The organism is Microvirga alba (genome assembly GCF_015694465.1).
In the GTDB taxonomy this organism is placed as follows: Bacteria; Pseudomonadota; Alphaproteobacteria; order Rhizobiales; family Beijerinckiaceae; genus Microvirga; species Microvirga alba.
On record NZ_JADQDO010000008.1, the window covers coordinates 1 to 57,201 of the forward strand.

Consider the following 57,201-nt stretch of genomic DNA (forward strand, 5'->3'; position numbering starts at 1 on the left):
ACGCCTCCCCCACAACATCACCAGGACCCATCAAAAAATACAGACACGTGAAAAACGGATAAAATAGCGAACTCAGCGACGCCTCGTCCAGAAACCGGGACACGGCGAAGCCATCACGCTGAAGCTTCATCGCTGCCTTGCCCCGGCCATATCCTGGTCAACGGCTACCACGGCGAGCCGTGACGCCACGCCACGCCGTGATTGGTCATCTCGTCCAGGAACGCTTTGCCGCGCGTCGCCCGAGAAATGCCCTTTATGGCGAATTGCACCCTGGTCAAGCGCTTTTCCCCGAAAGCGCGTCCCGTCGATCCTTTGCCTCTTCAGTGCTCCTATCAGGCCAATGAATCTCGGCGCAATCTGGAGCGTTTTCCGATCCGCTCGAAATGGAAAGAGGCTCTGAACACTCTGGTCTTATTGCGTTTGTCTCGCGTACGAACGGGTCCAGAGGTCTGCGGATAATGCTCTCGCTGTCGTCCTTCAGAGGATGTCCATCACAATCCTCCTGAATCGAAAAGGAGAGGATGATGATGTCTCGCGGATGACGGGATCAAACTCCAATGGCGAAAGGCGCATTGCACGCGGCCCAAGGCAAGATCTCCAAAAGGATTTTACGGCAGATCGTGGACGATTATCCCATTTCCATTAGAGTGCTTGTGGAGACCGCCAAAGACGCGGCTCCTCTGTGCACTCGGGAGATGATGATGTCGATGATGATAACCCGCCGGAACCTAGCCAAACTCGGTTTTGGGATCGGCGCCGGGGCCCTGCTTGCCCGCAATGCGCTCGCGCAAACGCCTGCGTTCTTTCGGATCGGAACCGGCGGAACGGCCGGAACCTATTATCCTGTCGGCGGTCTTCTGGCGAATGCGATCTCCAATCCCCCGCAGCTCGTTCTGACTGCTCAGGCGTCCAATGGCTCCGTCGCCAACATCAACTCCATTGCCTCGGGCGCGCTCGAATCCGGCTTCAGCCAGGCTGACGTGGCTTATTGGGCCTATACCGGCACCGGCTTGTTCGACGGCAAGGGCAAGATGGAGGATCTGCGTCTCCTGGCGAACCTCTATCCGGAAAGCATCCATCTCGTGGCCGCCAAGTCCGCGAACATCAAGTCGGTCGCCGATCTGAAGGGCAAACGCGTTTCGCTTGACGAGCCCGGCTCAGGTACGCTGGTCGACGCGCGCATCATCCTGGAAGCGTGGGGCATCAAGGAAAGCGACGTCAAGGCGGACTTCCTGAAGCCCAACCAGGCGGCCGAGAAAATGCGCGACGGCGGCATGGATGCCTTCTTCTTCGTCGGTGGTTATCCAACCAGCGCCATCACCGAGCTTGCGGCGACGGGCGGTGGAATCGACATCATCCCGCTGGCGGGCCCGGAAGCGGAGGCGCTTCTCAAGAAGTACACGTTCTTCGCCGCCGACGAGATACCTGCGAATACCTACAAGAATGTCGGTGCCGTGAAGACGCTGGCCGTGGGTGCACAATGGGTCACCTCCGCCAAGGTGCCGGATGCTGTCGTGTATGAGATCGCGAAGGCGCTCTGTAGCGATAAGACGCGCGCCGCGCTGGATGCAGGCCATGCCAAGGGCAAGTTCATCCGCAAGGAAACGGTCCTCGCCGGCGCCGGCATCCCCGTTCATGCGGGTGCCGCCAAGTTCTACAAGGAAGCTGGGCTCCTGAAGGCCTGATCAAGCCTCGTCCCGCATTGCCCGCCTCTCGCGGCCGGAAACCGCGAGGGGCCATTTTCTATCGCCCTATGACGCGAGTCCATGACCATGTCTCACGCCGACGCATCCGTGCTCATCGAAGACCGTAGCCTCGAGGAAAAGTTCGATCCCGAAATGCGCTTCCGGCCTCTGCGCTTCGGCACGGCCTGGCTCGTGGCGGGACTGCTCTTCGCGCTGTCCATGTTTCACTACTATACTGCGGGCTTCGGCTTGCTGCGGGAGACGACCCATCGCGGCATCCACATGGCGTTCGTGCTCGGGCTGATCTTTCTCGTCTTCGCAGCGAGGAAATCGGACCAGGATAAAGTCGCGCCATCGCAATGGTGGCGGCCGGGCGGTATCTCACTCCTCGACTGGACGCTCGCTGCGGCTGCGGCGATGGCGAGTTTGTATGTTCCCTCGATTTTCCATGAGCTCGCCTTCCGGGTCGGCAACCCGACGACGACAGATGTGGTGATGGGCACGATCCTGATCGTCGTGTTGCTCGAAGCCGTTCGACGTTCGGTCGGCTGGCCGCTTCCGTTCATCGCGATCATGGTAATGCTCTATGCTTATTTCGGCCCGACCATGCCCGGAATTCTCAAGCATCCGGGCGCGTCCTGGTCCAACATCGTCAATCATCTCTATCTCACCAGTCAGGGAATTTACGGCATCGCGCTCGGCGTCGTGGCGACCTATGTCTTCCACTATGTGCTCTTCGGCGTGCTTGCGACGCGCGTCGGCCTCGGAAAGCTTTTCATCGATCTCGCGTCCTGCGTGGCCGGCCGCTATGCCGGTGGTCCCGCGAAAGTGTCGATCTTCGGTTCGGCCTTGTTCGGGATGATCTCCGGATCGTCGATCGCCAACACGGTCACGGTCGGCTCGCTCACGATTCCCGCCATGATCCGGATGGGTTATCCGCGCCATTTCGCGGCGGCGGTCGAGTCGACAGCGTCGACCGGTGGGCAGATCACGCCGCCGATCATGGGGGCCGCGGCCTTCCTGATGGTGGAGTTCTTGAACGTCTCCTACCAGACGGTCATTCTCGCGGCGATCGTGCCGGCGCTGATGCACTTCTTCGGCGTGTTCATGCAGGTTCACTTCGAGGCCAAGCGCTCCGGCATGCGCGGCATGAGCGCGGAGGAATTGCCGCATGCAATGACCGTGCTGCGCGAAGGCTGGCAGTCGGTCATGCCGCTGGCCGTGTTGCTGATCGTCCTCTTCTCCGGCTTCACGCCCTATCTGGCGGCGTTTTGGGGCATCACGGCCTGCGTGCTCATCGGCACCGTGCGGGTTCCGCTGGTAACGATGGGTTTCCTTGCGGCCATCGCAGGAGCCATCGCCGCGGGCCTTCTCACCAAACTTGTCTTCATCGTGCCTGTCTTCGCGATCGTCTGCGGGCTGATGATCTATACGTGGCTGCAGAGCGAGGCGGGCAAGGCCAAGATGATCGAACTTGCCGATGCTTTCGTGGTCGGCGCGAAATACGCCATTGGCGTTGGGGCGGCGGCGGCGACCGTCGGCATCATCGTCGGCATCGTGACGCTGACGGGCGTCGGGTTCAAGATTTCCTTCATCGTCACGTCCTTCGCAACGCAGATCGCGCAGACCTTGGGTGACTTCATGCCCGTGTGGCTGTTTGATTTGAAATCGATGACGTTGTTCTTCACGCTCGTGATGACCGCTGTCGTGTGCATCCTGCTCGGATGCGGCGTGCCGACGACGGCCAATTACATCATCATGGTGACGGTGGCGGCGCCTGCGCTCGGCCTTCTCGGAGTGGCGCCGATCGTGGCTCATTTCTTCGTGTTTTATTATGGCGTTCTTGCCGACATCACGCCTCCCGTGGCGTTGGCAGCCTATGCGGGCGCCAGCATGGCGGGGGCGGATCCGTTCAAGACGGGCAATACCGCGTTCCGTCTGGGGCTCGGCAAGGCGCTCGTGCCGTTCGTGTTCGTTTATGGACCAGCCATGCTGATTGTGACGCCGGAATTCACGTGGCCGAGTTTCCTCATGATCGTGAGCTCTTGCATGGTTGGGATCGTGCTGCTGTCCGCGGCTTTCACCGGATATGCGCTCGGGGCGTTGCGGACCTGGGAACGGTGGCTCGCTGGCTTGGCCGCGCTTCCGATCATTGCTCCCGATGGGACGATGACGGCGATCGGTCTTGCGCTTGCGAGTCCGGTGATTGTATCGCAGCTTCTCAAGGCGCGGGTGCGTCAGGCGGCCGTGGCGGCATAGCAACGGTCGGTCGCCATCATGGCGCGATGGGAGTGACTCATGAAGACCAAGACCGACACGTTACGGGCCTATGCGCGTCTCGCGCCGGTCATCCCCGTGGTCACGATCGACGACGCGCGAGCGAGCATCGATCTGGCTCATGCCCTTCTGGGAGCCGGCCTGTCCGTGATCGAGATCACGCTTCGGACACCGCAAGCGCTCGATGCGATCAGCGCGATCGCGAAGGCCGTGCCCGACGCCGTCATCGCCGCGGGAACGGTCCTGCATGAGAGCCAGATTCGTGAGGTGGTCGATGCGGGCGCGAAATTCATCGTCACGCCTGGGACGCCTGTCCGTCTCGCGGAGCATCTGCGAGAAGCCGCGATTCCCGTCATGCCGGGTTGCGCGACCGTGTCCGAGGCCATGACCCTCGCGAGCCTGGGCTTCGAGGTTCTAAAATTCTTTCCGGCCGCTGCCTCGGGGGGCGCTGCCTGGCTCAAATCCGTCCAGGGGCCATTGCCGAAACTTTCGTTCTGCCCGACCGGCGGGATCGATCTTGCGAGCGCTCCGTCTTACCTGTCGCTCGCCAACGTCCCCTGCGTCGGTGGAACGTGGATTGCGCCGCAGGAGGCCCTGAAGAACGGCGATTTCGCGAGGATCGGACGTCTTGCCGCCGAGGCTTCGGCCCTCCGCAAGGCCGCGTGAACCAAACGCCGAGGCCTCCGTTGTGTTCTTAGCTCGGCTTCGAACACGTTCGAGGAGGCCGCCGTGATCGGTTACAAAAAATTGCTCGACGCTGTCGTCGGGGTCAGTCGCCCCTCCGATCAGGACGCGGGCGATGAGGCGAGGAGACTTCAGGGCGATCAAGCGACGTCGAAAGAGGCCCCCAGTCGCCGTTACGCTTTGGCGGAGCGTGTTGCGAAAGTCGGCGGCCTCGCGGTGATCGTCGGTGTCGTCTATCAGGCTTTTCATCTCCGCCGCAGCGGCAAAGACCGGGCGAGTGAAGGCGAGGCCGGGTTGTCCGCCTCGACCGCCCCGGGCGTCGAGGCTCGCGAGCAAGGGCTCATCCCGCCAGAGACCTCCCGTTTTCATCCTGTCTCAGCGACGGAGGACGATGCGCTGCTTTTCTTGCGCGCCATGGTGGCGGCGGTGACCGCCGACGGCCGCGTCGACGAGAGGGAGCGCGCGTTGATGGTCAAAGGCCTCATCGAGGCCGGAATCGATCCGCAGGCGAGCCGCTGGCTTGAGGATGAGCTCGCCTCGCCGGCGGATGTGGAAGAGCTTGCCGACGCGGTGAACGATCCTGAAAAGGCGGCGCAAGTCTATGCCGCCGCGCGCATCGCCATCGAGCCTGATACGATTCAGGAGCGCGAATTCCTGCATCGGCTCGCTGAAGCCCTCGATCTTGATCCGATCATACGCTCGCAGATCGATGACATGATTGGGGCGCTTCAGTAGGAAGGCAGCCCAGCTTGCAAAGGGACAGGCTTGTGCAAAAGTGCCTATGGCACGGCCGGTTGATTTCGGACACGGCACCGGCTCAAATCGAGATCCGTTATTCGTTGAAACCAGAAAGGACCGCGGAATGGTTGAAAGGCCTCACCGTCGCACGCCCGATCAGCTTCGCTCTCGCCTGTGGTTCGACAATCCCGACAATCCGGGCATGACCGCTCTCTATCTGGAGCGCTATCTGAACTATGGCCTGACCAGAGAGGAACTGCAGGGCAAGAAGCCGATCATCGGCATCGCCCAGACAGGCTCGGACCTTTCACCCTGTAACCGGCACCATATCGAACTCGCCAAGCGCGTGCGTGACGGCATTACGGCAGCGGGCGGGATCGCGTTCGAGTTCCCGTGTCACCCCATCCAGGAAACGGGGAAGCGGCCCACGGCCTGCCTTGATCGCAATCTGTCCTATCTGTCGCTCGTCGAAGTCCTCTACGGCTATCCGCTCGATGGCGTCGTGCTGCTCACCGGTTGCGACAAGACCACGCCCGCCTGCCTCATGGCGGCGGCGACGGTGAACATTCCGGCGATTTCGCTCAATGTCGGTCCGATGCTCAACGGTTGGCACCACGGCGAGCGGACAGGATCGGGAACGGTCATCTGGAAAGCGCGCGAGCGTCACGCGGCGGGCGAAATCGACTACAAGCAGTTCATGGACATCGTTGCTTCGTCGGCGCCCTCGGATGGTCATTGCAACACCATGGGCACGGCCTCGACCATGAACGCGCTGGCCGAGGCTTTGGGCATGTCGCTGCCGGGTTCGGCCGCGATCCCCGCGCCCTATCGCGAGCGCGGGCAGATATCCTACGAGACCGGCCGGCGCATCGTCGAGATGGTATGGGAGGATCTGAAGCCGTCCGACATCATGACGCGGGAAGCCTTCGAGAACGTCATCGTCGCGAATGCCGCGATCGGCGGCTCCACCAACGCGCCGATTCATATCAATGCCATCGCCAAGCATATCGGCGTGCCGCTCACCTGCGATGACTGGGAGAAGGTCGGATTCGAGATTCCATTGCTCGTGAACATGCAGCCGGCGGGCGCGTATCTCGGCGAAGAATATTATCGCGCGGGTGGTCTGCCGGCGGTCATCGCCGAGTTGATCGCGGCGGGGAAGATCCATGAGAAGGCGCTGACATGCGCGGGTACCACCATCGGCGAGAATTGTCGCGGCAAGGACACCTGGGACCACGACGTGATCCGGCCCTATGACAAGCCGCTGAAGCAGAAGGCGGGCTTCCTCAACCTCAAGGGCACCCTGTTTGATTCCGCGATCATGAAGACCTCCGTGATCAGCCCGGAATTCCAGGATCGCTATCTCAACAATCCGAAGGACCCCAATGCGTTCGAGGGACCCGTCGTCGTATTCGACGGTCCGGAGGACTATCACCACCGCATCGACGATCCATCACTCCATATCGATGAGCACACAATCCTCATCATGCGTGGCGCGGGCCCGATCGGCTATCCCGGCGCGGCGGAAGTGGTGAACATGCAGCCGCCGGGAGCACTCATCAAACGCGGGGTGTTCTCCTTGCCCTGCATCGGCGATGGCCGTCAGTCGGGCACATCGGGCACGCCCTCGATCCTCAACGCGTCACCGGAAGCAGCGGCTGGCGGCGGATTGGCGTTGCTTCAGACAGGCGACCGCATCCGCATCGATCTCAACAAGCGCAGCGCCGATATTCTGATCTCGGACGAGGAGTTGCGCCGCAGGAGGGCGGATCTCGAGGCGAAGGGCGGATATGCGTACCCTGCGAGCCAGACGCCATGGCAGGAGATTCAACGCTCCATGGTCGATCAATTGTCCGAGGGCATGACCTTGAAACCCGCAGTGAAGTACCAGAGGGTCGCCCAGACCTTCGGTGTGCCGAGAGACAATCACTAGAGGTCTTCGGGTGGCTCATGGTTGATCGGCTGAAAGGCAAGACGGCGCTTGTCACCGCAGCGGGGCAGGGGATCGGGCGTGCGATCGCGCAGGCCTTCGTTCGCGAGGGCGCGCAAGTCTGGGCGACGGACCTCGATGCCGGTCGATTGACCGACCTTGAAGGCGCGCGGTGTCGCACGCTCGATGTGCGCTCGCCAGAGGCGATTGCCGCGTGCATCGCTGAGACGGGGCCCCTCGATGTTTTGGTGAACGCGGCGGGCTTCGTGCACCATGGCACGGTGCTTGAATGCTCCGACGACGATTGGGATGTCTCGTTCGATCTGAACGTCAAATCCATGCACCGCACCATCCGTGCGGTGTTGCCGGGCATGCTCGACAAGGGGGGCGGGTCGATTGTGAATATCGCGTCCGGGGCATCTTCGGTGCGCGGTATTCCGAATCGCTATGCCTACGGTGCGACGAAGGCTGCCGTGATCGGGCTAACCAAGGCCGTGGCGGCGGATTTCATCCGTCGGGGCATTCGCGTCAACGCCATCTGCCCCGGCACGGTGCAGTCCCCTTCGTTGAACGAGCGCATCGAAACCCAGGCCGCCGCCTCGGGCCAAAGCGCCGAGATCGTGCGGCAAGCCTTCATCGACCGTCAGCCGATGGGGCGGCTCGGAACGCCGGAGGAAGTGGCGTGGCTGGCCGTGTATCTCGCATCCGATGAGGCCGCGTTCACGACCGGACACATTCACCTCGTCGATGGCGGCTTCGCGCTCTGACAGCGAGCAAACCTTAAGTAGATCGAATCGGATAGGGCGTCTCCGCCACCGCGGTCAGCGGTCCGTTGCCGGAGAACCATGAGGTCAGGTTGTCGACGACGAGCTGCCCCATGGCCCTTCGCGTGTGCACCGAGCCGGAGGCGATGTGGGGCAGAAGCACGACATGCTCCATGTCGATCAGCTCCTGGGGAACGCGCGGCTCGTCGTCGAAGACGTCGAGGCCTGCCGAGAGGATAGTCCCCGCGCGCAGCGCTTCGATCAGGGCCTGCTGGTCGACGACGCTGCCGCGAGCGACGTTGATCAGAATGCCGCTCGGCCCAATCGCCTCCAACACCTCCGCATTGATGAGATGCCTTGTCGATGCGCCGCCGGGAGTGATGACAATGAGCACGTCCGACGCCTCGGCGAGGCCGACGAGGCTGGGATGGTAGGCGTAAGCCATATCCTCCTGCTGCGTCCGGCCATGATAGGCGATGGCGACGTCGAACCCTTCGAGCCGCTTCGCAATCGCCTTGCCGATACGGCCCAGTCCCACGATGCCGACCTTTCGCCCACGCAAGGTGGGCGAAAGGGGGAAGGATGCCTTCAGCCATCGTCCCGCGCGCAGGTAGCGATCGGCCTGTGGGATCTGGCGTAGGGTCGCGAGAAGGAGGCCGATGGTCAGGTCCGCCACTTCTTCGTTCAACACGTCCGGCGTGTTGGTGACGATGATGCTGCGTTTTGCTGCTTCAGCGACGTCCACATTGTCGTAGCCGACGCCGAAGCTCGAAATGATCTCCAGGTTTGGCAGGCGGTTGATGAGCGCGGCGTCCGCGCGCCCCGTCATCGTGCTCGTCGCGAGGCCGCGAATGCGTGGGCCGATCTCGGCGAGATAAGCCGCGCGGTCGGCCTGCTCCCACAGGCGATGCAGGACAAAGGCCTGGTCGAGGGATTCGATGACGCTCGGCAGCATCGGCCCGGTCATCAAGATGTCGGTCTTGGTCATGCGTATGATCCTGATCGCGAGAAGGGTGTGCTCTAGCCCAGGCTGCAGCGGGCCGCCGCGCCCTTGCGGAGAGCCTCGTCGATGGTTTTGCCTTGCCGCTGGAGAGCGCTTTTGACGTCGGCGGGCAAGTGCAGCCAGTGGCAGCCGCGCAGGGCCGCCTCCAGGCCGTAGAGCGCGTTGAGGCTGACGCGTCTGGGCAACATGAATTTCAGGCGCCGATAGGCTTCGACCGACCCCAGCGCCTGAAGGTCCCCGACTGTGTGGATGCCCACTTCATCGAGCCACGCCTGCGTAACGGGCCCCACCCCCGGCAGGGTGCTGATAGGCGCATCCTTCATGCTGATGTCTCCGGCTCGCGATGCCTTATCCGTTCACGATAGAGCAAGTAGAGCCCGGAAGCGATGACGATGCCTGCTCCGACGAGGGTCCAGGTGTCCGGCCAATCGCCAAACAGGATGTAGCCCAAGGCCAGCATCCAGATGATCTGCGTGTAGATGAAGGGGGAGAGGATAGCGGCCGGCGCGCGCGCATGGGCGAGCACCAGAAGCCAGTGCCCGAAGGCGCCGATTGCGCCTGTCATTAACATCAGAAGCCATGTCAGGGGCGAGGGCGTCGTCGTCCAGATCCACGGCAGGAGCGGCGTCATCAGAACGAGGCCGGCGAGACCGGAATAGAACGTGGTCGTGGAAGAGGAATCATGGGCCGCCAGCATCCGGGTCGTGATGCCGTAGAGCGCATAGGTGATAGCGCCCGCCAGCGAGAGCAGGGCAGCGGGTTGCATGGTCCCGAGGCCGGGCCGCATGACCACGAGCACGCCGACGAGACCGAAGCCGATGGCGATCAGGCGTTGCGAACCGACGCGCTCTCCCAACATCGGCCCGGCAAGCAGGGCGACGATCAGCGGCGTCGAAAACTGGATCGACGTGGTCTCGGTCAACTGAAGGTATTTCAGCGCGGTGAAGCTGCAGATCGTCGTGAGAAACATCAGCCCCGAGCGTATGAGCTGCAACGGAAGGCGTCGTGACTTCAAAAATCCGGGCTGTGTCCAAGGATTGATGAGGAAGGATGTCAGAACCACGCTCGACATGTAGCGGGCCCACACCGTGACGAGCGGATCGACCGAGCGGTTGACCCATTTCACCGTGGAATCGAGGCACGAAAAGCAGATCAGCGCCGCGCACATGAGCGCGATGCCCGTCAAGCGTTGCCGCTTCACCGAGGAAGGGGTGGAGGAGAGGACGGGAGTCGCGAGGTCAGCCATGACGCCATGCTAACGGCAGAGCTGCGTCTCGACGAGTGTTCGCCGCGCACAGCCCTCCTGCGCGCGGAACAATTCTGAAGCGAAGTGAAAGCGTGATCAGGCCGGAATGGCGGCGGGTTGATCGGACGAGCCGATTTCGTCGAGCTCGTCGTCACCCTCGAAACCCGTCTGGTCTGCGCCCGTTATGCCGGCGAGGTTTTTAGCGGCTTTACGCAGAAGTTTTCTAAGGCGCTTGCGGTCCTTGTTATCGAAACCGTCGAGAAGCTCGGCCTCGACTTCGTTCCAGAGCGCATCGATGGCAGCGGCCTTGCGCTTGCCTTCCTTGGTCAGCTTCACGCGAACCACGCGCGCGTCACCTGGTTCGGTGTGGCGCTCGATGAGCTTCAGGGTCGAGAGCCTCGATACGGTCTTGGAGGCTGTCGGAGGACGGACGCGCAGGATGCCGGCCAGTTCGCCCATGGTCATGGGTCCCGAATTGACCAGCGCCTGCAGAACCTGTTCCTGTCCCGCGAAGAGGCCGAGCTCGGAGAGCTTGTCGCCGGTACGGCTGCGGTGGAGCCGCGACGCCTGAACCAAAGCCCAGCCGACGGTTTTCACGCCCGGATGATTGTCGTCCTTGTCCATCCACGTCCCCGCTCTTCGGAGCAGCCTCGCGCTGACGGCGTCATCCGCGTCTACTCTCTTGTCTCATTGCGCATGGCGGTGTCGGAAAAGCGATTCGCGCTCTCCCGGATCAGCCCATCGCCCCGACGGTCGCACCATGGTCAATAGTCATGACGATTCGATGACAGTTCGTCACAACCTAACAAATAAGATGTGGCCCTTTGCCTAAGCCTCAAGGGTGAGGGCACTTTCATGCCAGCGCCGCAGCAGGGCATGGGTCAGGGCGGATAACAAGAGGAACAGGACGATCCCTGCCACCGCCAGGAGAACCAGCGCCGCGAAGAGGCGGGGGATATTGAGTCGGTACTGGCTCTCGAGGATGCGATAGGCGAGCCCTGCACCTGCCCCAGCGGAACCAGCCGCCATCTCGGCGACCACGGCCCCGATCAGGGAGAGGCCTCCGGCGATCCGCAGGCCCGCCAGAAAGGCGGGAAGCGCCGCAGGTGCGCGCAGAAGCCAGAGCGCTTTCAGTCTTGAGCCGAGGCGGGCGATGGGTGTTTGCGTCGGCGGAACGCCATAGAGCTGAAACAGTTCGAGCAGATTCCGATCGACCGATTGGAGGCCCAGCATCGTGTTGGACAGGACCGGGAAAAAGGCGACGAGCCAGGCGCAGGCCAGCACCGCGATATCCTGCGGCATATAGATCAAGAGCAGCGGCGCGATCGCGATGATCGGCGTCACCTGCAGCACGACCGCAAAGGGATAGAGTGAGTATTCGACCACCCGCGACAGGCTGAGCAGAACCGCGAGAGCGACACCACCGGCGACGGCAAGGCCAAGTCCCAGCAACGTGGTTTTGAGTGTCACGAAGAGCGAGGCCGACAGCAGCGGCCAATCGGCGACGAGGGTTTGTGCGACCAGGCTCGGCGCGGGCAGGATATAGGGCGGCACGGCGTGGCGGCGGACATACATTTCCCAAACCCCGATGGCGGCAATGAAAACCGCAAGCGGCAGGATCAGGCGGAGGAGGGTGCCCTGCCTTGCTGCGCTGATGGGTGAAAATGTCGTCATCGCTCACACCGGCCCGTCTGAGGTCAAACTGATCAGGAGGCGCGATACCTCCTGGCACAGGGCGGCATAGCGCGGGCTGGTGCGGAAATTCAGGCCGCGTTCGCCGGTCGCATCGGCTTTGATCTCGGCGGCGATGCAGCCGGGGCGCGGCGTCATGATCGCGATGCGGCTTGAGAGATACGCGCTCTCGAATACGGAATGGGTCACGAACACGATGGTGCAACCCAGTTCGCGCTGCAACCGCAACAGATCGTCATTGAGCCTGAAGCGCGTGATCTCATCGAGGGCGGCGAAGGGCTCGTCCATCAAGAGGAGTTTCGGCTTCACACTGAGCGCGCGCGCGATAGAGACGCGCATCTTCATGCCGCCGGACAGTTCTCGCGGATAGGCGTCGGCGAAGGCCTCGAGGCCGACGAGGGCAAGGCATTTTGCGATGCGTCCCTGTGCATCACGCTTCGACAGCCCGCGAAGGCGCAAAGGCAGCCACACATTGTCGGCGACATTCGCCCACGGCATCAGCGTCGGCTCCTGGAAGACGAAGCCGATATCGTCGCGATGGTCCAGGCTCGATGCGGTTGGCCAGGTCACTCTGCCTTGCGTCGGCTTCGCCAAGCCGGCGACGATCCGCAGCGCCGTTGATTTGCCGCAACCGGAGGGACCGAGAAGAGAGATGAACTCCCCCGCGCGGATATCGAGATCGAGCCCGGCAAGCGCCGTCACACCATTGGCGAAAACCTTGGTGACCCTTTGCAGGGAGACGAGGGGGGGAGCGGGCTCTGTCATGCGAGGCTGCAACGCGAAAGGCGTCGCCTCTCCTACTTTTTCAGATCGAGCCCGACGCCCTTGTTCACGAACTGGAGCGTATAGGCCTTTTTGTAGTCCAGATCGGCCTTGAACAATCCGGCCTTCACCATCTTGTCGAAGAAATCCTTCATGCGCGCATCGCTCATCGCGCCGATGCCGCGAGTGGACGTGTCGCCTGAATCGACGATGCCATATTCCTTCATCTTGGCGACCGAATAGGCGATGAGCTCATCCGTCATCTCGGCATTGTCGCGTTTGATGAGCGCGTTCGCCTTGGTGCTGTCGCCGTAGAGATAATTGTACCAGCCGATGGTCGAAGCGTCGATGAAGCGCTGCACGAGATCGGGGTTCTTCTCGATGAGCTCGCGACGGGTCTCGACCGTCGTGGAGTAGGTGCTGAAACCGTGATCCGCGAGCAGGAAGACGTTGGGCTTGAAGCCCGCCGCCTTCTCGATGGTCAGCGGCTCGGCCGTCACGTATCCCTGCTGAACCGCCTTCTTGTTGGCGATGAAGGGCGCGGGGTTGAAGCCGAAGGGCTTTACCTGCTCGTCCCTGAAGCCGAACTCCGCCTTCATCCACTGATAGAAGGTGGCGAAACCGTCCTTCGAGATCAGGATGTCGTTCGACTTCTTCAGTTCGGTGAAAGTGTCGAGGCCCTCGCCCGGATGGCTCAGGAGGATCTGAGGCTCCTTCTGAAAGTGCGCGGCGACGACGACGGTCGGGATGTCCTTCTCGACCGCCGAGAAGGCCTGGATCATGCTGCCGCCCATATAGAAGTCGAGCTTGCCGACGGTCATGAGCATTCGGTTATTGGCCCGCGGACCGCCCGGAACGATCGCGACCTTGAGGCCATATTTCTCGTAGGTGCCGTCCGCGACCGCCTGATAATAACCGCCGTGCTCGGCCTGGGCGATCCAGTTCGTCCCGAAAGTCACCTCGGTCAGCGGCTGCTGCGCCCGAGCGCCGCCTGCGCCCCATGTGAGAGCAATCGCCAGCGCTCCGGTCATGTAAGTCTTGAGCATCATCGCAGCCATCCTCCGCCGTTTGAGGCCAGCTTCTGCGTGGTTCGAACAGCCTTGGCAAGTTCCCTTTGCGGCAGCTTCCGGTCTTCAGGGCGCGATCATTCCACGGCCCAGGGATAAGTCCAGGTCTCCGTCAGCGTCCGATTTCCGGCGCGCAGGAAGGCGCGCATATCGGTGGACTGGCCCGGCTCGAGCTTCACGTCGATGGCGGCCCGGAAGCCCTTGGTGTGGTCGTTGGGCACGATGAAGGTGTGCGTGATCTGACCGGCCGAAATGGAGGGGATCAGCTGCACCAAACCGGGATCGCTCAGGTAATAGGGCAGGTTCCCGCCCGCGAAGTCGATGATGAAGCGGCGATGGGTGGGATCGCTCGGGGCATTCGAACCGCTGGCGCGAGCCGGAGCGTGGAATGTGTTCACCACCTTGCCGCCCGGATGCAGCCCTGCCGACGATACGGCGCGCAGTTTATAGGAGAGCGTGATCTCCTGCCCCGCTTCGTAGGGACGATTCGGCTTCCAATAGGCAACAATGTTGTCGTGGGTTTCGTCGGGGGTCGGGATCTCGACCAGTTCCACGCGGCCCTCGCCCCACTGGCCGACGGGCTCGACCCAGTAGCCGGGTCGCTTGTGATAGTAAGCCTCGAGATCCTGGTAGTTCTCGAACACGCGGTCGCGCTGCATCAGGCCGAATCCACGGGGGTTATTGTCGCTGAAGGACGAGACGCTCTTGCGGGTCGGGTTGCGCAAGGGACGCCAGATCCATTCGCCCGCGCCCGATTGCATGAGAAGCCCATCCGAATCGTGCAGCTCGGGACGGAAATCGTCCGTGCTGTGCCGATCGTTCTCGCCCTCGAAGAACATCGAGGTCAGCGGCGCGATGCCGACATTGGCGATGGCCTTGCGCGGGAACAGAGTCGCTGTGACATCGAGCGCGGTCTCCTTCGACGGATAGACGTCGAAGCGATAGGCTCCGGCCACAGAGGGGCTGTCGAGAAGCGCGTAGATCGTCGCCCGCTCGCTGTCGGGCTTGGGCGTCTCGATCCAGAATTCCCGGAAAAAGGGAAACTCCTCGGCGTCCCCACTCTCCACGTTGATCGCGAGGCCGCGAGCGGAGAGGCCGTATTTCTGATCGGCCCCAAGAAAGCGGAAATAGCTTGCGCCGAGGAAGGCGATCAACTCGTCGAAGATCCTCGGATCGTTGAGGGGATAATGCAGGCGGAAGCCCGCGAAGCCGAGATTGACCGGCAGCGGCTTCTCGATCTTGTTGCGGCCATAGTCGAACAACTCGCGCTGATAGGGTACCGGAGTCGGCACGCCGTCGCGCAGCACGTTCACGGTCACGGGGCGCTGGAAGAGAAAGCCTGGATGGAAGAGCTGCATCCGGAAAGGTCCGCCGCCGGTCGCCAGCAGCGCCCGGTCGGGACGGAAGCGGATATCCCGGTAATCGTCGAAGCTCAGACGGTTCAGCGGCTCGGGCAACTGCGCGGGAACCGGTTCGTAAGGCGCGCCCGCCAGCTCGCGCGCCTTGCGCACGACGTCCTCAAAACGGAAGGGCGTAGGCGCAGGCACTCCATTCTGCTGAGTCTGGGCCAAAGCCGATGTCGCTGCGGTGGCGAGGAGGCTCTGCAGAAGGGCGCGGCGAGACAGGGGAATCATGGATACTGAACTGTGCTTTTTTCTTCGGTTGAGAAGGTGCCGGATGCGGCGGCGCGAAAAGATTCCGGACCGCTTTTCGTGGACCTGCGCCACTTAATGGAGGCTGAACGGGTCCGGCGGGAGTGTTTGCGCCGGGAGAAGTGAAAAAATCCTGCGAAAGCCTCAAAAAACTCTTGTCGTCCGAGTCCATTGGACCTATTTGAACCCTTGCCCAATTTCGCACGTGCCTGTGGTCGCGTGCCGGTTGGTGGGCATCCGGACAAGAGGCCGGACAGCCGCCCGAGAACAACCTCGTTCTCGATACCCCTAACCGGCAGCCGGAGGCGAAACCGGCGTACTCCGCTCTCAACGGAGGACGTGGCTTAAAGCAACGACGAACGGGCTTTTTTGGTCTCGTTGGCCCTCCAAAGGTCAGCACCGAAGAGGCTTGTTTATCATTGCCAGGCGTGCGGTCAGGGAACTCCCCTTTCCAATCCAAGGCAGCATCGTCGGGTGAAGAGCCCATCGGCGCACCTCGTGTCTCCACAGCACGAGTGCTCGATGCAACTTCCCTCGCTGACGCCGGGTGCGTTGAATCCTTTGGTGGGTTTCGACGACATCTGAATTTCAATCCGGGGCCAGGAAGGTCCCATTGAACCTTTGGTGGGGAGAGCGCCATGACTCAGCGCATCCGTGAATTCCTGCGCAACCGACGTGAGGACGGACCTTGCGTCGTCGTCGACCTTGATGTCGTGCGCGACAACTATTCGAAATTTGCCCGTGCGCTCCCCGACACGCGCGTGTTCTACGCAGTGAAGGCGAATCCTGCGCCGGAAGTACTGAAAGTTCTCGCCGATCTCGGCTCGTGCTTCGACACGGCCTCCGTCGTCGAGATCGAGATGGCGCTGACCGCGGGCGCCACGCCCGAGCGCATCTCCTTCGGCAATACGATCAAGAAGGAGCGCGACATCGTGCGCGCGCTCGAACTCGGCGTGCGTCTCTACGCGGTCGATTGCGAGATCGAGGTCGAGAAGATCGTCCGCGCTGCGGAGCAGGTCGGCGTTCCGGCATCCGAGGTGAAGGTGTTCTGCCGCATCCTGTGCGATGGCGCGGGCGCGGAATGGCCGCTGTCGCGCAAGTTCGGCTGCGTTCCCGAGATGGCGGTGGACGTGCTGGAGCACGCCTGCCGTCACGGGCTTGAGGCCTACGGCGTGTCGTTCCATGTCGGCTCGCAGCAGCGCAACACGGAAGCATGGGATCAGGCGCTGAGTTCCGCTTCCACGATCTTCCGCGAATGCGCCGATCGCGGCATCCACCTGTCGATGGTCAATCTCGGCGGCGGTTTCCCGACGAAGTACCTGAAGTCGATCCCGCAGGTGGAAGCCTATGGCGAATCGATCTTCCGGGCGCTCTCGAAGCACTTCGGCAACCGCATCCCTGAGACGATCATCGAGCCAGGTCGCGGCATGGTCGGCAATGCGGGCATCATCGAGGCCGAGGTTGTTCTCGTCTCGGCGAAGAGCCGCGATGAGGGCGAGGTGCGCTGGGTCTATCTCGACATCGGCAAGTTCGGCGGTCTCGCCGAGACGATGGATGAATCGATCCGCTACCCGATCCGCACCGAGCACGATCACGACCCCAAGGTGCCGTGCGTGCTCGCCGGTCCGACCTGCGACTCAGCCGACGTTCTCTACGAGAAGGAGCCTTATCCGCTCCCGGTCTCGCTGGAGATCGGCGACAAGGTGCTGATTGAAGGCACAGGCGCCTACACGACCACCTATTCGGCGGTCGCTTTCAACGGCTTCCCGCCCTTGAAGTCCTACGTGATCTAAATCGCGTCCCGCCTGCCTCGTCCTTTCGAGGCAGGCACCAACCCGAAAAAGTTGTCCCGGACGGCCTGCTCGTCAAAGGAGCAGGTGCGAGGGCTGTCGCTTACCCCCAAACTTGGGAGGCTACGGCCATGATCACCATTCGCGCGGAAACAATCCGCGATATCGAGGCGCGCGAGGCGCTGCTTGATGCCTGCTTCGGACCGGCCCGGTTCCAGAAGACCTGTGAGCGCCTGCGCGAAGGTCGCACGGCGGCCGAGGGCTTGTCACTCGTCATCGAGCAGGACAGCGCCATCGTCGGTACCGTTCGCCTGTGGCGCATCAGTGCCGGCCCGAACCGACCGGCCCTGATGCTGGGCCCGATCGCCATCGATCCCGCCTGCCAGAGCCTCGGTTTGGGCGCCAGGCTGATGCGCGACGCGTTGGCTCGCGCCGCCGCGCAGGGGCACGAGGCGGTGCTGCTGGTGGGAGACGCGCCCTATTATGAGCGTTTTGGTTTCTCCACGAAGCACACGGGCTCCCTCTGGCTGCCCGGACCCTATGAGCGCAACCGCTTCCTCGCCTTGGAACTCAAGGCGGGAGCGCTCGATGGCGCGCGCGGGCTTGTGTCCGCGACCGGCGAGACCGCGCAGAAGCCCGATCTCGCGGCCCTTGTCGCAGCGGCGGCGCAGGGCGCTCTCGGAGGCTTGAACCGCGCCGCCTGAAATCCCCCGGCAATTGACGCGCGCTGCACCGGAGGAAATGGTGCGGCGCGCGTTCGTTTGTCACCGATCCACTCTAACCACCGATCCACACTAACCTTAAGTTGCCTGACGAAGGAGTTTCATCAATGACCAACTGGCCCGTCCATGGCCGGATCTCCGGCCCGATCGTGATGATCGGTTTCGGTTCGATCGGCAAAGGAATGCTGCCGCTGCTCGAGCGTCATTTCGAGTTCGACAAGAGCCGCCTGGTGGTTATCGATCCCAACGATGCGGACCGCCATATGCTCGACGAGCGTGGCATCCGCTTCATTCATCAGGGTCTGACACCGGACAACTACAAGCATCTCCTGCAGCCTCTTCTGACGGAAGGTGGCGGCCAGGGCTTCTGCGTGAACGTGTCGGTGGATACGTCTTCCCGTGACATCATGGAACTCTGCCGCGAGCTCGGCGCGCTCTACATCGACACGGTCGCCGAGCCGTGGCTGGGTTTCTATTTCGACAAGAACGCCGGTCCGGCGGCCCGCACCAACTATGCGCTGCGCGAGATCATTCTCGACGCGCGCCGCAGAAACCCCGGCGGCACGACCGCGGTATCCTGCTGCGGCGCGAATCCCGGCATGGTCTCCTGGCTCGTGAAGCAGGCTCTCCTCAACCTCGCGAATGATCTTGGCCTCAAGTATGAAGATCCGAAGACCCGCGAGGAGTGGGCGGCGCTGATGCAACGCACGGGCGTTAAGGGCATCCACATCGCCGAGCGGGATACCCAGCGCGCCACCTCCGAGAAGCCGATGGGCGTGTTCGTGAACACCTGGTCGGTCGAGGGCTTCGTGTCCGAGGGATTGCAGCCGGCCGAACTCGGCTGGGGCACGCATGAGAAATGGATGCCGAGCAATGCGGGCACGCATGAGAAGGGTAATAAGGCTGGGATCTATCTGTTGCAGCCCGGCGCAGATACCTACGTGCGCTCCTGGACGCCGACCGCCCAGGCACAGCGTGCGTTTCTTGTAACGCATAACGAGTCGATTTCGATCGCCGACTTCTTCACCGTGCGCGACGGCGACAACGTCACTTACCGCCCCACCTGCCACTACGCCTATCATCCCTGCAACGAGGCGGTGCTCTCGTTGCACGAGATGTTCGGCAATGCGGGCAAGGCGCAGGACGAGTTCCACATTCTCACCGAGGATGAGATCGTCGACGGCATCGATGAACTCGGCGTGCTGCTCTACGGCCATGCCAAAAATGCCTATTGGTACGGCTCGCAGCTCTCCATCGACGAGACGCGCATGCTCGCGCCCTATCAGAACGCGACCGGCCTTCAGGTCACGTCGGCGGTTCTGGCCGGCATGGTCTGGGCGTTGGAAAATCCGAATGCAGGCATCGTAGAAGCAGACGACATCGACTTCCGTCGTTGCCTTGAAGTGCAGATGCCCTATCTCGGCCCTGTTGTCGGCGTGTATACTGATTGGACGCCGCTTGAAGGCCGCCCCGGATTCTTCCCCGAGGATATCGACACCTCGGATCCCTGGCAGTTCCGGAACGTCCTCGTGCGGTGATCCGCTATTCCCATGGCCGGCCCCGCGCCGGCCATGGCCTCAAGAGAGACGCGCATGCCCCATTTCGAGGAATTTTACGCCAACAAGCTCCTCGGCTCCCTTGGAGTCGTCGATGCAGCGGCCGTGCTCGATCTGCGGAGCGCGTCCCGGGAGAAGGCGGCCGCCTCGATCCAGGACATGCTGGAGCGTAGCCGCTTCGCTCAGAGCAAGGCCGTCGCGATCCGTCTTGCGCCGCCGCCGGAGGGCGGAGGCGAAACCCTGTTCCAGCCCGTCGGCAAGGCGTTGTTGGAAGCGAAGAAACGCGGTTGGATCGAGCGGTTGCAGACTTTGCCCGCGCAGGACGGGCTTGGGTTTTACGTGGTCTTGTCGGGCAAGCCCGAGCGCGAGGACGGGCCGCCGGGCGCGGCCTGACGGCGTTACTGCGCAATCGCCACGCGGATGTCTTCTTCCGTCACATCGTCGAGCGCCTTCGCGACCTTGTAGGCGCGCGTTTTGACGCCGGGCTCCATCACCAGAATGATGGTCTCGATGCCTGGGCAGGACGGGTCGGTGCAGGCGATTTCGTTGACGGCGAAGGCGGTATCGGGCGCGGCCTGGAGCACCGCGCGGGTCCATTCCTTCACGCGCTGCACGGCTTCCCGATCCGGCTTGGGCCGACCGAATGCCCCTTTCAGGAAGGCCCCGAGCCGCGTCATGTGTCCGACCTCAGGTGGGGAGCGTCAGGATGCCCGCCTGGCCGTCCTCGCAGCCGAAGGCGAGGCGTTTGCCGCTCTTGTCCCAGGCGAGTGCAGTCACACCGCTGCCTTCGACGGCAGGGCGTACCAGAAGCTCGGAAGCGTCGGTGAGGCGGATGAGCAGGATGCAGCCGTCCTCATAGGCGACGCCGAGCACATAGGTGTTGGGGTGAAACGCCACCCGGCTGACCTTGGCATGGCGCACGCCGCATTCGCGCGGCTGCTTGCCCATGGGGCCTTCCTTCGATTCGAAGGGCCAGATGATGGCGGCCTCAGCGCCCGAGGTCGCAAGCCATTTGCCGTCTCCGGACCAGGAGAAGGAGCGCGTTTTCGACGGATAGCCGCTCATACGCATGTTGCCCTTGTCAGGCACCAACCGCCAACCGTGCAGGGCGTTTTCCTGCATCGAGGTCACGACGAAACGGGCATCCGGCGACCAGGTGACGTCGAGATGCGAGCCTTTCCATTCGAGCGTTTCCGGCTTGGCCTCCACATTGGGAAACCACAAAGTCGCGCCGTTGTAGTGGGAGATCGCAAGACGGTAGCCCTTGGGTGCGAAGGCGAGGCCGCGCGCGGTGCTGGGGACTTCGAGGACTTTCTCGCGCCCCTTGTCGTCGCGGGCGACGACGCGCTTGCCCGCGCCATAGGCGAAAGCGCCCCCGGCGCTGACGGCGAGAGAGTCGATCCACGCGCCCTTGGTCTCGGCGAGCGTTTTCGTCGAGCCGTCCGCGCCGGTGACAGCCACGCGCCCATCATCGCCGCCGGTCACGAATCGCTCGCCGTCGCTCATACCCACGAGGATGCCCGCATCGGGATGAGCCTCGACGCGATGCGTCTCACCGTCCTTCGTCAGCAGCACGCCGCCATCGCCGAGAGCGAAGGCGGTTGTGGCCTTCAGCCAGCCTATGGCGGTGACATGCGCGCCCGCATCGATGGGCGTGACGTTCTGGGTGAGAGACGGAGCGGTTTGAGCGGTCATTCAGGCGATCCCTTCAGGGGGCCAATAGCATAGGATAGCGGAAAAGGAGCAAACGTTTGCGTCATTCCGGGATCGCGAAGCGGAGCCCGGAACCCATAGCCGCGACATTGTGCGATAAGATGCCGAACATACGACATCTTGGGGAGCGCCTGTGTTTATGGGTTCCGGGCTCGTGCTTCGCACGCCCCGGAATGACGGACCACGCTCACGCGGCCGTCGCCAAAAAGCCTTCCTTGATCGCCTTCTCGTTCAAATCGCGGCCGATGAAGACAACCTTCGAATCGCGCTTCTGGCCGGGCTTCCAGTCGTCCTGCACGTCCCCGTCGAGGATCATGTGCACGCCCTGGAAGACGAAACGCTTCGGCTCATTCGGGAAGGCGACGATGCCCTTGCAGCGCAGGATGTTCGGACCCTCGACCTGGGTCAGGTTCGAGATCCACGGCATGAATTTTTCCGGATCGACCTCGCCGTCGAGCTTCAGGGAGATGGATTGCATCTCCTCGTCGTGATGGTGGTGATGGCCCTGCTCCAGAAAGTCCGGCTCGATTTCGATGATGCGGTCGAGATCGAAGGCCTTGCGGTCGAGCACCTCGCTGATCGGCAGGGAGCATTTCTGCGTCCGATGCAGCTTGGCGTAAGGGTTGATGGCGCGGATGCGCGCCTCGACCTCGGCGAGTTCATCCGCTGTCACGAGATCGGTTTTGTTGAGGATGATGACATCCGCGAAAGCGATCTGGTTCTTGGCCTCGGGCGCGTCCTTCAGCCGGTCGGAGAGCCACTTGGCGTCGGCGACGGTCACGACCGCGTCGAGCCGCGCGACGTCCGACACGTCCTGGTCCATGAAGAAGGTCTGGGCCACGGGGGCGGGATCGGCGAGGCCGGTGGTTTCGACGATGATGGCGTCGAACTTGCCTTTCCGCTTCATCAGCCCGTCGAGAATGCGGATCAGATCGCCGCGCACGGTGCAGCAGATGCAGCCGTTGTTCATCTCGAACACTTCCTCGTCCGCGCCGACGACGAGCTCGTTGTCGATGCCGATTTCGCCGAATTCGTTGACGATCACCGCATAGCGCTTGCCGTGCGGCTCGGTGAGGATGCGGTTGAGGAGGGTGGTCTTACCGGCGCCGAGATAGCCTGTGAGAACGGTGACGGGAATCTTGTCGGTCATCGGATGTTCCAGAGGGTTTACGGGTGTCATCCCCGGCGGCGGAAGGAGATCCAGGTCCGGCCGGGCCGTCTCTGGTTTCCCTTCCCTCGCTTCGCTCGCCGGGAATGACATCCAGGCGCGCTTGCCGCAAGGGGTTGCTCAGCTCGACAGAGCGCTGCTGAAGGCCCTTATATTGTGTCTCATCATGTCAATGTAAGTCCCGGCCGGACCGCTCGGGTCCGAAAGCGCATCCGAGAACACCCGCTCGCCGATCCGGGCTCCGGTTTCCTTCGCGATGCGCTCCATCAGGCGCGGATCGGAGACGTTTTCCACGAAGATCGCTGTGATCTTCTCGCGCTTGATCTGCCCGATGATCTTGGCGACGTCCTTGGCCGAGGCTTCCGAATCCGTCGAGACACCCTGCGGCGCGATGAATTCAATCTCATACGCATCCTCGAAATAGCGGAAAGCGTCGTGGGAGGTAATGATCCTGCGGCGCTCAGCGGGGATGCTCGCCACGAGGCGCTTCACGTCGGCCTCCAGGCTATCGAGCTTCTTGAGGTATTCGGCGGCATTCGCCTCATAAGCGGCCTTGCCGGCGGCATCGGCGGCCACCAGCGCATCGCGGATATTGGCCACATAGATCTTCGCGTTGGCGATGCTCTGCCAGGCATGGGGATCGAACTCGCCATGGTGGTCATGGCCGTGATCTTCGCTCTTCAAAGGCTTCACGCCCTTGGCGGCCTGGACCGTCGCCGCCTTGGTGCCGGAGGATTTGACCAGCCGGTCGATCCAGCCTTCGAACTTGAGCCCGTTGCTGAAGACGACCTTGGCTTCCGTCAGGCGGCGTCCGTCGGCCGGCGTCGGGGAATAGACATGCGCATCGCCATTGGGGCCGACAAGGGTCGTGACCTCGACGCGGTCGCCGCCTACGCTGCGGACAAGATCGCCCAGGATCGAGAAGGTCGCGATCACTTTCAGCTTGTCGGCGCTTTGCGCGATGGCGGTCAGCGGCGTTGTGGCCAGCGTCAGAGACCCCATCAGAAAGGATAGGGCCATTCTTCTCGTCGTCATAGGCTTGTCCCCTTTTGAGGATGTCAGGCTTCGAGGTGTTTGCCGGGCCATGCGAGCCACAACAGGCCGCCCTCACGGCCAAGAAGGAGCGAGGCGGCATAGATGCCCCCCGCAGCCAAAATGATCGCGGGGCCCGCAGGCAATTCCGCATGAAACGAAAGCAACAGACCGGCGAGTCCGGACACCATTCCGATCGCCACGGACACGACCATCATCAGGGTGATGTCGTTGGTCCAGAAGCGCGACGCGGCGGCGGGCAGCATCATCATGCCGACAGCCAGCAGCGTGCCGAGCGCATGGAAGCCGCCGACGAGGTTGAGCACCACGAGACCGAGGAAGATCAGGTGTGTCGGCGTTCCAGCTCGGCTCACCGAGCGCAAGAACGTGGGGTCCACGCATTCGAGCACGAGGGGCCGGTAGAGAACGGCGAGCGCTGACACGGTGATGGTCGAGATGGCGGCGAGCAGCAGAAGCGTATTGTCGTCGAGCGCCAGCACCGTGCCGAAGAGAACATGAAGCAGATCCACGTTCGAGCCGCGCAGCGACACGATGGTGACGCCGAGCGCGAGCGACAAGAGGTAGAATGCTGCGAGCGAGGCATCTTCCTTCAAGGTGGTGAAGCGCGAGACGAGACCCGCCGCGATGGCGACGACGACGCCTGCGACCAGGCCGCCGATGGTCATGGCGGGAAGCGACAATCCGGCGAAGAGATAGCCAACGGCGGCTCCCGGCAGGATGGCGTGCGCCATGGCATCGCCGGTCAGACTCATGCGGCGCAGCATCAGAAAGACACCGATCGGGCCGCCCCCCAGAGCAATGGCGATCACGCCCACAAGGGCGCGCCGCATGAACTCGAATTCGGCGAAGGGGCTGTAAACGAATTCAAGCATGGACGCGCCATTCTGCAATCTGATGGAACGCGCTCACGCAGCGTTCCGGTGGCACTCATGCGCATGAGGATCATGCGCCTCGACCATGCGGCGAGCTTTCAGGAGATTCTCGGCACTCAAGACCTCGTGGGTCACACCCCAGGCCACCGGCTCGCGGGCGATCAGCAGCGCCTGCGGGAAGACCCGCCTCACCATGTCGAGATCGTGCAGCACCGCAACGACGGTGCGGGATTCATCGTGCCAGCGGCGGACGAGATCGAGCAGATCGGCAGTGGTGCGGGCGTCGATGGCGGTGAAGGGCTCATCGAGCAGGATCACGGATGAATCCTGCAGGAGGAGCCGCGCGAAAAGGGCGCGCTGCATCTGGCCGCCGGAAAGGGTGGAGATGGGGCGGCGTTCGAAGCCGATCAGACCGACGGCGGCCAGCGCCTCTTCGATCTTCGTCCGGTCCTTGCGGCTGATGCCGCCGAGAAGGCCTGAGCGGGACCAGAGCCCCATGGCGACGAGATCATAGACCGAAAGCGGGAAGGAGCGGTCGATGTCGGCGGCTTGAGGCAAATAGGCGATGGGTGCGTTCGACGAGCCAATGAGGCGGATGCGGCCCTCAAGAGGGCGGAGCGTCCCGACGATCCCTTTCAGGAGCGTCGATTTTCCGGCACCGTTCGGGCCGACGACCGCCGTCAGGCTGCCCGCGGCGATCTCGCCGTCCAGGTGGTGAACGGCCGGGCGTCGGCCATAGCCGAGGGTCACCTCATCGAAACGGATCGCGGTCGCGGACATGGGTTCACGCCAGAACGAGAAGGACCAAAAACCAAAGCGCCGCGAGGACGATGCCGGCCCCGGCCAGACGCTGCCAGGCCGAGAGGCGCAGGAGCGAAAAGGTCGGAGCGGCGGCAATCGCGCGCGGCGCATGCTGATGATCGCTATGCAACATACAATCCAAATATAACGGGAGTTCCGCCATTTCTAGAGGGCGTATAGTATTTTATACGCATTTTTTGATTGTATATTTTTGCGATGCAACCTTAGGCGGTTGGATGGTATTGGTAGAGCCAGGTTTCGCTCAAAATCTCATCACCGTTACGAAGAAAGCAGCGCATCTCGACGGGTTCGTTTCCGGCGGCGGTGAGATCGAACTGGGTGCGCCAATGGCCCGGCACGTTGTCAGGAACGGCCTCGGTCAGGATGTTGGAGAACTCGCCGCGTGAGGCGGTCAGCACCGGCTTCGGATAAACGCCGCTCGCCAACCGGGTCAGGGGCTCGCCGAGGAACTCCACCATGAATTTGCGCACACCCTTCGGCCGCGCCGTGCCGGCTTGGCCGCCATTGCCGAAGCGGGTCGCGACGACGCGGGCGAGGTGGGTCGGATAGGGCTCTTCCGCCGACCAATGCATGCGGAAGCGGAATTCGAAAGCTTGCCCCGCCTTGGCCGGCTCGTCCGGCACCCACATGGCGACGATGTTATCGTGGATCTCGTCGTCGGTCGGGATTTCGACCAGCTGGATCGATCCCTTGCCCCAACTGCCTTCCGGCTGAATCCAAAGGGACGGACGGCGGTCGTAATAGACCCCGTCGAGGTAATGGTCGAAATTGCGGTCACGCTGGAGAAGGCCGAACCCTTTCGGGTTCTCGTCCGAGAAGGTCGATGTGATGATGCGCGGCGGGTTGTTGAGAGGCCGCCAGATGCGTTCGCCCGAGCCCGTCCACATGGCCAGACCGTCCGAGTCGTGGATCTCCGGCCGCCAGTCGATGGCGGTGGGCTTGGTGGTTTCGGAATACCAATACATGGAGGTCAGCGGTGCAAAGCCGAGGCGCGCCACGTCCTTGCGCAGGAAGACCGCGCTGTCGATGTCCATGATCACCGCGGCCGCCCGCTGCATCACGAAGCGGTAGGCACCCGCAACGCTCGGACCGTCGAGCAGGGCATAGACCGTCACCGTGTCCGAACCCGGCTGCGGGGTCTCGAAATAGACATGGGTGAAGTCCGGGAACTCCTCGTTCTTCCCGTGCACCGCCACATCCACAGCAAGGCCACGGGCGGAGAGGCCGTATTGATAGAGTTCGCCGATGGCGCGGAAATAGGACGCGCCGAGGAAAGCGACCCAGTCGTTCTTGCGCCAATCGAGCTTGCCGTTGCGCGCCTCCTGGAAGCGGAAGCCCGCGAAACCGGAATTCGCCGGAAGCTTGCGGGCCGGGGAATCGACCGGCATGTCGAAATAATCGCTGTCGTAGACGATCTCGCGGGCCTGGCCCTTATCGACCACGTGCATGCGCACCGGCTTCTGGAAGAAGCGCCCGAGATGGAAGAAGGTGACCGGGAACTCGCTCGGCCCGTTGGCCCAGAGCGCAAGGTCGGTCTTGAATTTGATTTTGCCGTGGGCGTCGTAGTCGATCTGATCGAGGATCTCGGGCGAGGGGCGCGGAGGCGCGACGTAGCGCGACCCGGCCATATCGCGGGCGCGCTTCTTCAGGGCGTCGAACGAGAAGGGAACCGGCGCGCCGGCTTTCAAGGCCTGCTGCGCCAGGGCCGGGCCGGAAAACCCGGCGGCGGCGAGGCCCGCGGTGGCGGTTGCGAACTGAAGAAACTGACGACGATCGAACATGAAGGAGCGCATTTTTTGAGTGGTGAAGCGGCAGACCCCTACCGACCAAGGTGGCAGGAGTAAGTCCCTCTTATCCTCTTGAGTATTCCGCGTCAGCCGCCAAACTGGCCTCACACACAGACGCCGCTGCGTTATGCGGTGAAAAAAAGGGAGCTACGCCATGTCTTTCTCGTTTCGGCGCCGTCTGATCGGAGCGGCTGCGGCTTTTGGTCTAGCCGCCTCCAGCCTCCCCGCTCAGGCGCAGGATTTCATCAATATCCTGACCGGCGGCACGTCGGGCGTCTATTATCCGCTCGGCGTCGCCCTCTCTAAAGTCTTCACGGAAAAAATGCCGGGGAGCCGCCCCTCGGTCCAGGCTACGAAGGCTTCGGTCGAGAACCTCACCCTGCTGCAGCAGGGCAAGGGCGAGATCGGCTTTACCTTGGGGGACAGCCTTGCGCTCGGCTGGGCGGGAGACGAGGAGGCGGGCTTCAAGTCGAAGCTCGACAAGCTGCGCGGCGTCACCGCGATCTATCCCAATTACATCCAGATCGTGGCCTCCAAGGAATCCGGCATCAAGACGCTGGCGGACCTGAAGGGCAAGCGCCTCTCGGTGGGCGCGCCGAAATCCGGCACGGAGCTCAACGCGCGGGCGATCCTGCAGGGGGCGGGCCTGAGCTATAAGGATCTCGGCAAGGTCGAGTATCTGCCCTTCGGCGAATCGGTCGAGTTGATGAAGAACCGCCAGCTCGACGCGACGCTGCAATCGGCGGGTCTCGGGGTGTCCTCGATCCGGGACCTGGCGACCTCGGTTCCGATCGTGGTCGTGGAGATTCCCACCGAGGTCGTGGACAAGGTCGGCTCGCCCTACGTAAAGGTGTCGATCCCGGCCAATACCTACGACGGCCAGACCGCCGCCGTGCCGACCGCCGCCGTGGTGAACTACCTCGTCACCCATTCGGGCATGAAGGACGACGCCGTCTATCAGATGACCAAGGCGATCTATGAGAGCCTGCCGGACCTGATCGCGGCCCATGCGGCGGCGAAGGACATCAAGCTCGAGAACGCGCTCTCCGGAATGCCGGTGCCGATGCATCCCGGCGCCCAGCGTTATTTCGATGAGAAGGGCGTGAAGAAACAAGGTTCCTAAACCTATCGGCCTATTTCACAATCGAGCCGGAGCAGGTGAACTGCTCCGGCTTTTTTGATGGCGAACCGACAATAAAAACAGGGAGGCAGCGCGCCATGAGCCAGGGTGTGAACGCATCAGAAGTCACGCAGATGGAAGCCCCGTCGGAAGCGGTGAATCCCGAGCATGGCTTGCCGGAGAATTTCGGTCACGGCCTCCTCGGCCGTCTGCTGTTCTGGATCGCCGTCAGCTTCTCGACCTTCCAGATCGTCACCGCCTTCGGCATCCCGCTCGACCGACCGATCCTTGCGGGCGTGACACTGCTTCATACCGTCGGCGCGGCCTTCGTCATGTGGGCTGCATGGCTCGCGGCTTTACGGATCAAGGGCGAAAGTGTCGCCAACGGTGCCTTGGCGCTTCTTTGCCTCGGCGTGACCTATGCCCTCATTCTCAAGTTTCCCGGCAGCCTTCCAAGTCAGGTCGTCCGAACACTTCATGTGGGCTTCCTGAGCCTCGTGGCCGGCGCCATGCTGGCCAACCACAAGGCGCGCACTCCCGCGGCGCGGGCCCTCGGCTGGCTCATCGGCCTGATCGGCTTCCTCATCGGGCTCTATCACTGGGGATTTTACAACGACCTCGTGAGCCGTGCCGGCGAAGTGACGCAGACAGATCTCGTCGTCGGCATCACCGCCATCGCTGTGCTGTTCTACCTTGTCTGGAGAGTCATGGGGCCTGCGCTGCCGATCGTCGCGGGGTTTTTCCTGGCTTACTGCCTGTTCGGGAACTATCTCCCCGCACCCTTCGACCACCGGGGCTATTCGCTGGAGCAGGTCATCGAGCACATGGCCTTCGGAACGGAAGGGCTCTACTCCACGCCCACCCTGGTTTCGGCGACCTATATCTTTCTCTTCATCCTGTTCGGCGCGTTCCTCGAGCGCGCGGGTATGATCCAGCTCTTCACCGATGTGGCCATGGGCCTGTTCGGCGGGGCCAAGGGCGGTCCGGCGAAGGTGGCGGTGTTCTCCTCCGCGTTGATGGGCACGATCTCCGGTTCCGGCGTCGCCAACGTCGTCTCCACGGGGCAGTTCACCATCCCACTGATGAAACGCTTCGGGTACAAGGCCGAGTTCGCGGGCGGCGTCGAGGCCACCGCTTCCATGGGCGGTCAGATCATGCCGCCGGTCATGGGCGCAGTCGCCTTCATCATGGCCGAGACCATCGACATGCCTTACGTCGAGATCGTCAAAGCCGCGATCATTCCCGCTCTTCTCTACTATGCCTCGGCCTTCCTGGCGGTGCATCTGGAGGCGGGCAAGGCCGGTCTCACCGGCTTGCGGAGGGCGGAATTGCCGAGCGCGGCGCGGGCGCTGAAGGAAAAATGGCACCTCATCCTCCCGCTTGCGGTCCTCGTCTATCTCCTGTTTGCCGGATACACGCCGCTCTTTGCGGGTTCCATCGGCCTCGCGCTGACGGTGGTTCTCATCCTGGCGGGGGCGCTCGCTCTCGGCCTCGTCAATGAAACCGTGCGTATTGTTTTCTGGGTCGGCCTGGGCCTCATCGCCGCCGCCTTCCTGTGGCTTGGCGTCGCGCTCGTTCTGGCGTTGGTCGCGGCTCTGGTCCTGCTCAGCCTCTTCGTGCGCGGCGGGCGCGAGACGCTTGACGCCTGCCGCGATGCGCTCGCCGACGGCGCGCGTCAGGCGCTTCCGGTCGGATTGGCCTGTGCGGTCGTCGGCATCGTCATCGGCACCATGACGCTGACTGGGATCGGCACGATCTTCGGCAATTGGGTCGTCTCCATCGGCAAGGATTCACTGATCCTGTCGCTGGTCCTGACCATGCTCGTCAGCCTCGTGCTCGGCATGGGTATTCCGACGATCCCGAATTACATCATCACCTCGTCGCTCGCCGCGCCCGCGCTGCTGTCGCTCAAGGTGCCACTCGTCATTTCGCACATGTTCGTCTTCTATTTCGGCATCATGGCGGACCTCACGCCGCCCGTGGCGCTCGCGGCCTTCGCTGCCGCGCCCATCGCCAAGGCGTCCGGTTTCAAGATCGGCTTCCAGGCCATGCGGATCGCCCTGCCGGGCTTCGTTATCCCCTATATGGCGGTCTACGATCCCGCGTTGATGCTCCAGCCGGTCGCGGGCCTCGCGGGGTGGGGGTATTGGGTCGCCGTCGCCTACATCGTGTTCAAGACGGTCCTCGCCATCGTGCTCTGGGGCGCGGCGTCGGTCGGCTACCTCAACGCGAAAATGCCCTGGTGGGAACGCATCGGGGCCGCCATCGCGGCGGCATTCCTGGTGCTGGCGGCCCCCGTCACCGACGAAGTAGGGTTCGTCCTCGCGGCGGCGCTCATCGGCTTCCACCTCTGGCGGACGCGCCGCGTCGCAGCCGTCGCTCTCGGGCGATGATCTGCCTCGTCGCAGGCTCCACGATCGCGCCCCTGCTCGCGGGTGCGATCACGTTGGCCTGGACACATTCGGTTGAAAAGATCGTCTGGGAAGAGGATTGGCGCTCGGGGCCGGCTGGGCTCGAACTCGTCGAGGCGCGGGTGCGTGGCTCAGGCGCTGGCATGGAGCCGCAGCCTGAGGCGCGGTTCGTGAATGGGATTTGGAAATGGCATCCGACGCTCGCGCCCCAGCGCGAGGTGATCCTGCGGCGATCGGGCGCGACGGCGGATTGGCGGATCTGCATCTCGGCCCAATGCCGCCCGATGGAGGCTTATGTGCCGGCCGCGGCCGACCCGGTCGTGATGAAGGTGTGTGACGGTTTTTAATCGCGCATGATCTGTTGGGAAAACCGGATTCCGCTTTTCCTGATCATGCTTTAGGCGATCGGCTCCACCATCGTGCAACGGCGCCACAGCGCGAGGAGCGCATAGGCGGCGAGCAGGCTGAAAAGCCCCATCAGGACATAGCCGACGACGTGGCCGAGTTCGAACAGGCCGGCAATGGCCCATCCTCCAGCGATCGCGACGCCGAACACTTCCGTGCCGATCAACACCATGATGCTCAGGATGGTGATCAGGTTGCGCCAGTTGGTGCGGTTTTGCTTGGCCACGGTCGCGTACTCCAGATTTTTGGGTGCATGATCTTTTCGAAAAAGCCGGACGCCGCTTTTTTCGGATCATGCTCTGAACGATGGGACTACCCTAAACGACCCCTCCGGTGCAAGGTTTGCGCACCTTCCCACTTTTGTCGCGTCATGTCCGAAACACCTGTCTTCGCCACCGCTGCCGTTGCGGCTCCCCATATTCTCGCTGCCAAGACCGGCCAGATGATTCTGGCGGCCGGGGGCAATGCGGTGGAGGCCATGGTTGCCATGGCGGCGACGATCGGCGTCGTCTATCCGCATATGAACGGGCTGGGGGGCGATGGGTTCTGGCTGGTGCGGGAGCCGAGAGGCCGCATCCACGCGCTCGATGCCTCGGGGCCGGCGGGGACGCTTGCGACCATCAAGCGCTACCGGGACAAGGGCTACGACGTCATTCCGCCGCGCGGGCCGGATGCGGCGCTCACCGTCGCCGGGGCGGTGGCAGGCTGGGCGTTGGCGCTCGAGCTCGCCAGGGCGCTCGGCGGGCAGATGCCCCTCGATCTCCTGCTTGGCGACGCCATCCGGTTCGCCCGCGAGGGCTATCCGGTCGCGATAACTGAGGGGCGAAACGCGCTGCTGGAGGCGCAAGATCTCTTTGCCGCGCCTGGCTTTGCGGCGGCCTTCTTGCAGGAGGGTAAGCTTCCATCCGCCGGTGCCGAGCGGCGCAGCCTCAAGCTTGCCGATGCCCTCGGACAATTGGCCCATGTGGGGCTCGCCGATTTCTACCGCGGCGATGTGGGGCGCGAGATCGCAGCCGATCTGGAGCGCATGGAGAGCCCGATCCTGCGGCGCGACCTGGAAACCTACCGCGCCCGTGTGGTCGAGCCTTTGAGCCTGCGGCTGAAGCACTCCACAATCCATCATCTTCCTCCGCCGAGCCAGGGACTCGCCTCGCTGCTGATCTCGGGGATGCTCGAGCGCCTCGGGTTCCGGCATGGGGAAACGCCAGAACATCACCATGGGCTGATCGAGGCCTCCAAGCGGGCTTTCGCCATCCGCGACAGCGTGGTGACAGACCCCCGCGAGATGAGCCAGGACCTCGCGGCCTTCCTCACCCGCGACGCTCTGGAGCGGGAGGCCGCGCATATCGATACGCGCCGCGCCGCCGTCTCATCGGCGTCCTCGGCGGAGGGCGGTTCGGTGTGGATGGGGTGCATCGACAAGGACGGTTTGGCGGTTTCCTACGCCCAATCCGCGTGCTGGGCCTTCGGCTCCGGCTGCGTGCTGCCATCGACCGGGATTCACTGGCACAATCGCGGAATGTCTTTCTCCCTCGATCCGGCGAGCCGAAATCCGCTGGAGCCGGGACGAAAGCCATTTCATACCCTCAATCCGGGGCTCGCCGTGTTCGACGATGGCCGTGTGCTGTCATACGGCACCATGGGCGGCGAGGGACAGCCGCAGATCCTCGCCCAGATCTTCACGCGTTACGCGGATTTCGGCATGAGCCTTGCCGACGCGGTCGATGCACCACGCTGGCTCTTCGGCAGGAACTGGGGCGCGTCCGCGCCAACTCTGAAGCTGGAAGACCGGTTCGACCCGAGCCTCGTTCGCGACCTGTCGCGTCTCGGCCATCCGGTCGAGGAGTTGGGCAGGCCCTATGCCGATGCCCTCGGGCATGCGGGCATGGTGGTGAAGCACCCCCGCAACAGGCGGGTCGAGGCGACCCACGATCCGCGCGCCGATGGCGGTGCGCTCGGGCTTTAGTCGGATTTAGCTGACCGTTCCTGCAACCCACAAACCGAAGAGCAGGCTGAGGCCCAGCACCAGCACGAAGGCCGCAGCCAGAAGCTCGATCCCCGCGATGGCGACCGCTCCCGACGCGCCGCGTCCTCCGGCGACCTTCAGCGCCAGCGCTTTGGCGAAGACGGCGAGCGATGCAATGGCGCCCGTGGTCAGGGCGGTGCCCAAAGCCATGGCGAAGGTTGCGGCGATTCCGGCAGCAAAGAGCCCCTGTGACAGGGCGAAGACCAGGACCACGAGTGCTCCGGCGCAAGGCCTGATTCCGGCGGCGAGCGCGACCCCTGCCATGTCGCGCCAACGGGTCAGGCGGCGCAGTTCCTCCGGCGGAGGCATATGCACATGGTCGCAATCGTCCACCTGCGCGGCCGCCAGCGGATTGCGGGCGAGTGTCAGGACGCCCAGCACCTTGCCCGCCTTGCGCCAGGTCATGACGACGCCCAGAAGCGCCACGACGGCGAAGCTCATCAGCTCCACTCCGGTCGTAACCCGGTTCATGGTGGCGGCGGTCGCCTTGAAGAGAAGTGCGACGAGGCCGACGATCAGGATCGCGACGAGCGCCTGAACGAAAGCTGCGGCCAAGCTGAGGGAGAATCCCTTCACGAGCGCCCGCTCGTCAGCCACGACATAGGCCGCGATCACGCCCTTGCCGTGGCCCGGGCCTGCTGCGTGAAAGATTCCATAGGCAAAGCCGATAGCAAGAAGCGGCCAGACCGCGCCGCCCTGATCCTTCAACGCGGTAACGGCCTGCTGCAGGCTTTTGTAGAATCCGCTCTGGACGGCAAGGATATACGCCCCGAGATCACCCGAGGGGGCAGCCTCCCGCAGGCCCATCCCGAAGGGGTTTCGCGACGGAGGCGTCTGCCCCGGGGCGAGCCACCAGACGAGGAGGCTGACCGCGCCTGCGACGAGCGCCACGGCCGTGAGCACGAGGACAAGCCGCTGCCAGATTGGAGCCTTTGTGGGAGTGTCCAAACCGATCGGTTGCGCACTCACGGACATGCGATGATGGCCTTGTTGGCAAATTGCATGCCGAAATTCGAGGCGGCGGTCAGGGTCTGGAAGAAGGCTTCCGACATGTTCTGTTGCGGGGTTGCCTCGGGATTTTTGGGCCGGGAGATATTGGTTGCGCAGCCCTGCGGGGCGTTGGCGAGCTTTACCGCGTCATTGCCATCGGCGAGGGTGAAGCCGACGAAGAAAGTCGGATCGTAGATTTCGAGCGACAGGGTCTTCGCCGACGCCATGGCCTTCAGGGGCAGGAAATAGGTCAGGGTGACCGCCTCGTCCGCATAGTTCATGCGGTAGTCGCGGGGCGCGTCGAAATCCTGCTTCTTTCCATTCGCCTTGAGCACGGTGAAATAGTCGAATTCAACGAGGGATTCCGTGTTTTCCTTGGCCAGATCCTGCAATTCCTCGGGCGTCAGCTTGCCGTCGCCGTTCTTGTCGAGGCCCTGAGTGACATAGGCGGAATAGGGTTTGTCGAAGGTCCAGGCATGGCGAATGCCGGTCACCTTGCCGTCCGGGCCGTAAACCACTTCGGCCTTCGCGATCACCCAAACGTGAGGATGCGCGATGGCCGGCTCGGCGAGTCCCGCCAGAACACCCGCGCCGAGCATGGCGGGCAGGATTTTGAGACCAAGGCGATGTATCATGCGTTTGTCTTGGCAATAGCGACGCTGTCGCGGACCGATGGGTCTTCCACTATGACGCATTATAGTTAAAGGAGGCGAAACGGTGGCGCTCTTGATTGACGTTCCAAAGTACATATGTCAGCATTGCTGACTTAATAGCAAAATGAAAAAGATCGGTTCACCGGCGAGAGCATGATCAGGACAAGTGGCATTCGGGTGCCCGTCTGGATCGTGCGGTATCAGGGAATCTGGAATTTGATCCTGTTTCATAGGCACAGGATCGAAATCTAGAGGGCGAGGGCTCCAGGGAGGACACGGGCAATGGCCGAAGGTCATGTAGCGCTCCGTAACGTACTGCTCGACGACAAATACGATCTCGCCAAGGACCGGATTTTCATCACCGGCACCCAGGCCGTCATCCGCATGCTGATGATGCAGCGCGAGCGCGACCGGCTGGCCGGATTGAACACGGCGGGCTTCGTGTCCGGCTATCGCGGCTCCCCCCTCGGCGGCCTGGATCAGAACCTCTGGCGGGCCAAGAAATGGCTCGAAAAATCGCAAGTAACCTTCCAGCCCGGACTGAATGAAGAGCTCGCCGCAACGGCGGTGTGGGGCTCGCAGCAGGCCGAGATTCGCGGCGACGGCAAATATGACGGCGTCTTCGGCATGTGGTACGGCAAGGGCCCGGGCGTTGACCGCTCCGGCGATGTCTTCCGCCATGCCAACATGGCCGGCTCCTCCCAATATGGCGGTGTGCTCGCCCTGATGGGCGATGACCACACGGCGGAATCTTCCACTGTCGCGCATCAATCCGAGTTTCATTTCGTCGACGTGATGATGCCGATCCTGAACCCGGCGGGCGTTCAGGAGATTCTCGATTACGGCCTCTACGGCTATGCCATGAGCCGGTTCTCCGGCACCTGGGTCGCCTTCAAATGCGTGAAGGAGAACATCGAGTCGACGGCTTCCGTCGACGGTTCGCTCGACCGCGTGAAGATCATCATGCCGGATGACTTCATCATGCCGCCCGGCGGCCTGAACATCCGCGCGCGCGATGGCGTGCTCGATCAGGAAGCCCGCCTCCAGGATTATAAGCGCGATGCGATGATCGCGTTCGTGCGCGCCAACAACCTCAACCGCATCGTCCTTTCCGGCGGCCGCAATCCGAAGATCGGCGTGATCACCGTTGGCAAGTCCTATCTCGACGTGCGCCAGGCATTGGACGAGCTCGGTCTCGATGAGGTCAAGGCGAACGACATGGGGCTTCGCCTCTACAAGGTCGCGTGCCCCTGGCCGCTCTCGCAGCGCGAGCTTCTCGCCTTCGCCGAAGGCCTCGACAAGATCATCGTCGTCGAGGAAAAGCGCTCGCTCATCGAAGTGCAGCTGCGTGAGGAACTGTACGGCACGGCGAACCAGCCGCTCTGCATCGGCAAGAAAGACGAGAGCGGCAATTGGCTCTTCCCGGTGAAGGGCGCGCTCGACCCGAACGACATCGCGATCGTCATCGGCGAACGCCTGCTCAACTATCACAACAACGAGGACCTGCGCGGCCGCGTCGGCCGCCTGCGCCATGCGCAGGAGGTTCTCGCCGCGACGAGTGATGTCGCCAACCGCGTGCCGCATTTCTGCTCCGGCTGCCCGCACAACACCTCGACGAAAGTGCCGGACGGCATGCGCGCCTATGCGGGCATCGGCTGTCACTACATGGTGCAGTGGATGGACCGTTCGACCGACGGCTTCACGCAGATGGGCGGGGAGGGTGCGAACTGGATCGGTGAAGCGCCATTCTCGACGCGCGGCCACGTGTTCCAGAACCTCGGCGACGGCACCTACAACCATTCCGGCGTGCTCGCCTTGCGCTGGGCGGTCGATACCAAGACCAACATCACCTACAAGATCCTCTTCAACGACGCGGTCGCCATGACCGGCGGCCAGCCGCATGAGGGTGGGCTGAAAGTCGATATGATTGCCCGTCAGGTGCGGGAAGAAGGCGTCGAGCGCATCGCGTTGGTTTCCGACGAGCCGGACAAATATCCGAAATCGACACGCTGGCCCTCCGGCATCACGTTCCATCACCGGGACGATCTCGAGGCCGTACAACGCGAGCTCGCCGCGATCCCCGGCGTGACGGTGATGATCTATGATCAAACCTGCGCCGCCGAGAAGCGCCGCCGCCGCAAGCGCGGCACGTTCCCCGAGCCGGACAAGCGCGTCATCATCAACGATCTCGTCTGTGAGGCCTGCGGCGATTGCTCCGTGCAGTCGAACTGCGTCGCGGTGCAGCCGCTCGAGACCGAATTCGGCCGCAAGCGCCAGATCGACCAGTCGAACTGCAACAAGGACTTTTCCTGTGTGAAGGGCTTCTGCCCGTCCTTCGTGTCGGTGCATGGGGCCAAGATCAAGAAGGCCGTCCCCGAGACGGCATCGACCGACGGAATGGTCTTCAAGCCGCTACCGGATCCCGTGATCCCGGCCATCGACCGCACGTTCAATGTCATCGTGACGGGCGTCGGCGGCACAGGCGTCGTGACCATCGGCGCGATCCTCGGCATGGCGGCGCATCTCGAAGGCAAGGGCCTCGGCATGATCGACATGGCCGGCCTCGCCCAGAAAGGCGGCGCGGTCTACAGCCACGTACGTCTCGCCAACACGCAGGACGACATCCACGCGATCCGTGTCACGGCGGGCGCGGCGCATCTCGTGCTGGGCTGCGATCTCGTGGTGACCGGCACCAAGAAGGTGCTGGCCTCGGTGAAGGAAGGACAGACCGCGCTTGTGGTGAACACCGCCGAGGTGATGCCCGGCGAATTCACCCGCAACGCGGATTTCTCGCTGCCGACGGAGCGCCTGAAACGCGCCATCAAGACGGCGGCGGGCGAGGACGGCGTCGCGTTCGTCGACGCGACGGCGATTGCGACCGCGCTTCTCGGCAATGCGATCGCCGCCAACATGTTCACGCTCGGCTACGCCTATCAGACCGGCCATGTGCCGCTGAGGGCGGCGGCCATCGAGAAGGCGATCGAACTCAACGGCGAAGCGGTGAAAATGAACCTCGCCGCCTTTACCTGGGGCCGCCGCGCGGCGGCGGAACCCGAAGTGATCGCGACCTTCATGCGCGACCTGAAATCCTCGACCGAGGAACTGAAGATCTCTGACAGCCTCGATGAAGTGATCGCGCGACGCGTCGGTTTCCTCGAAGGCTATCAGAACAAGGCCTACGGCAAGCGCTACCGCACTCTCGTCGAGCGCGTGCGTCAGGCTGAGACGAAGGTCGCGCCGTCCTCGACGGCGTTGACGGATGCGGTCGCGCGCTCGCTCTTCAAGCTCATGGCCTACAAGGACGAGTACGAGGTCGCCCGCCTCTACACGGACGGCCATTTCGAGCGCCAGGTCGCCGCGACTTTCGAAGGCGAAAACCTGCGCTACGAGTTCCACCTCGCGCCGCCGCTTCTTGCCCGCAAGGATCCGGTGACGGGCTTGCCCCGCAAGATGAGCTTCGGCCCCTGGATGATGAAGGCATTCAAGGTCCTGGCGGCCCTGAAGGGCTTGCGCGGCACGCCGCTCGATGCCTTCGGCTATACGCATGAACGCAAGACCGAGCGTCAGTTGATCCGCGATTACGTGGTCCTCATCGAGGAGATCGTGAACCACTTGACCCCGGCCAACCACGCAACGGCTGTGGGCCTTGCCAACGTCCCGCAAAAAATCCGCGGCTTCGGGCATATCAAGGAACGGAACCTCAAGACCGCGAAGGCGGAAGAGGCGCAATTGCTCACCCGCTTCCGCGCGCCGGAGCAACCGCTGCCGATCGCGGCGGAGTGAACATCCTTTGTCCCGGCCATTCGAGATCGCCGGGACGCTTCTCTCCACAGCCTCATCCTGAGGAGGCCGTCAGGCCGTCTCGAAGGACGAGGCGTCTCCAGTGATTTCGGGATCATCCTTCGAGACGGCGCTTTCGCGCCTCCTCAGGACGAGGTCGTGGTTCAAGCCAGCCGCCAATCCACCGGCATCAGGCCCCTGGCGGCGAGCCATTCATTGGCGCGGCTGAACGGCCGGGTTCCTCTGAAATCCCGCAGGCGATTGAGCGGCGAGGGGTGACCGGTTTCGATCACCAGATGTTTCGTCTGGTCGACCTGTGCGGCATGTTTCCGCGCTGAGCCACCCCATAGGAGGAATACGACGGCAGGCTGTCGCTCCGAGACGGCGGAAACCGCCTGATCGACGAGCGCCGACCAGCCGAGTTTCAGATGCGCCCCGGCTTTGCCGGCTTCGACGGTGAGCGCCGTGTTGAGCAGCAGCACGCCCTGCTTCGCCCACTTTGTGAGGTCACCGGATTTCGGCATCGGCTCGCCAAGATCCTCCGCCATCTCGGCGAGGATCGTGCGCAGCGAGGCAGGTAGGCGGCGCGAGCCGCGATAGGAAAACGCGAGACCATGGGCGTCGCCCGGCGTCGGATAAGGGTCCTGGCCGAGAATGACGACTTTGACCTTGTCGAGCGGCGTGAGAGCGAGGCTGTTGAACACCGCCTCGGGCGGCGGCAGTACATGGGCTCCCGTTGCGGTCACTGCATCGACACGCGCCGCAACGAGATCCGCGCTGCCATCGGTGAAGAAGGGCAGCGCGGTCCATGCATCTGGTCCCGTTTGGCGCGCGCGGAAATCCGCGAGCGCCTTAGCGAACGGGCCGCTCATCGAATGACGATGCGGCCTTCGACCTTCGCGTCCACCGTGCCGAGCTTGCGGACGTAAGACATCACCTCGTTCGCCATCAGCTTGCCGTCGGTGAGGCCGACCAGCACCTTGCCTTTGGTGAAGGAGACGTAGCCGTCGCCGCCCGTCAGCATGAAGTTGTTGGTGGCGACCTTGTAGCGCTTCGCGAGGTCGAGCGGCTGCCCGTTTGCCTGGATGTTGCTGACGCGCGATCCCACCGGGGCCTTTGAGTCGACCTCGAACTTCAGGCCCGAGACCTGGGGGAAGCGGCCGCCGCGGATATCGATTTGCGACACGCCGTTTTCCAACGCGGCCTTGACGTCGGCGCCGGTCACCTCGACGAGCGACGTGGTGTTGCCGAACGGCATTTCGGAAAGGATGTCGCGGCGGGTCAGTTTGACGCCTGCCGGATATTCCTTGTTGGCGCGGATGCCGCCGCCATTGGTGATGGCGATGTCGCCCGCCGTGGAATCCTTGATCGCATCGGCGACCAGATTGCCGAAGGCGGCTTCCTGGGAACGGACGGTGCTGGAGCGGGTGTCGAGCGCGTTCGTCGACGTGCCGATCTCGACGTCCAGTTCTTTCGACAGGGCGGCTTCATAACGTGAAACGACCGCGAGAACTTCCGGATCGGGATCGAAGGCGGAGGTATCGTTCACGCGGAAGCTCGGGCTCCAGGTGACCTTGCGGTTGCTGCCCTCGCCGGCGACCGTCGCGATGATATCGACCGCCGTGACATATTCAGCGTCCTCGCCGGACTCGACCATCACCGTCTTGCCGTCATAGGTGATGGCGAGATCGTGGTCGTGGCCGGTCAGCAGAACATCGGCAAGACGCGAGCGTACGATGGCGTTGTCCACGTCCCGGTCGGTATGGGCGACCGCCACGATCATGTCCGCGCCCTGCTTGCGCAGATCAGCCGCCTGGCTCTTCAGCACATCGAGCTCGGGCAGGAACTTGAGATCGCCCGGCGAAGAGATGCGCGCCGTTTCCGCCAGCGCCAGGCCGACGACGCCGACCTTGACCGGGCCAAGATCGAAGATCGCCGAATCCTTCATCTTCGGAACCGGCGAGCCGTCCGCCTGGCGGATGTTCGCGCCGAAGAAGGGGAAGTTCGCCTCGCCCATGCGCTTCAGATAGATGTCCTTGCCGAAGTCGAACTCGTGGTTGCCGGGCACGAAGACATCCGGCTTCACCATGTTGGTGAGCTCGATGATATGCGCGCCCTGGTCGAAGCCCGACATCAGAGACGGAGAGAAGGTGTCGCCCGCGTGGCAAAACAGCACTGGGACGCCACGCGCCCGCTCGGCCTTCACGATCGCGGCGAGCTTGGCGAATCCTCCACGACCTTTTGTGTCTGACATCTTGTAGATGTCATTGACCAGCAAGAGTGTGAACGTGACCTTGGGGGCGGCTGCCTGCGCCTCGTTACGGCCGCCCAGCATGGTGGCGGACAGACCCGCGCCAAGGCCAAGACCCAAGGATTGACGACGTGAAATTTGAACCATGATTGCTTCCCGCTGAAGGCTGAAGTTAGGATTCTTGTGCAGGCCCAGAATGATCAGTTCCTTCCGGCCGAGCAAGCCCCATCCCGCAACTTAGATGCAGGGGTTAATGACAGGCAGATGACGATAGGGCATCATTCCAACCGGATTGGATTTCGGGCGGTTGAACCCATTCCGGCCACGATTTCCAGGTCTGTTCCGGGTCGAGGGATTGCACGCCTTGAATGGAATGGGGCGCGTCGATTCAACCAGGGGGCGTCGTCCGGCGATTTTGCAAAGGCCACCTTACCTTGCGTTTCATTCCTCTATAGGCTCGGGCACCCGCGAACCGCACCGCCAACCAAGACCCGCCATTGATCGATTGAACCGAACTTGTCGAATTCCGAATTAAGAGGCTCCACATACGCGATGCAGAAGGTCTCGCGGAGGCGGCGAGACCGGTCGCGCGCGCGCGGGCGCATCGCCCTGCTCATGGGCCTGATCGGAATGGCGGTCATCTTCATCACGTTCGGCTATGTCGCTTGGGAGCAGCGCGACCGCCTGGTTCGGCAGATCCGGGCCGATACCAAGAGCAATGTCTTTTTCCTGTCCGACCATGCTGCAAGGCTTTTCGAGGTCACGGACCTGACATTGAAGCAGGCAGCCGCCCTCATCGCGGATGAAAGCTGGTACACGATCGAGCCCTCGCGGTCCCATTGGGAACAGCTTCGGGCGATCAAGGTGGCATTGCCCTATATCGAAGACATCTGGCTCAACGATGCGACCGGACGATTGCGGATGACGTCGGTGTCTTTTCCGGCGCCGAGTTCGAACGTGGCGAATCGGGATGCCTTCAAGGCTCAAGTCGAAGGCGACAGCGGTCTTTTCGTGGGCGAGCCGATCATCGGACGCGTGACGAACGAGCCGACATTCCTGGTCAGCCGGCGCCTTCAATATCCAGACGGCTCTTTTCGCGGCATCACCTCGGTGTCGGTGGCCTTGTCCTATTTCGATCTCTATTGGCAAAGGCTTCATTTGCCCAGAGGCAGCCGGGTCACTCTGCTCCGTGCCGATTCAAAGGTTGTGGCGCAATACCCGCCGCCCGCCGACGGGCTGTCATTCGTGCTGACCAACAAGGACGCTTTCGACCGGGCCCTGGTGGCGAACCCGCATCTGGGGACCTATTCGTATGTCACCCTGGGGGAAATGAGGATTGGTTCTTACCATCAGGTCGGAGAGCTTCCCCTCTACATTCTGGTCAGCATGCCGGCCGACGCCTACTGGAACCCCTGGATCGCTCAGGTGAGGCTTTACGGAACCTTCGCGCTGATCGCCCTTCTGTCGTTTTTGGCCCTCGCGATTCTGGCCTGGCAACATTTTCGTGAACAAGCGGCGAATGCCGCATTGCTGACGAAGCAGGTTGCCCGGCGTACGAGCGAGTTGCAGAAAGAGACGGCCGCGCTCGAGGTGTTGAACCGAACCGGCACCGCGCTGGCGGGCGAACTCGAGGTCGACCGTATCGTCCAGAGCGTCGTCGATGCGGGTGTGCATCTTGCGGGCGCGCAGGTCGGAGCTTTCTTCTACAGCGGCGACGCTGAGGAGGCTGACGGCTATCGTCTTTTCGCGTGGCCGGGTGCATCCCATGATGATTTCGCGGGGTTCCCGCCAGGGCGTAGCAGCAAGGCCTTTGTGCCGACCTTGGCGGATGGAGAAACCATCCGCTCGGATGATCTCACCCGCGATCCTCGTTACGATTATAATGCCCCCTATGGCCGCATGCCTCCGGGACCCGCGCCGGTGCGGAGCTATATGGCAGTGCCCGTCATCTCGCGAACCGGGGAGAGCCATGGCGCACTTCTGTTCGGCCACCGGCGGCGGGGCATCTTTACCGAACGCGCCGAGCGCCTCGTGAAAGGTCTCGCGGCGCAGGCGGCGATCGCCCTCGACAACGGCCATCTCTATCAGGCCGCGCAGCATGAGATCGCGGAGCGCGCGCAGGCCCAATCTCAGCAGACGCTCCTGATCCGCGAACTCCATCACCGGGTGAAGAACACCCTCGCGACGGTGCAGGCCGTGGTGGGCGCGACCGCCCGCACGGCCTCGAGTATCGACGAGTTTTACGAAGCGTTCGTCGGGCGCATCATCTCGCTCGCCAACACGCATTCTCTGTTGACGGAGGCGGTGTGGCAGACCGCACCACTCCGCGAGATCCTGGAGAAAGAACTCAGCCCCTACAATGATGGCACCGGCGAGCGAATCGTTCTGGAAGGCCCTGCTGTCGAACTGCCGTCCGAGGCGGCCGTACCCATCGGCATGTCCATTCACGAACTGACAACGAACGCCGCCAAATACGGCGCCCTGTCCGTGAGCGGGGGGCGCGTCTTCGTCAAATGGACCACCGAGCCGAACGCTGACGGAATTCATTTGAAGCTGACATGGCTGGAGCGTGGCGGGCCGACTGTCGAACTTCCGAAAAAACAGGGCTTCGGCTCGCGTCTGCTGCACCGGGTGCTTGCCACCCAATTGAGTGCGAAGGTGGAGATGAGCTTCGAGAGCGAGGGATTGCACGCCTCGATCGAAGCCGTGCTCAAGGAGGCCGCGTTCATCCGGCCCTCCGCCTGAGGTGGGATTTTCCGTCGCGAAAGGCGGAATGGCGGAAACTTATCCTTTGACGTGACACGCGATCACGTTGGCTCCGACGCTTGAAACCCCTATTTAGAACCGCATCAAACAGCGCGGCCAAAACCCAGGCTCGCCAAGGGGCTATTCGATGGACGACACAGTCAAGCTCGCCAGTCTTCGCCAGGGCGCCTGTCCGGTGGATCATCCGCCGGCGAGGACCGGCCGGGTCGGCGTGCTGCTTCTCAATCTCGGCACGCCGGAAGGCACCGACTACTGGTCCATGCGCCGCTATCTGAAGGAGTTTCTCTCCGACCGGCGGGTCATCGAAACCCCGCGCCTGCTGTGGTGGCCGATTCTCAATCTCATCATCCTGACGACGCGCCCCGGCCGCAAAGGGCGCGATTACGCGACCATCTGGAACAAGGAGCGTGATGAGGGGCCGCTGAAGACCATCACCCGCGCCCAGGCCGAGGATCTGGCGATCCACCTGAAGGGTGTCGCGGGCGACAAGATCACGGTCGATTGGGCCATGCGCTACGGCAAGCCGGAAATCCGCCAGCGGATCCAGGCGTTGCTCGATCAGGGCTGCGACCGCATTCTCATGGTACCGCTCTATCCGCAATATTCGGCGGCGACCTCGGCTACCGTTTGCGACCATGCTTTCCGGGCGCTCATGGACATGCGCTGGCAGCCGACACTGCGCGTCGCGCCGCCCTATCACGACGATCCGGTCTATATCGACGCGGTGGTCTCTTCCATGAAACGGGACCTGGCGAAGCTGCCCTTCGAACCGGAGGTCATCCTCGTCTCGTTTCACGGCGTGCCGAAGGAATACCTGCTGAAGGGCGATCCCTATCACTGCCATTGCCTGAAGACCTGGCGCCTGATGCGCGAGGCCTTTGGTTGGCCGGCCGACAAGTTCCGCCTGAGTTTCCAATCGCGCTTCGGGCCCGACGAATGGCTCCAACCCTATACGGACAAAACCGTGCAGGCGCTTGCGGAAAGCGGCGTCAAGCGCATGGCCATCGTCGCTCCCGGTTTCTCCGCCGATTGCCTCGAGACGCTGGAGGAGCTCGACGTCGAGAACCGCGAGATCTTCATGCATCACGGTGGCGAGCAATTCGCCTATCTGCCCTGCCTTAACGACAGCGAGGATGGCATGCGGGTGATCCGCCACATCGCAGAGCGAGAGCTTCAGGGCTGGCTGTAAGAGGTCGGACCTAGGCGACAGGAAAGCTTTCGGATAAAGCTTGAGGCTCGCGCAACGATCGGTTGTCGGGAGGTCCCATGCCGATTCCGTTTGGCTTCAATGTTTTCGTGATCGCCTTTGTCGTGGTCGTCGTCGTAACGATTGCCATGGGCGTGAGAACCGTGCCGCAGGGCTATGCCTATACGGTCGAGCGGTTCGGGCGCTATGCGCGCACGCTCGGCCCCGGCCTCGGCCTGATCCTTCCCTATGTCGAGCAGGTCGGGAAGAAAGTGAACGTCATGGAGCAGGTGCTCGAGGTTCCAAGCCAGGAGGCGTTCACCCGCGACAATGCGGCCGTCACCATCGATGCGGTCGCCTTCTTCCAGGTGCTCGACGCCGCCCGGGCTTCTTATGAGGTCTCGAACCTGCATCAGGCCCTTCTGGTCCTGACCATGACCAATATCCGCACCGTCGTCGGATCCATGGACCTCGACCAGTTGCTGTCGCACCGCGACGAGATCAACGAACGTCTGCTGCGGGTGCTTGATGCAGCGGCCTCGCCGTGGGGCGCGAAGGTGACCCGGGTCGAGATCAAGGACATTCTCCCGCCTGTCGATCTTGCCGGTGCGATGGCACGCCAGATGAAGGCCGAGCGCGAAAAGCGCGCCACGGTGCTCGAAGCCGAAGGCCAGCGCCAATCCGAAATCCTCAAGGCCGAGGGCCAGAAGCAGGCCCAGATCCTCGCGGCCGAGGGCCGGAAGGAAGCGGCCTTCCGCGATGCGGAGGCGCGCGAGCGTCAGGCGGAGGCCGAGGCCAGGGCGACCTCCATGGTCAGCGACGCGATTACGGGCGGCAACCTGGCGGCGGCGAACTTCCTCGTTGCCGAGAAATACGTCGATGCGCTCCGTTCCATCGCCACCGCGCCGAACCAGAAGCTCGTCATCGTCCCCATCGAGGCCGCAGGGCTCGCCGGGACCTTGGGCGGCATCGCCGAATTGACCCGCTCGGTGTTCGGCGACGGCGGTACAAAGGGGACGCGCAGCGTGCCGAGCGTCACCGGCGGATCGGATCGTTCATGATCGGCACGATCATCAGCCTCGGGCCCTGGGCCTGGATCATTCTGGGCCTCGCGCTGGCCGGCTTGGAGCTGCTCGCGCCGGGCGTCTTCTTCATCTGGCTCGGGCTGGCGGCGATAGCGACCGGCTTGCTGGATGCTGGCCTGAACCTCTCCTGGCAGGCGTCGGCAATCGTCTTCGCGGTGCTTTCCATTGCGGCCGTCATTCTCGGGCGCACGGCCACGCGCGCGAAGGCGCAGCCGGATACGCAGTCCAATTTCCTCAACCGGCGCGGAGAAACCCTTATCGGGCGCGTCTTCACCCTGGAAACGGCGATCCAGGATGGGGAAGGGCGGGTCAGGGTCGATGACAGCTCATGGCGCGTGACCGGGCCGGATCGCATGGCGGGGACGAAAGTCCGCGTCGTGCGTGTCGAAGGCGCGACCCTCGTGGTGGAAGAGGCTTAGAGCTTGATCATGTCTCTTTGAAACCTGATCACGCTCTCGATGCCTCATTGCCGCATGATCCTGGCGAACAACCGGCTTCAACGTGATCTGATCATGCTCTAGGCCGCGCCCGCGCGCAAAAGATCGAGATAATGCACCAGGCCGACAGGGCGCTGGTTCTCGACCACGATCAACGCCGTAATCTTCGAGGTCTCCTGAATCTCCAGCGCTGTCGCCAAAAGATCGTCGGGCGCGATGGTGCGCGGCGTGCGGGTCATGATGGCCGAGACGGGCAGGGTGCCGAGATCGGGCTTGAGGTTACGCCGAAGATCGCCGTCCGTGACGATCCCCGCAAGCGTCCCATCTTCCTTCACGACGATGACCGAGCCGAAGCCCTTCTTGCCGATTTCCTCGATGGCCTCGTTCATCTGCGCGTTGATGCCGATGATCGGCAGGCGCTCGTTCTTGTGCATCACGTCGCGCACGAGCTTCAGCCGCGCCCCGAGTTTGCCGCCCGGGTGGAAGACGCGGAAATGTTCGGCCGTGAAGCCACGCTTTTCCAGCAGCGCGATGGCGAGGGCGTCGCCGAGCGCCAATTGCATGGTGGTGGAGGTTGTCGGCGCGAGCCCGTTCGGGCAAGCCTCCTGCGCCTTCGGCAGGGTGAGGCAAAAATCGGCCGCGTGGCCGAGGGTCGAGGCTGCGTTCGAGGTCAGAGCGATCAGCGGCACCCGAAAGCGGCGGGCATAGCCGACGATGTCGGCAAGCTCCGCGGTCTCGCCCGACCAGGACAGGGCGATGATGACATCATCGGGCTGCACCATGCCGAGGTCGCCATGGCTCGCTTCGGCCGGGTGGACATAATGCGCGGGCGTGCCCGTCGAGGCGAAGGTCGCGACCATCTTACGGGCGACATGGCCGGACTTGCCCATGCCGGTGATGATGACCCGGCCGGGGGCCGAGGCGATCTTTTCCACCGCTGCGGTGAAAACGGAGCCGAGGCCATTGCCGATGGCGTCCATCAGAATGGTCAGCCCATCTCGCTCGGTGGAGAGCGTCCGCAGTGCCGAGGCGACGGCTTGGTCGAGCAACTGATCTTTCGGTTGTACGCGTGTCATAGCCGCCCCCTGGAGTATTCGGTCCGCCGCAAAACGATGCGAGCCCCGGTTCATTGAAACCGGGATCTCGTCTAACATGGCGCAGCAACGGTGCGGAACCCTTCCGCCCCTGGCTATTTTTGGCGCAGCAGCGCTTCCAGTTCCTGCCGGAAAGCGGCGCTCAGGTCCTCGCGCTCCAGGGCATAGGCCACATTGGCCATGAGGAAGCCGATCTTCGAGCCGGTATCGTAGGTTTTGCCTTCGTACTTCATGCCGAAGAACTTCTGGTCCTTCATCAGCCGGATCAGGGAATCGGTGAGCTGGATCTCATTGCCCGCGCCACGCTCCTGGTTGGAGAGCAGGTCGAAAACCTCCGGTTGAAGGATGTAGCGGCCGGAAATGATGTAATTCGACGGGGCGGTGCCCTTCGGCGGCTTCTCCACCATGCCGGTGATCTCGAAGGTCTTGCCGAATTCCTGGCCGACCGAGACGATGCCGTATTGGTGCGTCTGATCCTCTGGCACTTCCTCGACGGCGATGATATTCCCACCGTGCTGGTCGTAGGCCGAGATCATCTGCTCCATGGAGCCACGGCTCAGCATGTCGGGAAGGATCACGGCGAACGGCTCGTCGCCCACCAGTTCCCGGGCGCACCACACCGCGTGGCCGAGGCCGAGGGGCTCCTGCTGGCGGGTGAAGCTGGTCTGGCCCGGCTGCGGCTGGTCCTGCGCCAGGGCTTCGAGCTCCTTCACCTTGTTGCGGCTCTCGAGCGTACGGTTCAGCTCGTAGGAAATGTCGAAATGATCCTCGATCACGGCCTTGTTGCGGCCGGTGACGAAGATGAAATGCTCGATTCCGGCGGCGCGCGCCTCGTCCACCACGTGTTGCACCACCGGACGGTCGACCACGCACAGCATTTCCTTGGGAACGGCCTTGGTGGCCGGCAGGAATCGGGTTCCGAGACCGGCGACAGGGAGGACTGCTTTGCGGATACGCTTCATTGAAGGGGCCATGATGAGCAAAGAAGAAGAAGGGGAGGGGAAAAGGGAGAGAGAATAACGAAACTGTCAAGGCTCGATCTGTCATCGGACGATGAGGAATCCGCCTTGTCGCGTCGCATGAGGGCCAAGCTTAGGCGTTGGACCTGAATTGAAGCTGAAGCGTTTTGGTTAAGATGTTACATAAGCTGTTACAGAGGGCTGGTTTTTGGAGGACGGATATGACGGTTCTGGTCACAGGCGGCGCAGGCTATATCGGCAGCCACATGGTGCTTGAGCTGATCGATGCCGGTGAGCAGGTGATCGTTCTGGACGACCTCTCCACCGGGTTTCGCTGGTCGGTTCCCCCGGCGGCTACTCTGGTGATCGGCGATGCGGGCGATCAGGCCCTCGTTTCCCGCCTCATCGATGAACACGGAATCGACAGCATCCTGCATTTCGCCGCCAAGATCGTCGTGCCGGAATCGGTCGCGGATCCGTTGGCCTATTACCTCAACAACGTCGTCAAATCCCGCGCGCTCATCGAAACCGCCGTTGCGAAGGGGATCAAGAGTTTCATCTTTTCCTCCACGGCGACGGTTTACGGCAATGCCGGGGCGAGCCTGCTGAGCGAAGACCTCCCGGTTGCTCCGATCAATCCTTATGGCCGCACCAAGGTGATGACCGAATGGATGCTGGAGGACACCTGCAAGGCGCACGGACTGCGCTATGCGGTCCTGCGCTATTTCAACGTGGCCGGTGCGGATCCGAAAGGGCGCTCGGGCCAATCGACCCCACGGGCGACCCATCTGATCAAGGTGGCTGCTCAGGTCGCTTTGGGGCGGCAACTTTATTTCGAAGTCCTGGGCACGGATTACGACACGCCGGACGGCACTTGCGTGCGCGATTACGTGCAGGTCAACGACCTTGCCCACGCCCATCTCGTGGCGTTGCGGCATCTGCGCGAGGGTGGAGAGAGCATCGTCCTGAATTGCGGCTATGGCCACGGCGCCTCGGTGCTTGACGTCATCAAGGTCGTGAAGGAGGTCTCGGGAGTCGATTTCGAGGTTCGCATCAGCCCGCGCCGAGGTGGCGACCCGGCGCGCCTCGTCGCCAAGGTGGACCGCATTCGTGGGCTCGGCTGGCAGCCGAAATACGACAATCTGGCGGACATCGTCGCTCAGGCCCTGCGCTGGGAACGGTTCCTGGCGGATCGGAAAGCCGCATAGGTCCCCATCTATCAACCGCCCGTTAACCTCCTTAATGTCGTGATTGCAGGACCGAAACACTGTCCTGTCCGAGAGCGACCCTTATGCATCAGCCGCTTCGATCGGCGCGCCGTTCCGTCGGCGGAGCCCTCATTCTTGGTCTGTGCTTTTCGCTGAGCCTCGCCGAGGCCGCTTTCGCGCCCGCGCGTGCGCAGGAGGCATCGCAGGCCGGGTTTCAACGCTTCGTGCAGGGCCTGTGGCCGGCGGCCAAGGCGCGGGGCGTCTCGCGGGCGACCTTCGACGAGGCGTTTCGCGGGGTCGAGCCTGACCCCAAGATCATCGCTCTCACCAACAAACAATCGGAATTCGTTCGGCCGATCTGGGAGTACATCAACGGCTCCGTCTCGGCTCAGCGCCTGGAACGCGGCCGCGACATGGCCGCCCAATGGTCGAAGACGCTCGACGCAATCGAGCGGACCTATGGCGTTCCCCGCTCCATCGTGCTCGGCGTCTGGGGCATGGAGACCAATTTCGGCAGCTTCACCGGCTCCATCTATGTGGTCCGGGCGCTGGCGACCCTGGCCTATACCCGCTACCGGGGCGATTTCTTCAAAGAGGAGCTTTTGATCGCGCTCCAGATCCTGGAGGACGACCATATCGACCGGGCCAAGATGCTCGGATCCTGGGCCGGCGCCATGGGCCAGACCCAGTTCATGCCCTCGAGTTTCATGAAATACGCCGTCGATGGTAACCGGGACGGGGTGCGCGACATCTGGGGTTCGGTGCCTGACGCGCTCGCCTCAACTGCCAATTACCTGCGCGAGCAGGGCTGGGAATCGGGATTGCCCTGGGGTTTCGAGGTGCAGCTGCCGAAAGGCTTCGATTTCCGCAATCTGCGGCAGGGCTTCGCAAGCTGGTCCGCGCTCGGCCTGCGCCGCGTGGACGGCAAGGCGATACCGCGCTCAGGGGAGGCGACCCTCTTCCTGCCCGGCGGCGCGAAAGGGCCGGCCTTCCTGGTCACCGAGAATTACAACGTCATCAAGACCTACAATTCCTCTGACGCCTACGCGATGGGCGTTGCGTATCTCGGCGACCGGGTGATGGGCGGATCGCCGATCCAGGGCGCATGGCCGAAAGACGAGCCGTTGCTCGACAAGGATCAGCGGCAGGAAGTGCAGAAGCGGCTGGCGGGATTAGGACTCTATGAGGGCGACGCCGATGGCAAGCTTGGCTCGAAGACGCGCGAGGCGGTGCGGAACTTCCAGCTCAAGCGCGGATTGATCCCGGACGGCTACGCTGATCTCGCGACCTTGCGTGAATTGCGCGCGGCCCGCTGACGGAGCTCCGGTCTAGCGCTATAAAAAGGCGGGTCCGGAAGAACTGGAACCGCCCATGGGTTTGACGCCATTCCTTCGGCTGGTTGCGATGACCCTTCTGCTTGTGGTGGGAGGCAGCGCCTCGACGCATGCTCAGTTTGACTATCCCTCCTCGCCATATGGCTATCCGGCGCCCGCTTATCCGCCGGCTCCCGGGTATCGTGATCAGCGAGCCTACCCGCCCGGCTATTATCCCGGAAAGCTGGTGCAACCAGCGCAACCGCAACAGGGCTTCAGCCTGCGACGTCTTTTCGGCATTCCAGATGATTTGCCGCCCGTGCAGCAGCCCATGGCACGGCCACGAAGAGTCGTTCCTCCGCCTGTCGCCACAGCTCGGCAGGAGCGACCCAAGATCAATGCGACGACGCATGTGGTGGTGTTTGGCGATGTGCTCGCCGACTTTGCGAGCCAGGGCCTGGACGATCTGTTCGCCGACGCCATCGACGTCGCCGTGGTCCGCAAGACGCGGGGCGACAGCGGCCTGGTTAGACACGATGCAGCCGACTGGTCGAAGTTCATCAAGGACGCGCTCGACGCGGACCGGAAAACCACCGTCGCCGTCGTCATGCTGGGCGCGACGGATCGGCAGGCCCTGAAGGACGGCGAGAACAGCGTGGAGCCGTTCACCGAGCGCTGGAAGGAGCTTTACCGCGACCGCGTCGATGCGCTTTTGCGGACCTTCCAGGACCGCAAGATCCCGGTGGTCTGGATCGGCTTGCCGCCCATGAAGAACAACAAGCTGACGGATGATATTCTCGCGATGAACGAGATCTATCGCGAGAGCGTTCAGCGGCTCGGCGGAACTTACGTCGATATCTGGCCCGGCTTCGTCGACGAGGACAACCGGTATGTAATGACAGGACCCGACGTCGACGGCGAGCTCGCCAAGCTTCGGGCGAACGACGGTGTGCAGTTCACCAACGCCGGCGCGCGCAAGATCGCTCATTTCGCCAACGCCGACATCAAGCGCATCCTCGAGACGGCGCAGCCCGGCTCAGCGGACTCCATCGATGCGGCGCTGCCCGCTCCACCCGACACCGCCATGCCTCCGTCGCTTCCCGTAAAACCGGCGATTGGTCCTGTTCTTCCCCTGACCCGCCCCGATCCGGCCTCGGGCGGGAAGCTGATATCCGAGACTCCGAAGTTGAACGGCGATCAGGCCTATTCGGTGAGACGCGCTCTGAGGAACGGTGTCGCGCCTGTCTCGCGACCGGGGCGGGCGGACGATTTCCGGTGGCCGCCCTCCTAGGATGTGGCGCTCCTTGTGCCGAGGCGCACTTCGCATCCAATGGGTTGCATTATATCAACGAGCCCAGCTGTTTTTTCGGTTGGTGACGATCATGCCACTCTCAAAGTGCGTCGCGGGCTTGGGCCTCGTTCTAGGATTACTGCCGACGAGCGCATTCGCAGATTTCTGGACGGACAATGAATGCACTCTGGCCGAGCCTCAGCCGGTGTTCAAAAACGGCAAGTTCAGGCTCGATCGGGAAAAAGGCATCGCCTACGAATCCATCGCTCTCAACAAAAGCATCATGCTCCAGTTGGAGCAAACGGCGTGCGCGTCCGTGAGCCACACCTATACTTTCATGCTGAAAGAGCGGCCGACGAATACAAACATTGTCGGGTGGGAGTATGGAAAGGCTTTGGAGTTGCTCTCGTTACTCGAAGCGCGTTCGGATCCGAGACTCCGTTTCACTGCCGAGAAAAAGGCGCTGAGCAGCTACGCACAGTTGGTGCTTGAACCCAAGCAAGACGTGGACATCAACATTCGCAAGCCGCACGATCAGTTCTACGAACTCATCTCGATCGCCAGCCAGATTCATCAGGACACCACGAAAATCATCGTGAAAGTGTCGAGCGGGCCTTACTGAAGCATTCAAGATTGCCCGCCTCGGGTCGCATCCGAAGCGGGCGGCGCGTCTCTTGTTTGATAACGGACGGTCCGATCAACGCGGAAGGTCGCTTGCGCCCGTCAGATAGGTGTCGATGGCGTGCGCGGCTTGGCGACCCTCGCGGATCGCCCATACGACGAGGGACTGGCCGCGGCGCATGTCGCCTGCCACGAACACCTTGTCGCTTGACGCCCGATAATCCCGGTCATTGGCGATCACGTTGCCGCGCCGGTCGAGCTCGACGCCGGACTGCGCCAACAGGCCTTCCTTCACCGATCCGGCAAAGCCGATGGCGAGGAATACGAGATCGGCCTTGAGCATGAATTCGCTGCCGGCGATGGGCTGGCGCTTTTCATCGACGCGGGCGCATTGCACGCCGATCACGCGACCCTTCTTGCCTTCGATGCCGAGCGTTGCCGCCTGGAACTCGCGTTCCGCGCCTTCCGCCTGACTGGAAGAGGTGCGCATTTTGGTGGGCCAGTAGGGCCACACGGTCAGCTTGTCTTCCCGCTCGGGCGGCTTCGGGCGAATGTCGAGTTGCGTCACCGAGAGCGCGCCTTGACGAAACGCGGTGCCGACGCAGTCGGACGCCGTGTCGCCGCCGCCGATGACGATGACATGCTTGCCCGCGGCAAGGATCGGCTCGTCGGCGACGGCCTCGCTGCCGACGCGCTTGTTCGACTGGGTCAGGTACGGCATCGCGTAATGAACGCCCACGAGGTCCTGCCCCGGCAGGTTCGGGTTGCGCGGATCCTCCGCGCCGGCCGCGAACAGCACCGCGTCGTACTCGTTGTGCAGCGACGCGAAGGTCTTGGTCACGCCGACATTGACGCCGCAATGGAAGGTGACGCCTTCGGCCTCCATCTGCTTTACGCGCCTGTCGATGTGGTACTTCTCCATCTTGAAGTCCGGAATGCCATAGCGCAGCAAGCCGCCGGGCTTCGCCTCGCGCTCGAACACATGCACCTCGTGGCCGGCGCGGGCGAGCTGCTGCGCGGCAGCGAGGCCAGCCGGGCCCGAGCCGATGATGGCAACGCGCTTGCCGGTGGTGGTGCTTGCCGGTTCCGGCTTGATCCAACCCATCTCCCACGCCTTGTCGGCGATGGCCTGCTCGATGGTCTTGATCGCGACCGGCTGATTTTCAAGATTGAGCGTGCATGCTTCCTCGCACGGGGCGGGGCAGATGCGACCGGTGAATTCCGGGAAGTTGTTGGTGGAGTGCAGGTTGCGCGCGGCTTCTTCCCAATCGTTCTGGAACACCAGGTCGTTCCAGTCCGGAATCTGGTTGTGCACCGGGCAGCCCGTCGGCCCGTGGCAGAACGGAATGCCGCAATCCATGCAGCGCGCCGCCTGTTTTTTCAGGTCGCTGTCGTCCAGCGGCAGCGTGAATTCGCGGAAGTGGCGGATGCGCTCACCGGCGAGCTGATATTTCTGCTCCTGCCGGTCGTATTCGAGAAAGCCTGTGACCTTGCCCATGGATCTGCCCCTTTATCCTTATTCCGCCGCCTGCAACGTGCGCAGCCGATCCATCTCTTGAAGCGCGCGGCGATATTCGACCGGCATGACCTTCACGAACTTGGTGCGATAAGTCGCCCAATTGTCGAGGATCTCCTTCGCGCGGCCCGAGCCGGTATAGGTCGCGTGGTTGGAGATGAGCTGCATCAGTCGCTCCTCGTCGGAGCCTGTCATGTTCGCGAGGATGTCGATGCGGCCCTTGGTTTCCAGATCACCACCGTGGTGGAGGATGCGCTGCATCAGCTCCTCTTCCTCCTCGACGGGTTCGAGATCGACCATCGAGAGGTTGCAGCGCTTGGCGAAGCTGCCATCCTCATCGAGTACATAAGCGATGCCGCCGGACATGCCTGCCGCGAAGTTGCGGCCGGTCTGGCCGAGCACGACGACGAGGCCGCCGGTCATGTATTCGCAGCCGTGATCGCCGGTGCCTTCGACGACCGCGATGGCGCCCGAATTACGGACCGCGAAGCGCTCGCCCGCGACGCCGCGAAAGTAAGCTTCACCGGCAATCGCGCCATACATCACCGTGTTGCCGACAATGATGGAGCGCTCCGGCACGGCCTTCGTCTTCGCGGACGGCCTGATGATGAGCTTGCCGCCCGAAAGGCCCTTGCCGACATAGTCATTGGCTTCGCCTTCGAGCGACACGGTCACGCCGGCCGCCAACCATGCGCCGAAGCTCTGGCCTGCGGTGCCCGTCAGCTTCACGGTGATCGTGTCGTCGGGCAGACCCTCATGGCCATAGCGCTTGGCGACCTCGCCCGACAGCATCGCGCCTACCGAGCGGTCGGCGCTGCGCACTTTCGCTTCGATCGTCACCGCCTCGCCGTGTTCGAGCGCTGGTGCAGCCTGTGCGATGAACTGATGATCGAGCACATTCGCGATCGGATGAACCTGCCGTTCGCTGTGGCGGGTCGCGATCTCCGGCCCGACCTCCGGTTTGTGGAACAGCTTCGTGAAATCGAGGCCCTTCGCCTTCCAGTGGTCGATGGCGACATTCTTGTCGAGCAGCTCGGATTGGCCGATCAGTTCGTCGATGGTCTTGAAGCCCATCTCGGCCATCAGCTCGCGCACTTCTTGCGCCACGAAGAAGAAGTAGTTGATGACGTGCTCGGGCAATCCCTTGAAACGCTTGCGCAACACCGGGTCCTGCGTCGCGACCCCGACGGGGCAGGTGTTGAGGTGGCACTTGCGCATCATGATGCAGCCCGCAGCGATCAGCGGCGCGGTCGAGAAGCCGTATTCGTCGGCACCCAGAAGCGCCGCGATGATGACGTCGCGTCCGGTGCGCAAGCCGCCATCGGCCTGGATCGCAACGCGGCCGCGCAGGCGGTTGAGCACCAGGGTCTGCTGCGTTTCCGCCAAACCGATTTCCCACGGCGAACCCGCATGCTTGAGCGAGGTCAGCGGGGACGCACCGGTGCCGCCTTCAAAGCCCGAGATCGTGATGTGATCGGCCCGCGCCTTCGCGACGCCCGCAGCGACCGTGCCGACGCCGACTTCCGAGACGAGCTTCACGGAGACATCTGCTGCCGGGTTCACGTTCTTCAGGTCGAAGATCAGCTGCGCCAGATCCTCAATCGAATAGATGTCGTGATGCGGCGGGGGCGAGATCAGGCCGACGCCCGGTGTCGAGTGGCGCACGCGGGCGATCTTCGCATCGACCTTGTGGCCGGGAAGCTGGCCGCCTTCGCCGGGCTTCGCGCCTTGGGCCACCTTGATCTGCATCATGTCCGCATTGACGAGATATTCCGTCGTCACGCCGAAGCGACCGGACGCCACCTGCTTGATGGCGGAGCGCTTGGACCGGCCATCGGGAAGGGGCTTGAAACGATCCGGCTCCTCGCCGCCCTCGCCGGTGTTCGACTTGCCGCCGATGGCGTTCATGGCGAGCGCCAGGGTCTCGTGCGCCTCGCGCGAGATCGAGCCGAAGGACATGGCTCCCGTGGAGAAGCGCTTCACGATTTCGGCTGCCGGTTCCACATCGTCCAATGCAACCGGCGCGCGCCCGCTCTCTTGCGCGAGCTTGATGCGGAACAGACCGCGGATGGTCTTGAGGTGATTGTCCTGCTCGTTCACGAGGCGCGCGAATTCGCGGTAGCGATCCTGCGCGTTGAGGCGCACCGCGTGTTGCAGTGTCGCGACCGTGTCGGGGTTCCAGGCATGGGCTTCGCCGCGCAGGCGATAGGCATATTCACCGCCCACATCGAGCGCGGTGCGATAGATCGGCGCGTCGCCGAACGCGTCGCGATGGCGGTGCACGTTTTCTTCCGCGACCTCGTCCATGCCGATGCCTTCGATCATCGTCGCGGTGCCGAAAAAGTCCCGGTTCACGAACTCGGATTTCAGGCCGACAGCGTCGAAAATCTGCGCGCCGCAATAGGATTGATAGGTCGAGATGCCCATCTTCGACATGACCTTGAGCAGGCCTTTGTCGATGGACTTGATGTAGCGATAGACGATCTCCTGTTCGTCAACCTCCGGCGGCATCTCGTCCTTCATGGCGAGAAGCGTCTCGAAGGCGAGATAGGGGTTGATCGCTTCCGCGCCGTAGCCTGCGAGGCATGCGAAGTGATGGATCTCGCGCGGCTCGCCGGATTCGACCACGAGGCCGACCGAGGTCCGCAGTCCCTTGCGGATCAGGTAGTTGTGTACGGCAGCGGTTGCGAGCAGCGCCGGGATCGGAATGCGATCCGGCCCCACCATGCGGTCGGTGAGAATGATGATGTTGTAGCCGCCATGCACGGCTGCTTCGGCGCGGTCGCAGAGTCGGTCGAGCGCGCCGTCGAGCGCAGCGGCACCCAGCTCGGCGGGATAGGTGATGTCGAGGGTCTTGGTGTCGAAGCGGTCCTCGAAATGACCGATGCAGCGGATCTTCTCCAGATCCTCGTTGGTGAGGATCGGCTGGCGCACTTCCAGGCGTTTGCGGCGCGAGGTGCCTTCGAGATCGAGGATGTTCGGACGCGGCCCGATGAAGGACACGAGGCTCATGACGAGCTCTTCGCGGATCGGGTCGATCGGGGGGTTCGTCACCTGCGCGAAGTTCTGCTTGAAATAGGTGTAGAGCAGTTTCGGCTTGTCGGAG

Annotated in this window: 48 protein-coding genes (1 of these 48 only partly in view); 23 read left to right on the forward strand and 25 right to left on the reverse strand. The window is 63.0% G+C overall.

All coding sequences use genetic code 11. The features are described from left to right. Positions 1-710: 710 nt before the first annotated feature. From I2H38_RS15140 to I2H38_RS15165, 6 genes are all read left to right on the forward strand, one after another. The gene (locus I2H38_RS15140; protein ID WP_407664095.1) at positions 711-1,685 is read left to right on the forward strand and encodes a TAXI family TRAP transporter solute-binding subunit; all 975 of its coding nucleotides are present in this window, start codon (positions 711-713) and stop codon (positions 1,683-1,685) included. 81 nt (positions 1,686-1,766) lie between these two features. Continuing rightward, complete coding sequence (locus I2H38_RS15145) at positions 1,767-3,944, forward strand: TRAP transporter permease (protein ID WP_407664083.1); 2,178 nt, start codon at positions 1,767-1,769, stop codon at positions 3,942-3,944. Between the two features lie 39 nt (positions 3,945-3,983). Beyond that, a complete protein-coding gene (eda, locus tag I2H38_RS15150) occupies positions 3,984-4,628 on the forward strand; it encodes a bifunctional 4-hydroxy-2-oxoglutarate aldolase/2-dehydro-3-deoxy-phosphogluconate aldolase (protein ID WP_196272708.1) in 645 nt (214 codons plus the stop codon). A 63-nt stretch (positions 4,629-4,691) separates the two neighbouring features. Then, complete coding sequence (locus I2H38_RS15155) at positions 4,692-5,381, forward strand: tellurite resistance TerB family protein (RefSeq protein WP_324617411.1); 690 nt, start codon at positions 4,692-4,694, stop codon at positions 5,379-5,381. 127 nt (positions 5,382-5,508) lie between these two features. Further along, the gene (locus I2H38_RS15160; RefSeq protein WP_196272709.1) at positions 5,509-7,317 is read left to right on the forward strand and encodes an IlvD/Edd family dehydratase; all 1,809 of its coding nucleotides are present in this window, start codon (positions 5,509-5,511) and stop codon (positions 7,315-7,317) included. 17 nt (positions 7,318-7,334) lie between these two features. Beyond that, entirely contained in the window at positions 7,335-8,081 is a 747-nt protein-coding gene (locus I2H38_RS15165; protein WP_196272710.1) for an SDR family oxidoreductase, read from the forward strand. Between the two features lie 13 nt (positions 8,082-8,094). Here the strand turns inward: I2H38_RS15165 and I2H38_RS15170 are convergent, their stop codons facing one another. The 8 genes from I2H38_RS15170 to I2H38_RS15205 form a co-directional block, all read right to left on the reverse strand. After that, entirely contained in the window at positions 8,095-9,066 is a 972-nt protein-coding gene (locus I2H38_RS15170; protein ID WP_196272711.1) for a 2-hydroxyacid dehydrogenase, read from the reverse strand. Between the two features lie 32 nt (positions 9,067-9,098). After that, a complete protein-coding gene (locus I2H38_RS15175) occupies positions 9,099-9,404 on the reverse strand; it encodes a TfoX/Sxy family protein (protein ID WP_196272712.1) in 306 nt (101 codons plus the stop codon). Continuing rightward, positions 9,401-10,327 carry a DMT family transporter gene (locus I2H38_RS15180; protein WP_196272713.1) on the reverse strand — a complete coding sequence of 309 codons (927 nt, stop codon included), beginning with the start codon at positions 10,325-10,327 and terminating at the stop codon, positions 9,401-9,403. Before I2H38_RS15180 ends, I2H38_RS15175 begins: the two co-directional genes overlap by 4 nt. Before the next feature lie 96 nt (positions 10,328-10,423). Next, complete coding sequence (locus I2H38_RS15185; RefSeq protein ID WP_196272714.1) at positions 10,424-10,951, reverse strand: MarR family winged helix-turn-helix transcriptional regulator; 528 nt, start codon at positions 10,949-10,951, stop codon at positions 10,424-10,426. A 204-nt stretch (positions 10,952-11,155) separates the two neighbouring features. After that, a complete protein-coding gene (locus I2H38_RS15190) occupies positions 11,156-12,001 on the reverse strand; it encodes an ABC transporter permease (RefSeq protein WP_196272715.1) in 846 nt (281 codons plus the stop codon). Positions 12,002-12,004: 3 nt separating this feature from the next. Beyond that, positions 12,005-12,784, reverse strand: coding sequence for an ABC transporter ATP-binding protein (locus I2H38_RS15195; protein WP_196272716.1), 780 nt, complete (start codon positions 12,782-12,784; stop codon positions 12,005-12,007). 32 nt (positions 12,785-12,816) lie between these two features. Continuing rightward, complete coding sequence (locus tag I2H38_RS15200) at positions 12,817-13,839, reverse strand: ABC transporter substrate-binding protein (RefSeq protein WP_407664084.1); 1,023 nt, start codon at positions 13,837-13,839, stop codon at positions 12,817-12,819. An 86-nt stretch (positions 13,840-13,925) separates the two neighbouring features. Further along, positions 13,926-15,482: a glucan biosynthesis protein gene (locus tag I2H38_RS15205; RefSeq protein ID WP_196272718.1), complete on the reverse strand. Its 1,557-nt coding sequence runs from the start codon at positions 15,480-15,482 to the stop codon at positions 13,926-13,928. A 656-nt stretch (positions 15,483-16,138) separates the two neighbouring features. Between I2H38_RS15205 and I2H38_RS15210 the strand changes: the two genes are divergently transcribed. From I2H38_RS15210 to I2H38_RS15225, 4 genes are all read left to right on the forward strand, one after another. Further along, positions 16,139-17,293, forward strand: a complete 1,155-nt coding sequence (locus I2H38_RS15210) for a type III PLP-dependent enzyme (RefSeq protein WP_196272719.1) — start codon at positions 16,139-16,141, stop codon at positions 17,291-17,293. Positions 17,294-17,421: 128 nt separating this feature from the next. Then, positions 17,422-17,994 (forward strand): GNAT family N-acetyltransferase, encoded by a 573-nt coding sequence (locus I2H38_RS15215; RefSeq protein WP_196272720.1) that lies wholly within the window; start codon positions 17,422-17,424, stop codon positions 17,992-17,994. 125 nt (positions 17,995-18,119) lie between these two features. After that, entirely contained in the window at positions 18,120-19,550 is a 1,431-nt protein-coding gene (locus I2H38_RS15220) for a homospermidine synthase (protein ID WP_196272721.1), read from the forward strand. Positions 19,551-19,604: 54 nt separating this feature from the next. After that, complete coding sequence (locus I2H38_RS15225; protein ID WP_196272722.1) at positions 19,605-19,961, forward strand: hypothetical protein; 357 nt, start codon at positions 19,605-19,607, stop codon at positions 19,959-19,961. 5 nt (positions 19,962-19,966) lie between these two features. Here the strand turns inward: I2H38_RS15225 and I2H38_RS15230 are convergent, their stop codons facing one another. The 8 genes from I2H38_RS15230 to I2H38_RS15265 all read right to left on the reverse strand — a co-directional run bounded on the left by I2H38_RS15230 (position 19,967) and on the right by I2H38_RS15265 (position 26,977). After that, a complete protein-coding gene (locus I2H38_RS15230; RefSeq protein ID WP_196272723.1) occupies positions 19,967-20,245 on the reverse strand; it encodes a hypothetical protein in 279 nt (92 codons plus the stop codon). Between the two features lie 10 nt (positions 20,246-20,255). Further along, a complete protein-coding gene (locus tag I2H38_RS15235) occupies positions 20,256-21,263 on the reverse strand; it encodes a WD40 repeat domain-containing protein (RefSeq protein ID WP_196272724.1) in 1,008 nt (335 codons plus the stop codon). A 205-nt stretch (positions 21,264-21,468) separates the two neighbouring features. Further along, positions 21,469-22,431 (reverse strand): CobW family GTP-binding protein, encoded by a 963-nt coding sequence (locus tag I2H38_RS15240; RefSeq protein WP_196272725.1) that lies wholly within the window; start codon positions 22,429-22,431, stop codon positions 21,469-21,471. A 138-nt stretch (positions 22,432-22,569) separates the two neighbouring features. Then, complete coding sequence (locus I2H38_RS15245; RefSeq protein WP_196272726.1) at positions 22,570-23,484, reverse strand: metal ABC transporter solute-binding protein, Zn/Mn family; 915 nt, start codon at positions 23,482-23,484, stop codon at positions 22,570-22,572. Between the two features lie 23 nt (positions 23,485-23,507). Next, the gene (gene aztB / locus I2H38_RS15250) at positions 23,508-24,374 is read right to left on the reverse strand and encodes a zinc ABC transporter permease AztB (RefSeq protein WP_196272727.1); all 867 of its coding nucleotides are present in this window, start codon (positions 24,372-24,374) and stop codon (positions 23,508-23,510) included. 33 nt (positions 24,375-24,407) lie between these two features. After that, on the reverse strand, positions 24,408-25,154 hold the full coding sequence (aztA, locus tag I2H38_RS15255) for a zinc ABC transporter ATP-binding protein AztA (protein ID WP_196272728.1): 747 nt from the start codon (positions 25,152-25,154) through the stop codon (positions 24,408-24,410). 4 nt (positions 25,155-25,158) lie between these two features. Beyond that, entirely contained in the window at positions 25,159-25,308 is a 150-nt protein-coding gene (locus I2H38_RS15260; protein ID WP_196272729.1) for a hypothetical protein, read from the reverse strand. A 91-nt stretch (positions 25,309-25,399) separates the two neighbouring features. Beyond that, positions 25,400-26,977: a glucan biosynthesis protein gene (locus I2H38_RS15265; RefSeq protein WP_196272730.1), complete on the reverse strand. Its 1,578-nt coding sequence runs from the start codon at positions 26,975-26,977 to the stop codon at positions 25,400-25,402. A 160-nt stretch (positions 26,978-27,137) separates the two neighbouring features. Here I2H38_RS15265 and I2H38_RS15270 point away from each other — a divergent pair, with 160 nt between their 5' ends. From I2H38_RS15270 to I2H38_RS15280, 3 genes are all read left to right on the forward strand, one after another. After that, positions 27,138-28,106 carry a TAXI family TRAP transporter solute-binding subunit gene (locus I2H38_RS15270; RefSeq protein ID WP_196272731.1) on the forward strand — a complete coding sequence of 323 codons (969 nt, stop codon included), beginning with the start codon at positions 27,138-27,140 and terminating at the stop codon, positions 28,104-28,106. Between the two features lie 95 nt (positions 28,107-28,201). Further along, positions 28,202-30,496 carry a TRAP transporter permease gene (locus I2H38_RS15275; protein ID WP_196272732.1) on the forward strand — a complete coding sequence of 765 codons (2,295 nt, stop codon included), beginning with the start codon at positions 28,202-28,204 and terminating at the stop codon, positions 30,494-30,496. After that, positions 30,493-30,861, forward strand: a complete 369-nt coding sequence (locus tag I2H38_RS15280; protein WP_196272733.1) for a DUF1850 domain-containing protein — start codon at positions 30,493-30,495, stop codon at positions 30,859-30,861. The genes I2H38_RS15275 and I2H38_RS15280 overlap by 4 nt, the downstream gene beginning before the upstream one ends. A gap of 50 nt (positions 30,862-30,911) precedes the next feature. Here I2H38_RS15280 and I2H38_RS15285 read toward each other — a convergent pair whose 3' ends face one another. After that, entirely contained in the window at positions 30,912-31,091 is a 180-nt protein-coding gene (locus tag I2H38_RS15285) for a hypothetical protein (RefSeq protein WP_196272890.1), read from the reverse strand. Between the two features lie 198 nt (positions 31,092-31,289). On the opposite strand from I2H38_RS15285, the gene I2H38_RS15290 reads away from it, so the two are divergent. After that, positions 31,290-32,885: a gamma-glutamyltransferase family protein gene (locus I2H38_RS15290; RefSeq protein ID WP_196272734.1), complete on the forward strand. Its 1,596-nt coding sequence runs from the start codon at positions 31,290-31,292 to the stop codon at positions 32,883-32,885. Between the two features lie 6 nt (positions 32,886-32,891). Here the strand turns inward: I2H38_RS15290 and I2H38_RS15295 are convergent, their stop codons facing one another. Next, a complete protein-coding gene (locus tag I2H38_RS15295) occupies positions 32,892-33,920 on the reverse strand; it encodes a nickel/cobalt transporter (protein WP_196272735.1) in 1,029 nt (342 codons plus the stop codon). After that, positions 33,911-34,570, reverse strand: coding sequence for a DUF1007 family protein (locus tag I2H38_RS15300; RefSeq protein ID WP_196272736.1), 660 nt, complete (start codon positions 34,568-34,570; stop codon positions 33,911-33,913). The genes I2H38_RS15295 and I2H38_RS15300 overlap by 10 nt, the downstream gene beginning before the upstream one ends. 300 nt (positions 34,571-34,870) lie before the next feature. Here I2H38_RS15300 and I2H38_RS15305 point away from each other — a divergent pair, with 300 nt between their 5' ends. After that, on the forward strand, positions 34,871-38,371 hold the full coding sequence (locus I2H38_RS15305) for an indolepyruvate ferredoxin oxidoreductase family protein (RefSeq protein ID WP_196272737.1): 3,501 nt from the start codon (positions 34,871-34,873) through the stop codon (positions 38,369-38,371). A gap of 161 nt (positions 38,372-38,532) precedes the next feature. On the opposite strand, the gene ung is transcribed toward I2H38_RS15305, so the two are convergent. Continuing rightward, positions 38,533-39,240, reverse strand: coding sequence for a uracil-DNA glycosylase (gene ung, locus I2H38_RS15310; RefSeq protein WP_196272738.1), 708 nt, complete (start codon positions 39,238-39,240; stop codon positions 38,533-38,535). Further along, on the reverse strand, positions 39,237-40,766 hold the full coding sequence (locus I2H38_RS15315; RefSeq protein ID WP_196272739.1) for a bifunctional metallophosphatase/5'-nucleotidase: 1,530 nt from the start codon (positions 40,764-40,766) through the stop codon (positions 39,237-39,239). The genes ung and I2H38_RS15315 overlap by 4 nt, the downstream gene beginning before the upstream one ends. 405 nt (positions 40,767-41,171) lie before the next feature. On the opposite strand from I2H38_RS15315, the gene I2H38_RS21035 reads away from it, so the two are divergent. From I2H38_RS21035 to I2H38_RS15335, 4 genes are all read left to right on the forward strand, one after another. Continuing rightward, positions 41,172-43,364: an HWE histidine kinase domain-containing protein gene (locus tag I2H38_RS21035; protein WP_229426733.1), complete on the forward strand. Its 2,193-nt coding sequence runs from the start codon at positions 41,172-41,174 to the stop codon at positions 43,362-43,364. Between the two features lie 148 nt (positions 43,365-43,512). Then, a complete protein-coding gene (gene hemH / locus I2H38_RS15325) occupies positions 43,513-44,574 on the forward strand; it encodes a ferrochelatase (RefSeq protein ID WP_196272740.1) in 1,062 nt (353 codons plus the stop codon). Positions 44,575-44,651: 77 nt separating this feature from the next. Continuing rightward, positions 44,652-45,632 (forward strand): SPFH domain-containing protein, encoded by a 981-nt coding sequence (locus I2H38_RS15330; protein WP_196272741.1) that lies wholly within the window; start codon positions 44,652-44,654, stop codon positions 45,630-45,632. Beyond that, entirely contained in the window at positions 45,629-46,075 is a 447-nt protein-coding gene (locus tag I2H38_RS15335; RefSeq protein ID WP_196272742.1) for an NfeD family protein, read from the forward strand. The genes I2H38_RS15330 and I2H38_RS15335 overlap by 4 nt, the downstream gene beginning before the upstream one ends. A 98-nt stretch (positions 46,076-46,173) precedes the next feature. Here I2H38_RS15335 and I2H38_RS15340 read toward each other — a convergent pair whose 3' ends face one another. Beyond that, positions 46,174-47,169, reverse strand: a complete 996-nt coding sequence (locus tag I2H38_RS15340) for a KpsF/GutQ family sugar-phosphate isomerase (RefSeq protein ID WP_196272743.1) — start codon at positions 47,167-47,169, stop codon at positions 46,174-46,176. 113 nt (positions 47,170-47,282) lie between these two features. Next, a complete protein-coding gene (gene galU / locus I2H38_RS15345) occupies positions 47,283-48,149 on the reverse strand; it encodes a UTP--glucose-1-phosphate uridylyltransferase GalU (RefSeq protein WP_196272744.1) in 867 nt (288 codons plus the stop codon). 218 nt (positions 48,150-48,367) lie between these two features. On the opposite strand from galU, the gene galE reads away from it, so the two are divergent. From galE to I2H38_RS15365, 4 genes are all read left to right on the forward strand, one after another. Next, entirely contained in the window at positions 48,368-49,354 is a 987-nt protein-coding gene (gene galE / locus I2H38_RS15350; RefSeq protein WP_196272745.1) for a UDP-glucose 4-epimerase GalE, read from the forward strand. Positions 49,355-49,437: 83 nt separating this feature from the next. Next, positions 49,438-50,670: a lytic murein transglycosylase gene (locus I2H38_RS15355; RefSeq protein ID WP_196272746.1), complete on the forward strand. Its 1,233-nt coding sequence runs from the start codon at positions 49,438-49,440 to the stop codon at positions 50,668-50,670. Positions 50,671-50,725: 55 nt separating this feature from the next. After that, the gene (locus I2H38_RS15360; RefSeq protein ID WP_229426734.1) at positions 50,726-51,958 is read left to right on the forward strand and encodes an SGNH/GDSL hydrolase family protein; all 1,233 of its coding nucleotides are present in this window, start codon (positions 50,726-50,728) and stop codon (positions 51,956-51,958) included. A 91-nt stretch (positions 51,959-52,049) separates the two neighbouring features. Beyond that, the gene (locus I2H38_RS15365; protein ID WP_196272747.1) at positions 52,050-52,580 is read left to right on the forward strand and encodes a hypothetical protein; all 531 of its coding nucleotides are present in this window, start codon (positions 52,050-52,052) and stop codon (positions 52,578-52,580) included. A 75-nt stretch (positions 52,581-52,655) separates the two neighbouring features. Here the strand turns inward: I2H38_RS15365 and I2H38_RS15370 are convergent, their stop codons facing one another. After that, positions 52,656-54,077: a glutamate synthase subunit beta gene (locus I2H38_RS15370; RefSeq protein ID WP_196272748.1), complete on the reverse strand. Its 1,422-nt coding sequence runs from the start codon at positions 54,075-54,077 to the stop codon at positions 52,656-52,658. 18 nt (positions 54,078-54,095) lie between these two features. Then, positions 54,096-57,201: the 3' portion of a glutamate synthase large subunit gene (gene gltB, locus I2H38_RS15375; RefSeq protein WP_229426735.1), read on the reverse strand. The gene runs 1,604 nt beyond the window's last position; 3,106 of the gene's 4,710 nt are visible here — the last part of the coding sequence; its start codon lies beyond the right edge, outside the window — the gene reads right to left on this strand; the stop codon is at positions 54,096-54,098.

Excerpts from the sequence above, each read along its gene's own strand:
- I2H38_RS15195 (WP_196272716.1), bottom strand. The coding sequence starts at position 12,784 with ATGACAGAGCCCGCTCCCCCCCTCGTCTCCCTGCAAAGGGTCACCAAG.
- I2H38_RS15300 (WP_196272736.1), bottom strand. The coding sequence starts at position 34,570 with ATGATACATCGCCTTGGTCTCAAAATCCTGCCCGCCATGCTCGGCGCG.
- I2H38_RS15330 (WP_196272741.1), top strand. The coding sequence starts at position 44,652 with ATGCCGATTCCGTTTGGCTTCAATGTTTTCGTGATCGCCTTTGTCGTG.
- I2H38_RS15370 (WP_196272748.1), bottom strand. The coding sequence starts at position 54,077 with ATGGGCAAGGTCACAGGCTTTCTCGAATACGACCGGCAGGAGCAGAAA.
- I2H38_RS15230 (WP_196272723.1), bottom strand. The coding sequence starts at position 20,245 with ATGACGCGGCTCGGGGCCTTCCTGAAAGGGGCATTCGGTCGGCCCAAG.
- I2H38_RS15335 (WP_196272742.1), top strand. The coding sequence starts at position 45,629 with ATGATCGGCACGATCATCAGCCTCGGGCCCTGGGCCTGGATCATTCTG.
- I2H38_RS15315 (WP_196272739.1), bottom strand. The coding sequence starts at position 40,766 with ATGGTTCAAATTTCACGTCGTCAATCCTTGGGTCTTGGCCTTGGCGCG.
- galE (WP_196272745.1), top strand. The coding sequence starts at position 48,368 with ATGACGGTTCTGGTCACAGGCGGCGCAGGCTATATCGGCAGCCACATG.
- I2H38_RS15355 (WP_196272746.1), top strand. The coding sequence starts at position 49,438 with ATGCATCAGCCGCTTCGATCGGCGCGCCGTTCCGTCGGCGGAGCCCTC.
- I2H38_RS15185 (WP_196272714.1), bottom strand. The coding sequence starts at position 10,951 with ATGGACAAGGACGACAATCATCCGGGCGTGAAAACCGTCGGCTGGGCT.
- I2H38_RS15270 (WP_196272731.1), top strand. The coding sequence starts at position 27,138 with ATGTCTTTCTCGTTTCGGCGCCGTCTGATCGGAGCGGCTGCGGCTTTT.
- I2H38_RS15165 (WP_196272710.1), top strand. The coding sequence starts at position 7,335 with ATGGTTGATCGGCTGAAAGGCAAGACGGCGCTTGTCACCGCAGCGGGG.
- I2H38_RS15340 (WP_196272743.1), bottom strand. The coding sequence starts at position 47,169 with ATGACACGCGTACAACCGAAAGATCAGTTGCTCGACCAAGCCGTCGCC.
- I2H38_RS15245 (WP_196272726.1), bottom strand. The coding sequence starts at position 23,484 with ATGACGACGAGAAGAATGGCCCTATCCTTTCTGATGGGGTCTCTGACG.
- I2H38_RS15175 (WP_196272712.1), bottom strand. The coding sequence starts at position 9,404 with ATGAAGGATGCGCCTATCAGCACCCTGCCGGGGGTGGGGCCCGTTACG.
- I2H38_RS15190 (WP_196272715.1), bottom strand. The coding sequence starts at position 12,001 with ATGACGACATTTTCACCCATCAGCGCAGCAAGGCAGGGCACCCTCCTC.
- galU (WP_196272744.1), bottom strand. The coding sequence starts at position 48,149 with ATGAAGCGTATCCGCAAAGCAGTCCTCCCTGTCGCCGGTCTCGGAACC.
- I2H38_RS15265 (WP_196272730.1), bottom strand. The coding sequence starts at position 26,977 with ATGTTCGATCGTCGTCAGTTTCTTCAGTTCGCAACCGCCACCGCGGGC.
- I2H38_RS15360 (WP_229426734.1), top strand. The coding sequence starts at position 50,726 with ATGGGTTTGACGCCATTCCTTCGGCTGGTTGCGATGACCCTTCTGCTT.
- I2H38_RS15200 (WP_407664084.1), bottom strand. The coding sequence starts at position 13,839 with ATGGCTGCGATGATGCTCAAGACTTACATGACCGGAGCGCTGGCGATT.
- I2H38_RS15180 (WP_196272713.1), bottom strand. The coding sequence starts at position 10,327 with ATGGCTGACCTCGCGACTCCCGTCCTCTCCTCCACCCCTTCCTCGGTG.
- eda (WP_196272708.1), top strand. The coding sequence starts at position 3,984 with ATGAAGACCAAGACCGACACGTTACGGGCCTATGCGCGTCTCGCGCCG.
- aztB (WP_196272727.1), bottom strand. The coding sequence starts at position 24,374 with ATGCTTGAATTCGTTTACAGCCCCTTCGCCGAATTCGAGTTCATGCGG.
- I2H38_RS15235 (WP_196272724.1), bottom strand. The coding sequence starts at position 21,263 with ATGACCGCTCAAACCGCTCCGTCTCTCACCCAGAACGTCACGCCCATC.
- I2H38_RS15305 (WP_196272737.1), top strand. The coding sequence starts at position 34,871 with ATGGCCGAAGGTCATGTAGCGCTCCGTAACGTACTGCTCGACGACAAA.
- hemH (WP_196272740.1), top strand. The coding sequence starts at position 43,513 with ATGGACGACACAGTCAAGCTCGCCAGTCTTCGCCAGGGCGCCTGTCCG.
- I2H38_RS15145 (WP_407664083.1), top strand. The coding sequence starts at position 1,767 with ATGACCATGTCTCACGCCGACGCATCCGTGCTCATCGAAGACCGTAGC.
- I2H38_RS15140 (WP_407664095.1), top strand. The coding sequence starts at position 711 with ATGATAACCCGCCGGAACCTAGCCAAACTCGGTTTTGGGATCGGCGCC.
- aztA (WP_196272728.1), bottom strand. The coding sequence starts at position 25,154 with ATGTCCGCGACCGCGATCCGTTTCGATGAGGTGACCCTCGGCTATGGC.
- I2H38_RS15160 (WP_196272709.1), top strand. The coding sequence starts at position 5,509 with ATGGTTGAAAGGCCTCACCGTCGCACGCCCGATCAGCTTCGCTCTCGC.
- I2H38_RS15220 (WP_196272721.1), top strand. The coding sequence starts at position 18,120 with ATGACCAACTGGCCCGTCCATGGCCGGATCTCCGGCCCGATCGTGATG.
- I2H38_RS15365 (WP_196272747.1), top strand. The coding sequence starts at position 52,050 with ATGCCACTCTCAAAGTGCGTCGCGGGCTTGGGCCTCGTTCTAGGATTA.
- I2H38_RS21035 (WP_229426733.1), top strand. The coding sequence starts at position 41,172 with ATGCAGAAGGTCTCGCGGAGGCGGCGAGACCGGTCGCGCGCGCGCGGG.
- I2H38_RS15260 (WP_196272729.1), bottom strand. The coding sequence starts at position 25,308 with ATGTTGCATAGCGATCATCAGCATGCGCCGCGCGCGATTGCCGCCGCT.
- I2H38_RS15225 (WP_196272722.1), top strand. The coding sequence starts at position 19,605 with ATGCCCCATTTCGAGGAATTTTACGCCAACAAGCTCCTCGGCTCCCTT.
- I2H38_RS15275 (WP_196272732.1), top strand. The coding sequence starts at position 28,202 with ATGAGCCAGGGTGTGAACGCATCAGAAGTCACGCAGATGGAAGCCCCG.
- I2H38_RS15240 (WP_196272725.1), bottom strand. The coding sequence starts at position 22,431 with ATGACCGACAAGATTCCCGTCACCGTTCTCACAGGCTATCTCGGCGCC.
- I2H38_RS15295 (WP_196272735.1), bottom strand. The coding sequence starts at position 33,920 with ATGTCCGTGAGTGCGCAACCGATCGGTTTGGACACTCCCACAAAGGCT.
- ung (WP_196272738.1), bottom strand. The coding sequence starts at position 39,240 with ATGAGCGGCCCGTTCGCTAAGGCGCTCGCGGATTTCCGCGCGCGCCAA.
- I2H38_RS15285 (WP_196272890.1), bottom strand. The coding sequence starts at position 31,091 with ATGGTGTTGATCGGCACGGAAGTGTTCGGCGTCGCGATCGCTGGAGGA.
- I2H38_RS15210 (WP_196272719.1), top strand. The coding sequence starts at position 16,139 with ATGACTCAGCGCATCCGTGAATTCCTGCGCAACCGACGTGAGGACGGA.
- I2H38_RS15280 (WP_196272733.1), top strand. The coding sequence starts at position 30,493 with ATGATCTGCCTCGTCGCAGGCTCCACGATCGCGCCCCTGCTCGCGGGT.
- I2H38_RS15290 (WP_196272734.1), top strand. The coding sequence starts at position 31,290 with ATGTCCGAAACACCTGTCTTCGCCACCGCTGCCGTTGCGGCTCCCCAT.
- I2H38_RS15205 (WP_196272718.1), bottom strand. The coding sequence starts at position 15,482 with ATGATTCCCCTGTCTCGCCGCGCCCTTCTGCAGAGCCTCCTCGCCACC.
- I2H38_RS15215 (WP_196272720.1), top strand. The coding sequence starts at position 17,422 with ATGATCACCATTCGCGCGGAAACAATCCGCGATATCGAGGCGCGCGAG.
- I2H38_RS15170 (WP_196272711.1), bottom strand. The coding sequence starts at position 9,066 with ATGACCAAGACCGACATCTTGATGACCGGGCCGATGCTGCCGAGCGTC.